43 protein-coding genes and 2 riboswitches (1 of these 45 running past the window's edge) are annotated in these 57,671 nt (G+C 68.6%); of the genes, 24 read left to right on the forward strand and 19 right to left on the reverse strand.

Annotation, left to right across the window (positions count from 1 at the left end):
* On the reverse strand, positions 1-380 hold a 380-nt coding region (locus AC07YH_RS15020; RefSeq protein ID WP_494747778.1), incomplete at its 3' end, for a CbtA family protein.
* Between the two features lie 20 nt (positions 381-400).
* Positions 401-628 carry a CbtB domain-containing protein gene (locus AC07YH_RS15025; RefSeq protein WP_494747779.1) on the reverse strand — a complete coding sequence of 76 codons (228 nt, stop codon included), beginning with the start codon at positions 626-628 and terminating at the stop codon, positions 401-403.
* A gap of 3 nt (positions 629-631) precedes the next feature.
* Positions 632-768: riboswitch (adenosylcobalamin (AdoCbl) riboswitch) on the reverse strand.
* Here AC07YH_RS15025 and AC07YH_RS15030 point away from each other — a divergent pair.
* The 10 genes from AC07YH_RS15030 to AC07YH_RS15075 all read left to right on the forward strand — a co-directional run bounded on the left by AC07YH_RS15030 (position 759) and on the right by AC07YH_RS15075 (position 16,030).
* Positions 759-1,370 carry a histidine phosphatase family protein gene (locus AC07YH_RS15030; RefSeq protein WP_494747780.1) on the forward strand — a complete coding sequence of 204 codons (612 nt, stop codon included), beginning with the start codon at positions 759-761 and terminating at the stop codon, positions 1,368-1,370. It overlaps the preceding riboswitch by 10 nt.
* A gap of 19 nt (positions 1,371-1,389) precedes the next feature.
* Positions 1,390-1,575: riboswitch (cobalamin riboswitch) on the forward strand.
* A gap of 116 nt (positions 1,576-1,691) precedes the next feature.
* Positions 1,692-2,726: a cobalamin biosynthesis protein CobW gene (gene cobW, locus AC07YH_RS15035; RefSeq protein ID WP_494747781.1), complete on the forward strand. Its 1,035-nt coding sequence runs from the start codon at positions 1,692-1,694 to the stop codon at positions 2,724-2,726.
* Positions 2,726-6,421, forward strand: coding sequence for a cobaltochelatase subunit CobN (cobN, locus tag AC07YH_RS15040; protein WP_494747782.1), 3,696 nt, complete (start codon positions 2,726-2,728; stop codon positions 6,419-6,421). Before cobW ends, cobN begins: the two co-directional genes overlap by 1 nt.
* Complete coding sequence (gene cobO, locus AC07YH_RS15045) at positions 6,418-7,029, forward strand: cob(I)yrinic acid a,c-diamide adenosyltransferase (RefSeq protein WP_494747783.1); 612 nt, start codon at positions 6,418-6,420, stop codon at positions 7,027-7,029. Before cobN ends, cobO begins: the two co-directional genes overlap by 4 nt.
* A complete protein-coding gene (locus AC07YH_RS15050; protein WP_494747784.1) occupies positions 7,026-7,901 on the forward strand; it encodes an ABC transporter substrate-binding protein in 876 nt (291 codons plus the stop codon). The genes cobO and AC07YH_RS15050 overlap by 4 nt, the downstream gene beginning before the upstream one ends.
* Before the next feature lie 329 nt (positions 7,902-8,230).
* Positions 8,231-11,032 carry a TonB-dependent receptor gene (locus tag AC07YH_RS15055; RefSeq protein WP_494747785.1) on the forward strand — a complete coding sequence of 934 codons (2,802 nt, stop codon included), beginning with the start codon at positions 8,231-8,233 and terminating at the stop codon, positions 11,030-11,032.
* Between the two features lie 71 nt (positions 11,033-11,103).
* A complete protein-coding gene (locus AC07YH_RS15060) occupies positions 11,104-11,742 on the forward strand; it encodes a sulfotransferase family 2 domain-containing protein (protein WP_494747786.1) in 639 nt (212 codons plus the stop codon).
* Complete coding sequence (locus AC07YH_RS15065; protein WP_494747787.1) at positions 11,739-12,356, forward strand: aspartyl/asparaginyl beta-hydroxylase domain-containing protein; 618 nt, start codon at positions 11,739-11,741, stop codon at positions 12,354-12,356. Before AC07YH_RS15060 ends, AC07YH_RS15065 begins: the two co-directional genes overlap by 4 nt.
* Positions 12,353-14,251: a tetratricopeptide repeat-containing sulfotransferase family protein gene (locus AC07YH_RS15070; RefSeq protein ID WP_494747788.1), complete on the forward strand. Its 1,899-nt coding sequence runs from the start codon at positions 12,353-12,355 to the stop codon at positions 14,249-14,251. Before AC07YH_RS15065 ends, AC07YH_RS15070 begins: the two co-directional genes overlap by 4 nt.
* A 3-nt stretch (positions 14,252-14,254) precedes the next feature.
* Positions 14,255-16,030, forward strand: coding sequence for a sulfotransferase (locus AC07YH_RS15075; RefSeq protein ID WP_494747789.1), 1,776 nt, complete (start codon positions 14,255-14,257; stop codon positions 16,028-16,030).
* Here the strand turns inward: AC07YH_RS15075 and AC07YH_RS15080 are convergent.
* Positions 16,022-16,597 (reverse strand): HD domain-containing protein, encoded by a 576-nt coding sequence (locus AC07YH_RS15080; RefSeq protein ID WP_494747790.1) that lies wholly within the window; start codon positions 16,595-16,597, stop codon positions 16,022-16,024. The genes AC07YH_RS15075 and AC07YH_RS15080 overlap by 9 nt on opposite strands.
* 23 nt (positions 16,598-16,620) lie before the next feature.
* Complete coding sequence (locus AC07YH_RS15085) at positions 16,621-18,744, reverse strand: phosphocholine-specific phospholipase C (RefSeq protein ID WP_494747791.1); 2,124 nt, start codon at positions 18,742-18,744, stop codon at positions 16,621-16,623.
* Positions 18,745-18,928: 184 nt separating this feature from the next.
* Between AC07YH_RS15085 and AC07YH_RS15090 the strand changes: the two genes are divergently transcribed.
* The 4 genes from AC07YH_RS15090 to phnX all read left to right on the forward strand — a co-directional run bounded on the left by AC07YH_RS15090 (position 18,929) and on the right by phnX (position 22,964).
* Positions 18,929-19,648: a UTRA domain-containing protein gene (locus AC07YH_RS15090; RefSeq protein ID WP_494747792.1), complete on the forward strand. Its 720-nt coding sequence runs from the start codon at positions 18,929-18,931 to the stop codon at positions 19,646-19,648.
* 69 nt (positions 19,649-19,717) lie between these two features.
* A complete protein-coding gene (locus tag AC07YH_RS15095; protein ID WP_494747793.1) occupies positions 19,718-21,031 on the forward strand; it encodes a DUF5690 family protein in 1,314 nt (437 codons plus the stop codon).
* Positions 21,031-22,158, forward strand: a complete 1,128-nt coding sequence (locus AC07YH_RS15100; RefSeq protein WP_494747794.1) for a TIGR03364 family FAD-dependent oxidoreductase — start codon at positions 21,031-21,033, stop codon at positions 22,156-22,158. Before AC07YH_RS15095 ends, AC07YH_RS15100 begins: the two co-directional genes overlap by 1 nt.
* The gene (gene phnX / locus AC07YH_RS15105; RefSeq protein ID WP_494747795.1) at positions 22,155-22,964 is read left to right on the forward strand and encodes a phosphonoacetaldehyde hydrolase; all 810 of its coding nucleotides are present in this window, start codon (positions 22,155-22,157) and stop codon (positions 22,962-22,964) included. Before AC07YH_RS15100 ends, phnX begins: the two co-directional genes overlap by 4 nt.
* On the opposite strand, the gene AC07YH_RS15110 is transcribed toward phnX, so the two are convergent.
* The gene (locus AC07YH_RS15110) at positions 22,961-24,229 is read right to left on the reverse strand and encodes an MFS transporter (protein ID WP_494747796.1); all 1,269 of its coding nucleotides are present in this window, start codon (positions 24,227-24,229) and stop codon (positions 22,961-22,963) included. The two genes, phnX and AC07YH_RS15110, sit on opposite strands and share 4 nt — an antisense overlap.
* Before the next feature lie 2 nt (positions 24,230-24,231).
* Positions 24,232-25,164: a formylglycine-generating enzyme family protein gene (locus AC07YH_RS15115; RefSeq protein ID WP_494747797.1), complete on the reverse strand. Its 933-nt coding sequence runs from the start codon at positions 25,162-25,164 to the stop codon at positions 24,232-24,234.
* 135 nt (positions 25,165-25,299) lie between these two features.
* Between AC07YH_RS15115 and AC07YH_RS15120 the strand changes: the two genes are divergently transcribed.
* From AC07YH_RS15120 to AC07YH_RS15130, 3 genes are all read left to right on the forward strand, one after another.
* Complete coding sequence (locus tag AC07YH_RS15120; protein WP_494747798.1) at positions 25,300-26,328, forward strand: LacI family DNA-binding transcriptional regulator; 1,029 nt, start codon at positions 25,300-25,302, stop codon at positions 26,326-26,328.
* A gap of 322 nt (positions 26,329-26,650) precedes the next feature.
* Positions 26,651-29,347, forward strand: a complete 2,697-nt coding sequence (locus AC07YH_RS15125) for a TonB-dependent receptor (RefSeq protein WP_494747799.1) — start codon at positions 26,651-26,653, stop codon at positions 29,345-29,347.
* 93 nt (positions 29,348-29,440) lie between these two features.
* Complete coding sequence (locus AC07YH_RS15130) at positions 29,441-30,805, forward strand: sulfatase-like hydrolase/transferase (RefSeq protein WP_494747800.1); 1,365 nt, start codon at positions 29,441-29,443, stop codon at positions 30,803-30,805.
* Positions 30,806-30,812: 7 nt separating this feature from the next.
* Here AC07YH_RS15130 and AC07YH_RS15135 read toward each other — a convergent pair whose 3' ends face one another.
* From AC07YH_RS15135 to AC07YH_RS15165, 7 genes are all read right to left on the reverse strand, one after another.
* On the reverse strand, positions 30,813-31,223 hold the full coding sequence (locus tag AC07YH_RS15135; protein ID WP_494616552.1) for a Ros/MucR family transcriptional regulator: 411 nt from the start codon (positions 31,221-31,223) through the stop codon (positions 30,813-30,815).
* A gap of 92 nt (positions 31,224-31,315) precedes the next feature.
* The gene (locus tag AC07YH_RS15140; RefSeq protein ID WP_494747801.1) at positions 31,316-32,866 is read right to left on the reverse strand and encodes a SulP family inorganic anion transporter; all 1,551 of its coding nucleotides are present in this window, start codon (positions 32,864-32,866) and stop codon (positions 31,316-31,318) included.
* On the reverse strand, positions 32,863-33,558 hold the full coding sequence (locus tag AC07YH_RS15145) for a carbonic anhydrase (protein WP_125157796.1): 696 nt from the start codon (positions 33,556-33,558) through the stop codon (positions 32,863-32,865). The genes AC07YH_RS15140 and AC07YH_RS15145 overlap by 4 nt, the downstream gene beginning before the upstream one ends.
* A gap of 165 nt (positions 33,559-33,723) precedes the next feature.
* A complete protein-coding gene (locus tag AC07YH_RS15150) occupies positions 33,724-35,046 on the reverse strand; it encodes an ATP-binding protein (protein WP_494747802.1) in 1,323 nt (440 codons plus the stop codon).
* Positions 35,043-35,813, reverse strand: a complete 771-nt coding sequence (locus AC07YH_RS15155; protein WP_494616557.1) for a response regulator — start codon at positions 35,811-35,813, stop codon at positions 35,043-35,045. Before AC07YH_RS15155 ends, AC07YH_RS15150 begins: the two co-directional genes overlap by 4 nt.
* Positions 35,814-36,010: 197 nt before the next feature.
* Positions 36,011-36,244 carry a hypothetical protein gene (locus tag AC07YH_RS15160; protein ID WP_494747803.1) on the reverse strand — a complete coding sequence of 78 codons (234 nt, stop codon included), beginning with the start codon at positions 36,242-36,244 and terminating at the stop codon, positions 36,011-36,013.
* 37 nt (positions 36,245-36,281) lie between these two features.
* Entirely contained in the window at positions 36,282-36,929 is a 648-nt protein-coding gene (locus AC07YH_RS15165) for a hypothetical protein (RefSeq protein WP_494747804.1), read from the reverse strand.
* A 202-nt stretch (positions 36,930-37,131) separates the two neighbouring features.
* On the opposite strand from AC07YH_RS15165, the gene AC07YH_RS15170 reads away from it, so the two are divergent.
* Positions 37,132-38,502 (forward strand): glycoside hydrolase family 28 protein, encoded by a 1,371-nt coding sequence (locus AC07YH_RS15170; RefSeq protein ID WP_494747805.1) that lies wholly within the window; start codon positions 37,132-37,134, stop codon positions 38,500-38,502.
* Positions 38,503-38,506: 4 nt separating this feature from the next.
* Here AC07YH_RS15170 and AC07YH_RS15175 read toward each other — a convergent pair whose 3' ends face one another.
* Positions 38,507-39,448, reverse strand: a complete 942-nt coding sequence (locus tag AC07YH_RS15175) for a LysR family transcriptional regulator (protein WP_494747806.1) — start codon at positions 39,446-39,448, stop codon at positions 38,507-38,509.
* 94 nt (positions 39,449-39,542) lie between these two features.
* Between AC07YH_RS15175 and AC07YH_RS15180 the strand changes: the two genes are divergently transcribed.
* The 6 genes from AC07YH_RS15180 to AC07YH_RS15205 all read left to right on the forward strand — a co-directional run bounded on the left by AC07YH_RS15180 (position 39,543) and on the right by AC07YH_RS15205 (position 50,346).
* Positions 39,543-40,730: a mandelate racemase/muconate lactonizing enzyme family protein gene (locus AC07YH_RS15180; protein WP_494747807.1), complete on the forward strand. Its 1,188-nt coding sequence runs from the start codon at positions 39,543-39,545 to the stop codon at positions 40,728-40,730.
* Positions 40,731-40,792: 62 nt separating this feature from the next.
* Positions 40,793-42,061, forward strand: a complete 1,269-nt coding sequence (gene dctA, locus AC07YH_RS15185) for a C4-dicarboxylate transporter DctA (RefSeq protein ID WP_494747883.1) — start codon at positions 40,793-40,795, stop codon at positions 42,059-42,061.
* Positions 42,062-42,105: 44 nt separating this feature from the next.
* Positions 42,106-45,840 (forward strand): LamG-like jellyroll fold domain-containing protein, encoded by a 3,735-nt coding sequence (locus AC07YH_RS15190; protein ID WP_494747808.1) that lies wholly within the window; start codon positions 42,106-42,108, stop codon positions 45,838-45,840.
* Positions 45,841-45,878: 38 nt separating this feature from the next.
* Positions 45,879-46,085 carry a hypothetical protein gene (locus AC07YH_RS15195; protein WP_494747809.1) on the forward strand — a complete coding sequence of 69 codons (207 nt, stop codon included), beginning with the start codon at positions 45,879-45,881 and terminating at the stop codon, positions 46,083-46,085.
* Positions 46,086-46,237: 152 nt separating this feature from the next.
* On the forward strand, positions 46,238-49,069 hold the full coding sequence (locus AC07YH_RS15200) for a TonB-dependent receptor (protein ID WP_494747810.1): 2,832 nt from the start codon (positions 46,238-46,240) through the stop codon (positions 49,067-49,069).
* 116 nt (positions 49,070-49,185) lie between these two features.
* Entirely contained in the window at positions 49,186-50,346 is a 1,161-nt protein-coding gene (locus tag AC07YH_RS15205) for a YncE family protein (protein WP_494747811.1), read from the forward strand.
* Here AC07YH_RS15205 and AC07YH_RS15210 read toward each other — a convergent pair.
* From AC07YH_RS15210 to AC07YH_RS15230, 5 genes are all read right to left on the reverse strand, one after another.
* A complete protein-coding gene (locus AC07YH_RS15210) occupies positions 50,343-51,464 on the reverse strand; it encodes an alpha/beta hydrolase (RefSeq protein ID WP_494747812.1) in 1,122 nt (373 codons plus the stop codon). The genes AC07YH_RS15205 and AC07YH_RS15210 overlap by 4 nt on opposite strands.
* Before the next feature lie 54 nt (positions 51,465-51,518).
* Positions 51,519-52,688, reverse strand: coding sequence for an alpha-hydroxy-acid oxidizing protein (locus AC07YH_RS15215; RefSeq protein WP_494747813.1), 1,170 nt, complete (start codon positions 52,686-52,688; stop codon positions 51,519-51,521).
* 69 nt (positions 52,689-52,757) lie between these two features.
* Entirely contained in the window at positions 52,758-54,440 is a 1,683-nt protein-coding gene (locus AC07YH_RS15220) for a hypothetical protein (protein ID WP_494747814.1), read from the reverse strand.
* On the reverse strand, positions 54,437-56,551 hold the full coding sequence (locus tag AC07YH_RS15225; RefSeq protein ID WP_494747815.1) for a DUF4175 family protein: 2,115 nt from the start codon (positions 56,549-56,551) through the stop codon (positions 54,437-54,439). The genes AC07YH_RS15220 and AC07YH_RS15225 overlap by 4 nt, the downstream gene beginning before the upstream one ends.
* A protein-coding gene (locus AC07YH_RS15230; protein ID WP_494747816.1) for a BatA domain-containing protein crosses the window boundary here: on the reverse strand, positions 56,548-57,671 show its 3' portion. It continues 13 nt past the right edge of the window; only the last 1,124 of its 1,137 coding nucleotides appear in the window; its start codon lies beyond the right edge, outside the window; its stop codon occupies positions 56,548-56,550. The genes AC07YH_RS15225 and AC07YH_RS15230 overlap by 4 nt, the downstream gene beginning before the upstream one ends.

Below are 57,671 nucleotides of genomic sequence, written 5' to 3' on the forward strand. Positions count from 1 at the left end.
GGCGGGTACTTCAGGGCCGGGATCAGGGCGACGACGACGAAGGCCGCGCCGGCCAGCAGCAGAGTCAGGACGCGCGGGCTGAGCCGGGCCCAGCGTCCGTAGGCATAGGCGAACACCAGGGCGAACACGCCGCCGACGGCCGCGCCATAGAGGGTGACGGCGGTCAGCAGGCCCAGGCCCTTCTGGGTAGAGCGGCTGACCAGTTCGGGTTCGGGTGCGGCGGGCGCTGAGCCATGCGCCATGTGGGCCATCTCGTGCGAGGCCTCGTAGGCGATGGCGAGATCGACCTGGGGCTCGGCGAAGACGCGTGCGAACGCGAATGCGAACAGGGCGGCGATGACGCCGGCCAGCATGCCGCGCCAGAGAAGCTGTGGGGTCATGGGAGTTGCTCGAACCCCGCCTAGTGGCAGGGGAAGCCCATCAGGTGGCGGCCGTCATGCACGAACTCGTGGACGTACATGCCCTTGAACAGCGACAGCGCGCCCTGCTCGATGCTGACGAAGTAGAGGCAAACCAGCGCCAGCAGCACGCCGAACACGGCCCAGGGCGCGATATCCTTCAGCGGGATCGCGGTCTGGCCGCCGATCGGGATGAAGACGTCGTCGGAAATCGTAGAGGCCGTGGCCATCGTGAAGCTCTCCCTGGGATTTCGCGTCCCGGCGCTGACATCGAACCTGGAAGGGTCTGACTTTCGACGATTGCTCGTCGATCACAGTGGCGCGACCGCGCCGGAGTTCCACCGGCTTCCTTCCAAGGTCATGTTCGAGCTAGGAGGCGTCGCCACGCGTCGTCAAGCTGTATCGGAGGCCGCCTTGGCCACACGCCTCGTTTTTCTGTGCCATGCCGCGGCGGCTTCCATGCGCGAGGGGAGCTTTCCCGACCCGGACGAGGCCATCGACGCCGCCGGCCGTGAGCAGGCGAGGGCGCTCGCGCTCCGCCCTGCGCCGCAACGGGTGTTCGTCGCGCCGTCGCTGGCCGCGCGCCAGACGGCGGAGGCCTTGGGGCTTGAGACGGCCGTGGAGACCGCTCTAGCTGACATCGATCACGGCGCCTGGCGCGGTCGCGCCCTCGCCGAGGTCCATGCCGAGCAGCCCGAGGCGCTGATGGGCTGGATCGCCGATCCGGCCGCCGGCGCGCCAGGCGGTGAAACCTTCGCGGCGGTCGTCACGCGGGTCGGGGCCTGGATCGACGCCCAGGCGGCGAGCGACGACCGCATCCTGGCCATCACCCACCAGCCAGTGATGCGCGCCGCGCTGGCCCACGTCCTGAATATCCCGCCGGCCGCCGCCTTCCGGATCGATATCGCGCCGCTGGCCCAGCTGACCCTGTCGTTCAATCGGCAATGGCGGTTCCAAGGCCTGACCGCTTGACCCCGGGAGGGGCTCAGCCTACGCCCGTCGTCGTGAAGGCATGGAGGTGTAAGCCTCCGGGAATGCGGTGACCAATCCGCGGCTGCCCCCGCAACTGTGATCGTCCGTCGATCGCCCCGGCACACGCCACTGGAAGCTTGCTTCTGGGAAGGCGCCGAGGCGGGAGGGCGTAAGCCAGGAGACCGGCCTTCACGACTATTGATGCGACTGGGCGGGGTGCACCAGTGCGGCAAGGCATGGCCTTCCGGACGCCCGCGTCCGTGTGGCTCTGCGCGCCGTCACTTGCCCCGTCTGGCGATAGCCAGAGGCAGGGACGACAAGATGGCCAGAATTCCGACGACCGTGGTGACCGGCTTCCTGGGCGCGGGCAAGACCACCCTGATCCGCCACCTGCTGGAGAACGCCGGCGGCCGGCGCCTGGCCGTGGTGGTCAACGAGTTCGGAGACGTCGGCATCGACGGCGAGATCCTGCGCGGCTGCGGCGTCGAAGGCTGCTCGGACGACGACATCCTGGAGCTGGCCAACGGCTGCATCTGCTGCACCGTCGCCGATGACTTCCTGCCGACGCTGCAGAAGCTGATCGATCGCCCGAACCCGCCCGAGCACATCCTGATCGAGACCTCGGGGCTGGCCCTGCCCAAGCCGCTGGTCAAGGCGTTCACCTGGCCGGAGGTGCGCACCCGCGCCACGGTCGATGGCGTGGTGGCGATGATCGACGCCGAAGCCGTGGCCGCCGGGCGTTTCGCCCATGACGAGGCCGCGCTGAGCCAAGCGCGCCTGGCCGATCCGACCCTCGACCACGATACCCCGCTGGAAGAGCTGTTCGAGGAGCAGCTGGGCTGCGCCGACCTCGTCATTCTCAACAAGACCGACCTGATCGACGCCGAGACCCTGGCCCGCGTGGAGGCCTCGTTGGCCGAGCATCTGCGTCCGGGCGTCAAGGTGATCCACGCTCGCCAGGGCGCGCTGGACCCGGCCGTGCTGCTGGGCCTGGGCGTCGCGGCCGAGGACGATCTCGACAGCCGTAAGTCGCACCACGAAGGCGAGGACGATCACGACCACGACGACTTCGACAGCTTCGTCGTGCGCGGCGGCGCGGTGGTCGATGTCGAGGCGATGACCGCTGGGCTGCTGCGCGTGCTCACCGCCCACGACATCCTGCGTCTGAAGGGCGTGGTGGCCGTGGCGGGCAAGCCGGCGCGCCTGATCGTCCAGGCCGTCGGCCCGCGCATCCAGACCTATTTCGACCGGCCCTGGCGCGAGGGCGAGGCCCGCGCCTCGTCGCTCGTGGTGATCGGCGAGAAAGGCATCGACCAAGCCGCGATCGCGCCGATCGTCGAGGCCGCGCTGGCCTGATGCATCTGCTGGCGGTCCAGCCGGGGCAGGTCCTCGACGGCGAGGAGGCGGTCGACCTGGGGCAGAGCCCCGGCGACATCGTCGTCCTGTCGGCCGCCGACAGCGACCTGGCGTGCCTGTCCCAGGCCCTGGCTGGACTGCCGGACGACTTCCCGACGGTGCGGCTGGCCAACCTGCTGCGGCTCAAGCATCCGCTGTCGGTCGATCTGTATGTCGAGAGCGTGATCGACAAGGCCCGGATCGTCGTCGCGCGTCTGGTCGGCGGCCGCGCCTATTGGCCCTACGGACTGGACGAGATCGCCGCCTCGTGTCGCCGGCGCGGCGCTCTGTTCGTGGCCTTGCTGGACGAACAGGCCGACGGGGAGGGGCGGGCGATTTCCGTCGCGCCCACAGAGGTTTGCGATCGAGTCTTTGCCTATCTGCGCCAGGGCGGCATCGCCAACGCCCGCAACCTGCTGCTCTACGCCGCCGACCTGATCGGCCGGCCGCAAGGCGAATGGAACGAGCCCGCGCCGCTGCTGGACGCGGGATTCTACTGGCCCGGTCGGCGGCTGACCGACCTGGTGGGCCTCGCCGAAAACTGGTCTCCGGAACGGCCGAAGGCGGCGCTGGTCTTCTACCGCGCGCTGGTGGCCGCCGGGACGACCCAGGCGATCGATGTCCACATCGCGGCGCTGACCCAGCGCGGCTTCGACGTCGCGCCGATCTTCGTCCAGAGCCTGAAGAACCCCTTCGCCGCCGAGCTGATCGCCGAGACCTTCGCGCGGATCGCGCCCAACGTGGTGCTGAACGCCACGGCCTTCGCCGTGTCCAATCCTGGCGATGATCGCCGGCCGAGCCCCTTGGAGACCGGCGGCGCGCCGGTGCTGCAACTGGTGTTCGCTGGCTTGGACCGCGCCGCCTGGGAAGCCAGCGCGCGCGGGCTTGGCGTGCGAGATTTGGCGATGAACGTCGCCCTGCCGGAGCTGGACGGACGCTTGCTGGCCGGCGCGACGGCCTTCAAGGCGGCGCTGCGCCACGATCCTCGGACCCAGTGCGACGTCGTCAGCCACGCGCCGGCGGAGGACAACGTCGCCCACGCCGCTGCCCTGGCTCGGGGCTGGGCCGATCTGCGCCGAGCGCCGACCTCCGAGCGCCGCGTGGCATTGGTCATGGCCAACTATCCCAACCGGGACTCGCGATTGGGCAACGGCGTGGGGCTCGATACGCCGGCCAGCGTGACGGCGATCCTGTTGGCGCTTGGGGCGGCCGGCTATCGTATCGATGACCCGCCAGAAACCTCGGCGGACCTGATGGACCGGCTGAGGGGCGGGGTCACCAACGCCGGTGTCACCGGCCGCGCGGCTGGGCCGGCCTTGGCGCTGGCGGACTACGAGGCTTTCTTCGCATCTCTGCCGGGAGCGACCCGAGCCGCCGTGACCGAGCGCTGGGGTTCTCCAGCCAAGGACCCCGCCTTCGCGGGCGGCGCCTTCCGCCTGCCGCTGTACGTGTTCGGCAACGTCGTGGTCGGCGTCCAGCCGGCGCGGGGCTACAACATCGATCCGAAGGCGACCTATCACGACCCAGACCTGGTCCCGCCGCACAACTACTTGGCTTTCTATGCCTGGCTTAGGACGGCGTTCCGCGCCCACGCGGTGGTCCATGTCGGCAAGCACGGCAATCTGGAATGGCTGCCGGGCAAGGCGCTGGCCCTGTCGGACGCCTGCTTCCCGCAGGCCATCGCCGGGGCGGTCCCACAGCTCTATCCCTTCATCGTCAACGATCCCGGCGAGGGGACGCAGGCCAAGCGCCGCATAGGCGCGGTGATCATCGACCACCTGACGCCGCCCCTGACCCGCGCCGAGAGCTATGGCCCGCTGAAGGCGCTCGAGGCCCTGGTCGATGAGTACTACGACGCCGCCGGTCTCGATCCGCGGCGGTTGAAGCCGCTGCGCGAGGAGATCCTGGCCCTGGCCGCCAGCCAGGGGCTGGATGTCGACTGCGGCATGGACTTGGCCGACGAGGACCAGGCGCTGTCGGCGCTGGACAACTATCTCTGCGACCTCAAGGAGATGCAGATCCGCGACGGCCTGCACGTCTTCGGCGCCTCGCCGGAAGGCCGGCTGCGCGACGATCTGGTCGTGGCCTTGGCCCGGACGCCGCGCGGGCTGGGAAAAGGCGGCGAGGCCTCGCTGCTGCGAGCTTTGGCCGACGACCTGGGGCTCGACTTCGATCCGCTGGCCGCGACGCTGGGCGAAGCCTGGACCGGTGTGAAGCCTCTGGCTCTGGCGTCGATGTCGCACGATCCCTGGCGCACCGCCGGTGACACGGTCGAGCGGCTTGAGCTGCTGGCCTCGCGCCTGATCGTCGGCGCCACCGCTGATCCGGCCTGGACCCGTACAGCCGCCGTGCTGGATGAAGTCCGCGAACGCCTGCTACCCCGCGTCGAAGCTTGTGGCGACGCCGAAATGGCCGCGCTGCTGACCGGCCTCGACGGTCGCTTCGTCGCGCCGGGACCGTCGGGCGCGCCGACGCGGGGGCGGCCCGACGTCCTGCCAACGGGCCGCAACTTCTATTCCGTCGACACCCGCGCTGTGCCGACGCCGACGGCCTGGCGCCTGGGCTGGGCATCGGCGCAGTTGCTGGTCGAGGATCACCTGCAGCAGGTCGGCGACTACCCCAAGGCCGTGGCGCTGTCGGCCTGGGGCACGGCCAACATGCGCACCGGTGGAGACGACATCGCTCAGGCCCTGGCGCTGATGGGCTGCCGGCCGACCTGGGAGGCGGCGACCGGCCGGGTGACGGGCTTCGAGGTCCTGCCGCTGGCGACCCTGGGCCGGTCGCGCGTGGACGTGACCCTGCGCATCTCCGGCTTCTTCCGCGACGCCTTCGGCCCGCAGATCGACCTGCTGGATAGCGCAGCCCGCGCCGTCATGGCCCTGGACGAGCCTCCAGAGGACAACCCCGCCGCCGCGCGCTTCCTGGCCGAAGGCGGCGACGAGGCGGCCGGCGCGCGGGTGTTCGGCTCCAAGCCCGGCGCCTATGGCGCGGGCCTGCAGGCGATGATCGACGAGAAACTCTGGACCGATCGCGCCGATCTCGCCGAAGCCTTCCTGGTCTGGGGTGGCTATGCCTACGGCGCGGGAGGGGAGGGCGAGGCGGCCCGGCCGCTGCTGGAGCGCCGCCTGACCGCCGTCGATGCGGTGATCCACAACCAGGACAACCGCGAGCACGACCTGCTGGACAGCGACGACTACTACCAGTTCGAGGGCGGGCTGACCGCGACGGTGACGGAGCTGAAAGGCGTCGCGCCGCGCGTCTATCACAACGACCATTCGCGCCCCGAACGGCCGGTGATCCGCACGCTGGAGGACGAGATCGGCCGTGTGGTCCGCGCCCGTCTTGTGAACCCCAAGTGGATCGCCGGCGTCATGCGCCACGGCTACAAGGGCGCGTTAGAGATCGCCGCCAGCCTCGACTACCTGTTCGCCTTCGCCGCCACGACGGGGGCGGTGAAGGATCACCACTTCGACCTGGCCTATGACGCGCTGCTGGCCGACGAGGCCGTGGCCGACTTCATGCGCGACGCCAATCCCGACGCCCTGCGCGAGGCCGCCGAGCGTCTGCTGGAGGCCATCGAGCGCGGCCTCTGGCGTCCCCGATCCAACAGCGCCGCCGTGCGCCTCGCCCAACTCGCCCAGGAGATCGCCCAGTGACGGACGACACCGACCTCAACGCCAAGCACACCGCCAAGATGGCCAAGATCCAGACCGCGCGGGCCAAGATGATGGCCGAGCGGCAGATCGAGAAAGGCCTGCTGATCGTCAACACTGGCACGGGCAAGGGCAAGACCACGGCGGCGCTGGGCATGGTCTGCCGCGCCATCGGTCACGGCCAGAGGGTGGCGGTGATCCAGTTCGTGAAGGGGGCGCTGAAGACCGGCGAGAAGGTCGTGTTCGACGCCTTCCCCGACCAGGTCGAGTTCAAGCCGATGGGCGAGGGCTTCACCTGGGACACCCAGGACCGCGCCCGCGACATCGCCGTGGCGCGCGAGGCCTGGGAGACGGTCAAGGCCCGCATCGCCGATCCGGACATCGACATGGTGGTGGCCGACGAGCTGAACATCGTCCTGCGCTACGAATACCTGCCGGTCGAGGAGGTGGTCGAGGTCATCGTCAACCGGCCCGAGGGCAAGCACGTCATCGTCACCGGCCGCAACGCGCCGCAGGCCCTGATCGACGCCGCCGACCTCGTCACCGAGATGACGATGGTCAAGCATCCGTTCCGGTCGGGCGTGAAGGCCCAGGCGGGGATCGAATTTTGATTCTCACCCGTCGGGCGGCCACGGCCGGCCTGCTGTCCCTGACCGCCGGTGCGGCGCCCGAACGGCCTACCCAACGGCCTGAGCGCATCGTCTCGATCGGCTCGTGTCTGGACATCGTGCTGATGGAGGTCGCCGACCGCCGGCAGATCGCCGCGCTTAGCCACTTCTCGCGCGATCCGGACGTGTCGATCATGGCCGCCCGCGCGCGGACCTATCCCTTCACCAACGAGGGCGCCGAAGAGGTGGTGGCGCTGAAGCCGGACCTCGTCCTGGCCAGCAAGCGCTCGGGCCTCTACACGCGCTCGGCGCTGAAGGCGCGCGGTCTGCGCGTCGTCGAGTTCGACGTGCCCAACACCGTCGAGGCCAGCCTCGAACAGGTCCGCAAGATCGCTGAGCTGGTCGGCAATCCGGCGCGCGGCGAGGCGCTGGTGGCGCGAATCGAGGAAGCCCTCACCGAGGCGCAACCCAAGCCGGGCGAGCCGCGCCTGGGGGCGCTGGTCTATCAGCCCGGTGGTCTGGTCGCGGGGCGCGGCACGCTGGTCGGCGACATGCTGGAGCGCTGCGGCTTCGACAATCTCGCCAGTCGCTACGGCTTGAAGAAGTGGGGCAATGTCTCGCTGGAGAGCCTGCTGGCCGATCCGCCGACCGTGCTGCTGGCGGGCTCACGCTGGGAAGGCGCGCCGAGCTGGGCGGACCGGGTGGTCAATCATCCGGCCCTCAAGAGCCTGGAGCCGAACACCTTCCGGGGCGTCTTCCACCAGCGGCTGCTCTATTGCGGTGGACCCGTGCTGATCCAGACCGCCGCGACTTTGGCCAAGGCCCGCAAGAACGCCGTGGCCTGGAACAGCCGCCGTCCGCACGCCGCCGGCTAAGCTTTATTGGTATAGTCCAGATATTGAACTTTGGCGCACGGGTTGCGGTGTCGTGGTCGCGGCGCGGTCTGTCGGCTTCCCAACGAAAGAAGCATGACCTCTGGGCGTGGACGTCGTCATGAGCACCGCCGATACGCGACGAAGGTGTCCGGACAGCGCCGTTCCGTCAGTCCTCTGACTTCAACTTGAGTGTGTGGCCGATGCCTTCGCTGACGCTCCGCGTGGGCTCGGCGGAATTTCTGCATGATCTGCGTCAACTGTCACGGTGATGTCGCCGCAAGCTGCTTAAAGCGCTCTGGTCCATACCAGTTGGGGCAGGGGAACCACTCATGTCGACGCGATATCCCGTTCGAGCCGCGCGCTCGAACCTCAAGAGCCTTTTGCTGGCCAGCGTTGCGGCGCTGGCCGTCGGCGCCCATTCATCGGCCGCTTTCGCGCAGCAGGCCGCCGGTGAAGCGGCCGCGCCCGACGCGGTCGACGAGGTCGTCGTCACCGGCTTCCGCAAGTCGCTGAGCGACGCCCGCGCCATCAAGCGCGACTCGGTGATCCAGAAGGACGCCATCGTCGCCGAGGACATGGCCAAGTTCCCGGAACTGAACCTGGCCGAGTCGCTGCAGCGTCTGCCGGGCGTGCAGATCAACCGTGAAGCCGGCGAAGGTCGTCGCATCTCGCTGCGGGGCCTGGGTCCCGACTTCGCCCGCGTGCAGCTGAACGGCATGGAAGTGCTGGGCAATGTCGACTCGGCGCAGGACAGCCGTGGCCAGCGCTCGCGCGACCGCGCCTTCGACTTCAACATCTTCGCCTCGGAACTGTTCTCGAAGGTCGAGGTCGAGAAGACCTATCAGGCGGCCCAGAACGAAGGCGGCATGGCCGGCACGGTCGGCCTGTTCACCGGCAAGCCCTTCGACTACGCGACTGGCGGCAAGGGCGCGATCTCGATCAAGGCCGGCACCAACCAGTACACCAAGGACACCCAGCCGCGCGTCGCCGGCCTGTTCAGCTATAACTGGGACAACAAGTTCGGCGCGCTGGTCTCGGTCGCCTACGCCAAGCGCCGCACCACCGAGCAGGGCCACAACACCTACAACTACGACCAGCCCGACGCCGCCAAGCTGAAGTCGATGGTCGCCGCGGGCCTGGACATCTCCAAGCTGTCGGCCGCCCAGCAGACCAAGTTCCTGTCCGGCGACCTGATCTTCGCCGACGGCAACCGCCTGTCGTCGTGGGACGCCAAGATGGAACGCCTGGGCGTGACGACCGCGCTGCAGTGGAAGCCGGTCGACAACCTGCTGTTCACGCTGGACGCCCTGTACGGCCAGTTCACCACCCATCGCGACGAACTGCACCTGGCCACGCGTCCGCTGAATTCCGACGGCTCGATCGCGTTCGACGCCCCGGCCGGCGGCGTCTGGCCGGCCGCGTTCCAGAAGGGCTCGGTGATCAACAACCTGGCCTGGGACAAGAACAACTACGTCACGATGACCGACGTCACCGGCACGACGTTCGGCAGCGAGCATCGCCGCTCGCTGAACAAGAACCGCTTCAACCAGATCGCCCTGACCGGCAAGTGGGACGCGACGGACCGCTTTTCGCTGGACGGCCACGTCGGCTACGAGAAATCGACCTACAAGACGCCCTATGACGACAAGCTGTACATGCGCGCCAAGGGCAACCTGATCGCCAACTACGGCTCGGACGGCCAGTCGGCGGACTTCCAGTATCCGGGCTGGAACCCCACCGACGCGTCCACCTATGCGATGGACTCGTTCTACTATCGTGGCTTCAACAACCAGTCGGAGCTGAAGGAGGGCGTGCTGAACGCCCACTATGAGCTGAACGACATCTTCACCCTGCGCGCGGGCGTGGCCTATCACCGCTTCGTCCAGGGCGGCCGCGACGTGTTCTACGACGACAACGTCAACGGTACGCGCTCGAAGATGCGCGGCACGGCGGTCGGCGACGTCACCTCGGTGTTCAAGAACAGCTTCGGTTCGTGGCTGATCGGCGACTACGACAAGGCCTTCGCCAAGTACAAGGAATACCACCGCTTCGAGCCGAACAAGGACGGCACGGGCGGCGCGCTGCAAGACATCGAGAACGTCTACACGACCACCGAAGAGACCGTGTCCGAATACGCGCAGGTGGACTGGGACAGCCAGCTGGGCGGAATGCGCTTCCGTGGCAATGTCGGCCTGCGCGGCTACCAGACCGACACCCACAGCACCGGCTGGATCCAGGGCGACAGCTACGCCTATCTGGGCACCACCGACGTGAAGGGCAGCTATGACGGCGTGCTGCCGGCCATGAACGCGGTGCTGGAACTGACGCCCGAAGTGCTGGTGCGCTTCGCCGCCTCGAAGAACCTGAACCGTCCGGGCCTGGGCTCGATGGCGGCCGAGGGCAGCGCGTTCAAGGACGACAGCTCGGGCGAGATCACCGCCTCGCGCGGCAACCCGAACCTGAAGCCGTACAAGGACACCACGCTGGACGTGTCGGTCGAGTACTACTTCGGCAAGGTCGGCCTGCTGTCGGCCAGCGTGTTCCACAAGAGCATCGACAACTTCATCGGCTCGCTGACCCTGGAGAACGTCCCGTTCAGCCAGACGGGCGTGCCGTTCACGACCATCCCGGGCGCGACGGCCAACACCATCGTCTCGGAATTCTCGATGCCCATCAATGTCGAGGGCAAGAAGAAGCTGACGGGCGTCGAGCTGGCCGCCCAGACCCAGTTCTCGTTCCTGCCGGCGCCGTTCGACAACCTCGGCGCGGTGGCCAACTACACCTATGTCGATGCCGATGACGCCCTGACCGGCATCTCGAAGACGAGCTACAACTTCACGCTCTACTACGAGACCGACAACTGGGGCCTGCGCGGTTCGCTCAGCCACCGGGCCCGCTGGTATTCGGGACGCAGCGACGACCCGATGAGCGCCAGCACGCGGGGCTTCGAAGGTTCCACCTATGTGGACGCCGCAGCCTTCTACAACATCACCGACAAGCTCCAGCTGTCGGTGGACGCGGTCAACCTGACCAACCAGAAGGACACCCAGTTCTGGGGGCAGAACCGCTACCTCTACAACCAGACCCAGAGCGGCCGGACCTACATGATGGGTCTCAGCTACAAGTTCTGACATGAGCGCACGCTAGGCTGGGCGCCCGTCTCCTTCACGGAGGCGGGCGCCTTTCCCGTGCATCCAGGCCGATGATCGTTTCCCACCGCCACCGTTTCATCTTCGCCGCGGTGCCCAAGACCGGCACCCACGCCGTGCGGCAGGCCCTGCGCGAGCACCTGGACGACGCCGACGTCGAGCAGGTGGGCCTGTTCGTCAACAAGCGCTTCCCCTGGGAGGACCTGGCGGCGATCCGGCATGGCCACCTGGCGCTGCGGCAGGTGCGTCCGCATCTCGGCGACGAGGTCTTCGACGGCTATTTCAAGTTCGCCTTCGTGCGCAATCCGTTCGACCGCTTCGTCTCGTACTGCGCCTTCATGCTGCGCGGCGGCGACGACTTCCGGCTGCGGCCGCGTGAGGCGATGCGCCATTTCCTGTTCGCGGCGCCGCCCGAGCAGCACATCCTGTTCCAGCCGCAGGCCTCGCTGTTGGTCGATGACGACGGCGAGACCCTGCTGGCTGACGCGGTCGGCCGTGTCGAGGACATGCAGGGCTCGTACGACGCGATCTGCGCGCGGATCGGCATCGCTTCGCGGCCGCTGGATCGGGTCAATGGCAGCACGCATGGCGACTATCGGCAGTACTACGACCAGGCCCTGATCGACGGCGTCGCGGCGCGCTACGCTCAGGACCTGGAGCTGTTCGGCTATGACTTCGAGGGGACGCGATGAGCGAGCCCGCCGCCAACCCGCGTAAGACCACGACCATCCGCCCGCTGGGCGCGGTCGACATCGCCGCCTTGCGCACCGCCGCGCTGGCCATTCCCGAGGACGTCTGGGCCGCCGAGAACGCCGACAAGCCCAATCGCTTCGAGGCGCTGGGCGCGACGCGGCACATCGTCTTCCGCTTCATCGACAGCCCGCGCGACTGGCGCGGCTCACACGATCGTCCTGCATGGGCCCAGTGGCAGGTGCTGCTGGAACCTGTGCTGGGGCAGGCGGTCCGCGATTACGGCTATGCGCGCGGCGTGTTTCCCCGCGTGATGCTAGCCCGGATGCCGCCGGGCGGGGTGATCCATCCGCATATCGACGCCAATCCAGCGGCCAAGTGGCCGCACAAGATTCACGTGCCGATCAAGACCAATCCCGGCGTGGTCAGCTTCTTCGGTGGCGAGGAGCACAACTTCCCGGTCGGCGAGGCGGTGGAGGTCAACAATCTCGGTCCGCACTGGGTGCGCAACGACGGCACGAGCGACCGCATCCATCTGATCTTCGAATATTACGACGCCGACCAGTCGGACCCGGACTGGCTGGAACCGTTCCTGCTAGCGAGCGCCGCACGGTGAGCGATCGCGACGCCCTGTTGCGGCAGGCTCAAGGCCTGCGCGTCGGCCAACGTGTCCTGGACGCCATGGCTGTCCTTGCGCGGATGGAAGCCCTGCACCCCCGGTTCAGTCGGCTGCATCAGGAGCGTGGCCTTTGCCACATCGTGTTGGGCGATGGACCCGCCGCTCTCGGCGCCCTGGAGACGGCGGTGGCGCTCAATCCAACCTTGCCGGCCAGCTGGGATATGTTGGAGCAGCTCTATCGAATGTCAGGCGCCACCGCCAAGGCGACGATGGCGGCGCAACAGGTGGCGATCCTGAAGCAACTGCCGACGGCGGTGGTGGCGGCGCACAGCCTGATGGCGGATGGCGATCTGGAGTTGGCGGAAGACGTCGTTCTCGGCCATCTGCGCGAGGATCATCTGAATGTCGGCGTCCTGCGTCTGTTCGCGCGGATTCGCCAGGAGCGCGGCGATCTGGGCGAAGCCGAGGCCGTGCTGGAAGCGGTCCTCGAACGCGCCCCGGACTACCACGCCGCGCGGTTCGACTACGCCATGGTGCTGCTCCAGCGGCAGAAACCCTTGCTGGCCCGTGGGGAGGCTGAGCGCCTGCTGGCGGCGGAGCCCGACAACCGAGACTACCTCAAACACTACGGCGCGGCCTGTGTGGCGCTAGGCGACCACGAGCCGGTGATCGACCTCTACGAACGACTGCTGGCGCGCGCGGGCTCGAACGCCGAGATCGCAGACTTGCGTTTGTGGCGAGCCAACGCCTTGAAGGTCACCGGCCGCCAGCCGGAAGCCATCGCCGACTATCGCGCCTCCCTGGCGGCGCGGCCGGACAACGGCGTGGCCTGGTTCAGTCTCGCCAACCTCAAGACCTACCGCTTCACCGATGACGAGGTCGCGCGGATGCAGGCCGTGGAAGAGCGCAACGACCTCCAGGACATGGACCGCGTCTATCTGGCCTTCGCGCTGGGCAAGGCGCTGGAGGATCGGAGCGACTATGAGGCGTCCTGGCGGTCGTACGAGCGCGGCAACACGGTGCGGCACACGCTGAGCCGCTGGCGTCCTGAGGTCGCCGAAGCCTGCGCCGCGCGGCTGAAGTCGGTCTTCACCGCCAAGGTCTTCGCCCAGCGGGCAGATTGGGGCGCGGACGACGCCGCGCCGATCTTCGTCCTGGGCCTGCCACGCTCCGGCTCGACCCTGATCGAGCAGATCCTGGCCTCCCATTCGCAGGTCGAAGGCACGCAGGAACTGACCGAGATCGGCCGCTACGTCGGCGACCTCTGCGGTCGCGATCCGGACTGCGGCCTGCCGCTTGAGCCCGAGGCGCTGCTGGACCTGACGGCCGAGCAGGCGAGGGCGCTGGGCGAGCGGTTCCTGGCCGAGACCCGCACCTATCGCCGCCTGGGCCAGCCGTTCTTCATCGACAAGATGCCGAACAACTTCTGGCACATCGGCCTGGTCCACCTCATCCTGCCGCGCGCCACGATCATCGACGTGCGGCGCGAGCCGATGGCCTGCGGTTTCTCCAACCTCAAGCAGCTGTTCGGCACGACCAACCAGGAATTCACCTACGGCGTCGACGACATCGCCCGCTACTACCGGACCTATCTCGACCTCATGCGGCACTGGGACGCCGTGCTGCCGGGCCGGGTGCTGAGGGTCTCCTACGAGGAGCTGGTCGAGGACCTCGACGGCGGCGTGCGGCGGATGCTGGCCCATACCGGACTGCCGTTCGAGCCGGCCTGCCTGGCCTTCCACGAGACTCGGCGCAGCGTGCGCACGCCCAGCTCCGAACAGGTGCGCCAGCCGCTCGGTCGTGAGGGGCTAACCCAGTGGGAACATTACGCGCCCTGGCTGGAGCCGCTGCGTGACGCGCTGGGCGACGCCGTGACCGGCTACAAGGACTGACCGATGCGGCTGTCGCGACCCTTCTTCCAGTTGCCGGTGCTGTTCGATGTCGCCCGCCTTCAGGCCGAGGTCGCCGCCTTGCCGTCAGAGGCCTGGGTCGCGCATCCGGACCAGGTCCCCGGCAACAGCGCCGCGCGGCTGATCAGCGCCGACGGTAGTGAAAGCGATTCCGTACACGGACAGATGCTGCCGACCCGCTGGCTGGCCGGCATGCCCTACCTGCAACAGGTGCTGGCCGGTTTCGGGATGGTCTGGAGCCGCTCGCGGCTGATGCGCCTGGCGCCCGGCGCGACCGTGCCCGAGCACGCCGACATCAACTACCACTGGCACAAGCGGGTGCGGCTGCACATCCCGGTCTTCACCCAACCGGAGGTGACCTTCCACTGCGACGGCCAGGCCGTACACATGGCGGCCGGCGAGGCCTGGATCTTCGACAATTGGCGCCGCCATCACGTCGTGAACGGCTCGGACCAGACGCGCATCCACCTGGTCGCCGACACCACCGGCACGGCCTCGTTCTGGCAGTTCGCCTGCGGTCCGACGCCGCCCCGCGAGCAGTGGCGGACGGTAGGGGGGGAGCCTCAGGCCAAGCCGCAACTGTTGACCGAGAATGATCAGTGCTCGCCAGTGATGCCGGCCGCCGAGGTGGAGTGGCTGGTCGATGATCTGCGCGCCGAACTCGTGGCCGCGACCAATACCGCAGACGTCCGGCGGTTCTCGGTGCTGCTTGATAGCTTCATCCTCGACTGGCGTCAGCTCTGCGCGTTGCATGGCGTCGGTGGACAGGGGCGATCGGAGTTCCTGCGTCTGACCGCCGCCGTGCGCGAGGCCGCCACGTCGCTGGCCGATGGTCTCGTCATGCGCACCAATGGCGCTGGCGCTTTGCTGGTGCTTGAAAAGCGGGTCCTCCAGCATCTGGTCGCCGAGGAGCCTGCGCTGCGCGCCCGCACCCGTCCTCTGGAGAAGCCGGTCTTCATCATCGCCGCGCCGCGCTCGGGCAGCACGTTGCTGTTCGAGACCCTGGCCTGCTCGCCGGGCTTCAACAGCTTCGGCGGCGAGGCCCACTGGCTGATTGAGGACCATGCCGCATTGCGCCCCGGCGCGCCTGGCGTGGACTCCAACCGGCTAACCGCCGCCGACGCTACGGCGGGGATCCGCGCCGCCATCCTCCAGGTTACGCTGGACAGGCTGCAAGGCCCGGACGGCAGTGAGCCCGCCGACGGCGCGCCGCTGCTGGAGAAGACACCGAAGAACGCCCTGCGTATCCCGTTCCTGAAGAAGCTCTTCCCAGACGCCCGGTTCATCTTCCTGTGGCGCGACCCGCGCGAGAACCTCGGCAGCATCATCGACGCCTGGCAGGCGGGCGGCTGGGTCACCTACAAGGCGCTGCCCGGCTGGGACGGCCCGTGGTCGCTGCTGCTGCCGTCGGGGTGGCAAGCCCTGCGCGGCGCGCCGCTGGAGACGATCGCCGCCTGGCAATGGCGCAGCGCCAATCAGACCGCGCTGGAGGACCTCCAGCAACTGCCGCCGGAAGACTGGACCAGCGTCGCCTATCACGACTTCCTGGCCGATCCCGAAGGCGTGACGCGCCGGCTGTGCGGCTTCGCCGGCGTGCCGTTCGACGCGGCGCTGCAAGCGCGGGTGGCCGGTCAGCTGCCGCTGTCGCGGCACACCCACACCGCGCCGGCCCCGGACAAGTGGCGTCGGCACGAAGACGCTATCCTGCGCGCGCTGCCGGGCGTGGAAGCCTGCTGGCGGCGCTTGCAGGCGCTAGACTGAGGCGTCGCGCTCGATCAGCTCGATGAGCAGGTCGCGATAGGTCTCGAAGCCGGCCACCTCGGCGTCGGGCGCCTTGCCGGCCTCGTCATAGCCGCGCAGCCGCAGGGCCGCCTGCGCCGCCGGATCGGCCAGGAAGTTTTCGATCTCGGCCGGGTTCATCGGACCGCCTTGCAAGGCCAGGCTCTGCAGCGAGGCAGGACTGAGGCGCTCGTGATAGTCCGGATCGACCGCCACCCGATAGCGCTTGGCCGCCACATGCAGGCGGATCGGCTCGGTGACGCCGGGGCCGAAGGCGCGCGCCAGGTAGCCGGCGCTGATGTGCTCGTGGCGGGTATCGATACCGAGATCGGCGGCATTCTCGCCGACCTTCTGCATCATGTGGCCGACGTCGTGCAGCAAGGCGGCGGCGATCAGTTCCGGCGGCGCGCCGTCCGCTTTGGCGTGGTGAGCGGTCTGCACCGCGTGCTCCATCTGGCTGACGCCCTCGCCATAGCGCAGGTCGCCCAGGCGGGTGAACAGATCGGTCAGCTCGGCCACGAAAGCATCGGCCGCAGGGCGAGAGGTCATCGAGTATCCGTGAACTAGAAGGCTTAGAGGCGCATCCGGCCGATGCCGGGGTCGGTGCGGCTGGCGCGGCCGGTTTCCAGGTGCCCGGCCAGGCGCTGGGTGAACGCAGGATCGTCGGCCAGGGTCAGGGTCAGGTCGTACCAGTGGTCGCTGCCCCGCAGGTCCCAGACCGAACGGGCGACGCCCGTGGGCTTCAGCATGACGTTCCGGCCGGCTTCTCCCTCGGCCAGCGGATAGTCCTCGGCCATGCGCAGGGTCGCCAGGCCCGAACCCGCCAGGCTGACGATCAGGCGCGAGCGGGCGTCGGCGGCGACCGTGACGATCGGCTGGGGCTTGGACGTATCGCCGGCGAAGCGACGGTAGAAGCCGTTCGGGCCGTGGACGGTCAGGTCGTAGGGACCCGGCGCGCGGCCGGCCTTATTCCAGTGACCGGCGGCGTACTTCTGGCCGGCCGCCAGGCTGAAGCGCCAGGGCGCGTCGCGGTCGGTGTTGTCGAACACCTGGAACACCGCGCCCGCGCGGCCGGCGTTGACGAGGTCGATCCACAGCCCGCCGTCCGTGACGCGGGCGTCTGCCGACAGGACGTAGGGCAGGGGACGCGCGCCGCGCTGCGGACCGTCCTGGGCCGAGGGGCCTTGCGTCGCCGGGATCTTCAGGCTGGGCGCGGCCTTGGAGCGGGCCACCCGCTGCATGTAGTCGGCGGTGGCCGGCAGGGTCAGGGCCGTCCAGTCCTGGTTCGGCGTGGCGAAATCGAAGGCCGAGGTCAGGTCGCCGCAGACAGCGCGGCGCCAGTCGCTGATGTTCTCTTCCCGGACGCCGAAGCGCTTTTCCAGGAATTTCAGCGTCGAGGTGTGGTCGAACACCTCCGAGCAGACGAAGCCGCCCCGGCTCCACGGCGAGACGACGATGGCCGGCACGCGGATGCCGAGGCCCAGCGCGTGTGTGCCCTTGTTGGCGCCCTCGGCGTCGGGACCGTAAGTCTTGGCCTCGCCAGCGACCGAGACCGAGCTCCAGCCCTGTTCCGCCGTCAGCGGCGGCATCGGCGGCTGCATGTGATCGTAGAAGCCGCCAGCCTCGTCGTAATTGACGATGAAGACGGTCTTGGCGAACACCTCGGGGTGGTCGACCAGCGCCTTGATCAGCTCGGCGCAGACGTGCTCGCCCTTCGAGGGCTCGGCCGAGGGGTGTTCGGACAGGTCGGCGGCGGTGACGATCCACGACACCTGCGGCAGGCGGTCGGCGGCGACGTCGGCGCGGAAGGCTTCGACCAGTTGCACCCCGTCAGAGCGCTTGCGGTCGGGATCGGCCTTGCCTTCGCTCACCCACGAACGGCCGCGCGTGTAGAGCTCGGAGTCCTTGGCGCACGGGCGGAAATTCTTGAACACAGACAGGATGTTGTCGCCGAAATTGTCGTACTCCTGGTAGACTTTCCAGCTGATCCCGGCCGCCTGCAGGCGCTCGGCATAGGTCGTCCAGTCGTGCGGCCCGTTGGCCATGACCTTGTCTTCGGCCATGTCGGCGCTGGGGGTCTCGTCCTCGCCATAGTTGCTCATCTCCGGATCGCCGCCGACCTTGCCGCCGCCGTTGCAGCCCGTCCACAGGTGCAGGCGGTTCGGATAGGTCTGGGTCAGGGTCGAGCAGTGATAGGCGTCGCAGACCGTGAAGGCGCTGGCCAGGGCGTGATAGAACGGCAGGTCCGAGGCCTTGTAGTAGACCATCCGCTTGTGCAGCTCGCCGGTGTGGCCCCACTGGTCGTAGCGGCCGCCGTTGACGATGGTGATCGCCGCCTGGTGGCCCTGGTCGGCGCCATCGACGGTGTAGGCATTGGTGACGGAGGCGTCGCCGTGGAACGGTGCGACGAAGCCGTCGGGGTGTTCCTTGCTGGGCTGGCGCCAGACCGAGGCCCCGCCGGGCAGGCGCTGCGGGCGCGGATCGCCCAGGCCGCGCACGCCGTTCAGCGCCCCGAAATAGTGATCGAACGAGCGGTTCTCCTGCATGAAGATCACCACGTGCTCGACGTCCATGATCGTGCCCGTGCGATGACGCGCCGGGATGGCCATGGCCTTGGCGACGGTGGCCGGCAGCAGGCCGACGGCGGTGCTGGCGGTCGCGGCGGCGCGCAGGAAGGAGCGGCGGTCGGTCGTCATCGTCTCGTCTCTTGAAGTTCAAATTTGGTATAGACCAGATTGCTGAAGGTGTCGGCGAAACTTTCGTGACATCCGGACCGGCGGTGAATTGGTCAGGCCAGGCGTGATCCAGTTCCTTGACCCTGGGGGAGCGGCCTCCCATCCTCGCGCCCAGGCGGGATTCGACCGCTGTCCAGGTCGCCCGATGCAGCAGCCCGAAAGCCTTCAGTATATCGGCGTGCGTGACGACATCGCCGCGCGCATCGCCGGCGGCGAGTTCAAGCCGGGCGAGCGCCTGCCGTCCGAGCGCCAGCTGCAGGTCGGGGGCGGCGTCGCGCGCGGCACGGTCCGCGAGGCGCTGTTCCAGCTCGAGGCCGAGGGCGTCATCTACCGCAAGGAGCGCAGCGGCTGGTACGTCTCGCCGCCGCCGGTGGTCTATGACCCGACCCGCTGGGAAGGCTTCATGTCCTATGTCGAGGCGCAGGGGCGGCGGCCGGAAACCGAGACCCTGAGCAAGACCGAGATCGTCGCCGACGGCATGTTGGCCCAGATCTTCTCGCGCCCGATCGGCGCGCCGATGTACTGGATCCTGCGTCGCCGCTCGATCGACGGCCGGGCGGTGCTGCTGGAGAGCATCATCGTCGACGCCGCCCTGGCGCCGGGTCTGATCGAGCACGACCTCAACGGCTCGCTGACCAGCGTCCTGAAGTCGAGCTACGGCATCGGCGTGGCGCGCAACAAGGTCGACATGCGGCCCTGCGCTCTCACCCGCGACGAGGCCGAGGCCCTTGGCGTCAAGTCGGGTCTGCCGGGCCTCAGCCTGGTGCGGGTCTGCTATGACGCCCAGGGTCACGTGGTCGAATTCGACCGCGAATACTGGCGCCACGACGCCCTGACGGTCAGCGTCGATATCCGCGTGCGCTAGGCCTCGCCGCCGTCACCGACCTGACATCTACGTGGTATAGACCAGAATGCTCCATTAGGGGGCGTTCCCATGACAACTGGTCCTCAGCGCTGGCTGGAGCGGGCCAATCCGCTGGTCTTCACCCTGTTCGCAGGCCTGGCCGGCTTCTGCGCCTATTTCTCGATGTACGCCTTCCGCAAGCCGTTCGCGGCGGCGACCTTCGGGGCGGTCGAGGGCTGGCATTTCGCGCTCGACTACAAGATCGCCCTCGTCCTGGCCCAGGTCGCCGGCTACGCGCTGTCCAAGATGATCGGGGTCAAGGTGATCTCCGAGATCGCGCCCCGCCATCGCGGCGTGGCTATCCTGGGCCTGATCGGGATTTCCTGGGTGGCGCTGCTGGCCTTCGCGATCGTCCCCGCGCCCTGGAACGTCGCGGCCCTGTTCCTGAACGGCCTGCCGTTGGGCATGATCTGGGGGCTGGTGTTCGGCTTCATGGAGGGCCGCCGCACTTCGGAGGTGCTGGGCGCCATCCTCTGCGCCAGCTTCATCCTGTCGTCGGGCGTGGTCAAATCGGTCGGCAAATGGCTGATGGTCGATCTGCACGTCTCGCCGTTCTGGATGCCGGCCGCCACGGGGGCAATCTTCCTGCCGTTGCTGGCCGTGTCGGTCTGGGCGCTGACGCAGATGCCGCCGCCCAGCGCCGCCGACGAGGCCGCCCGCGTGCGCCGCCAGCCGATGGACCTGGCCCAGCGCCGGGCCTTCCTGGCGATCTACGCGCCGGGTATCGTGATGCTGGTGCTGGCCTACATCCTGCTGACGGCCCTGCGCGACTTCCGCGACAACTTCGCCGCCGAGATCTGGACGGCCATGGGCTTCGGCGAGGCCTCGGGCGTCTTCACCGCCAGCGAGCTGCCGGTGGCGGTCGTCTCCCTGGCCGTGATGGGCGCTGTGATGCTGGTGCGTGACAACCTGCGGGCGCTGCTGGTCATGCACGGGGTGATCCTGGCCGGCTTCCTGATCCTGGGCGGCTCGACCCTGGCGTTCCAGGCTCATATGCTGACGCCCCTGACCTGGATGATCCTGACCGGCGCGGGGCTCTACATGGCCTATACCCCGTTCAACGCCATGCTGTTCGACCGCATGATCGCCTTCAGCGGCCGGGTCGGCACGGCCGGCTTCCTGATCTATGTGGCCGACGCCTCGGGCTATCTGGGCAGCGTGGCGCTGCTGGTGTGGCGCAACTTCGCCATGGTCGATCTGGACTGGCTGGGCTTCTTCATCGACAGCGTCTACGCCACCAGCGCCGTTGGGGCGGTCTGCACGATCTTCGCTGGTGTCTACTTCCTGCGTCGCCGGGAGGCCTCCGCGCGTACAGCATTCGTGCCCCAGGTCGTCGAACCCTGATGTCGGAGCGCTCCTTCGATCTGGCCGTCGTCGGCGCCGGTATCGTGGGCCTGGCTCACGCCCTGGCCGCGGCGAGGCTGGGCAAGCGCGTGGTGGTCATCGACCGCGACGCCCAGGCCAACGGCGCCTCGGTGCGCAACTTCGGCTTCGTGACCGTCACCGGCCAGGCGCGCGGCGAAGTCTGGCGGCGGGCGCGGCGCTCGGCCCAGGTCTGGGGTGAAATCGCGGGTCCGGCCGGGATCGAGATCGTGCAGCGCGGCCTGACCATGGTCGCCCGTCGTCCCGAGGCCAAGGCGGTGCTGGAGGCCTTCCTCCAGACCGAGATGGCCGACGGCTGCGCTTGGCGCGACGCCGCCGACCTCGACGACCGCCTGCCTCAGCGGGGCGATGTGCTGGGCGCGTTGACCAGTTCGGTGGACCTGCGGGTGGAATCCCGCACCGCCATTCCCCGGCTGGCCGCCTGGCTGGAGGCCACCCAAGGGGTGACCTTCCTGCGTGGCGTCGCCGTGCGAAGCGTCGAGACCGGGCGGCTGGAGACCTCGGTCGGCGCGATCCAGGCCGAGGCCATCGTGGTCTGTCCGGGCGACGATCTCGTCACCCTGTTCCCGGACGCCTTCGCGCAGGCCGAGGTCACGCGCTGCAAGCTGCAGATGCTGCGCTTGGCCGCGCCGGGCTGGCGGCTGCCGGCGCCCGTGATGTCAGACCTCGGTCTCGTACGCTATCTGGGCTACGCCGCCTTGCCGGAAGCGGCCGCCGTGCGCGCGCGGCTGGAGGTCGAGCAAGCCGGCCAACTGGAGCACGGCGTGCACCTGATCGTGGCCCAGAGCGCCGATGGCTCGCTGGTGGTCGGCGACAGCCATCACTACGCCGCCACGCCGGACCCGTTCTCCCGCGAGGATGTCGACGCCCTGATCCTGGACGAGTTCGCCCAAGTGTTCGGCCAGGCCCCGCCGCCGGTGCTGGAGCGCTGGACGGGCACCTACGCCTCGGCCGCCGGTCACAGCCTGATCGAAGCGCCGATGCCGCGCGTGCGCCTGGTGACGGTGACCAGCGGCACCGGCGCCTCCACCGCCTTCGGCCTGGCCGAGGACGTGATCGCCGGACTTTACCCAGGAGCCGCCGCATGACCCGCAGTCCCATTCAGGCCGTCGTCTTCGATTGGGCCGGCACCATGATCGACTTCGGCTGCCGCGCGCCGGTCATGGCCCTGCGCGAGGTGTTCGCCGAGGCCGGGATCGAGATCACCGAGGCCGAGGCCCGGGCCGACATGGGCAAGGCCAAGCGCGAACACGTGCGAGCCCTACTGGCCATGCCGCGTGTCGCTGGCCTTTGGGCCGAGCGTTACGGCGCGGCCGCGACCGAGGCCGATGTCGATCGCCTGCACGACGCCGTCGAGCCGAAGATGCGCGCCGCCGCCCGTGACTGCGCACAGCTGATTCCCGGCGCGGCCGAACTCGTCGCCGACCTGCGGGCGCGGGACGTGAAGATCGGTTCCACCACCGGTTACACCCGCCCGATGATGGCCGACATCCTGCCGTTGGCGGCGGAGCAGGGCTATGCGCCCGACGCCGTGGTCTGCGCTGGCGAGACGGCGGCCGGACGGCCGTCGCCGCTGATGATGTGGAAGGCGCTGGTCGAGCTGGGCGTCTGGCCGGCGCGGGCCTGCGTCAAGGTCGATGACGCCGTCGTCGGCATCGGCGAGGGGCTGGAGGTCGGGGCCTGGACGGTGGGTCTGTCGGCCTCGGGCAACGGCGTGGGGCTTTCTCGGGACGAACTGGCCGGACTGCAGGACACCGAGCGCGCCGTGCGCATCGAGGCCTCCGCCAAGGCGCTCCGCGACGCTGGAGCCCACTACGTTGTCGAGAGCGTTGCTGACCTAGGTCCGGTCCTGACTGAGATCGAGGCGCGGATCGCGCGCGGCGAGCGGCCTTAGGGCGTCCGCCGCCACGCAGCGGCCGCGGCCAGGACGTGGAACAGCGCTGGACCTAGGGTGAAAGCCAGCCGCAGCGCCTCGTGACCCTGCGCCCCGTTCGCCTTGGGATCGAAGCCGGCCAGGGCCAGCAGGGGCAGGGTGGCGCCCATGGCAAAGGCCGTGGCGACCTTGGCCGAGACGCTGAAGGCGGCGAAGAAGGCGCCCAGGCGATCCACGCCGGTCGCCTGCTGGTGATCGCGGGCCAGGTCGCCGATCAGGGCGCGCAGCAGGACATTGCCGCTGGATTGGGCCAAGCCCTGCAGGATGGTCAGGGTCACCAGTAACGGCAGGTCGCCGGGACGCACCAGCAGCAGGCTCAGGTTGACCGTGGCTTGAGCCAGCTCGGCGACCACGACCGCGTGGCGCTGGCCCATGTGGTGGGCGGCCCGCTGCCAGATCGCGGGCGCGAGCAGGGCGAAGCACAGCTGGATCAGGAACAACAGGCCCGTCCACTCCGGCAGGCCCATGAACCGCGCGACGAAGAAGTAGAACAGCGAGCCCCGGATCGTCTGGGCCAGGCTCATCAGGAACAGCGCCAGCAGCACGGGCCTCAAGGCGTTGTCGCGCAGGCTGGCCAACAGGGCTTGGCCGGGCAGGCCGTCGCGGCGTCCGCCGGCGCGTTCGGGTTCGGAGAAGGTCAGCAGCAACGGCGCGGCGGCCACCAGGACGCCACCGATCACCAGCGCGCCGATCAGGCTCAATCTTGCTCGCGCGGAATCGCCGGTCTGCTGGTCCAGAGCCACGGACGGGATGAGGACCGCCAGCAGGCCGACCACGATCATCACCTGGATGGCGCTCTGAATCCGCGTGCGCTGATGCGGATCGCGGCCGAGGACCGCGCTCCAGGCTCCGTGAGGTGTGTTGATCATCGCCCAGCCGGTGTGAAGTCCGCACAGCGCCAGGGCCAGGACGACGATATCGGGGCCCCTCGGTAAGAAGACGAACAGGCACGAGACGGCGAAGACCACCACGCCGGCGGCGATCCAAGGCTTGCAGCGTCCCCAGCGGTCGAACAGCGCGCCGATCGCCACCTCGGCCACGGCGTCCCACAAGCGACTGAGCAGCAGCAGGCCGCCCAGCGTGGTGAGGCTCAGCCCTAGCGCCTGGGCGTAAAGTGCGGGGACATAGAGGGTCAGGGTCATGCCGGCCGCCGACAGCGGGGCGGGCAGGGCGCTGAACAGGGCCAGGCGACGCGTCGACAGAGCCTGCCTCGCCGGCTCGTCCATCGTCAAAGGCGCACGATGCAGCGGAAGCCCAGGTGCGAGGTGGTGGTGTCGATCGGCTGGGCGAAGCGGGCGGCGGGGCGGTAGCGCTGACAGTAGCTGGGCGCGCAGAGGTGCGAGCCGCCCTTGATGACCCGGCGCGGCGTCCATGGCGTGGGGGAGGCGGCGTCGAGGCTGTCTTCGAGCGCGACCTTGGCCGGCGTTCCGCAACAGCCCGCGGCCGGCGGCGTGGCGGCGTACCAGTCGGCCGTCCACTCCCAGACATTGCCGATCATGTCGTGGAGGCCGTAGCCGTTGGCGGGATAGGACCCGACCGGCGCCGTGCGCTCCAGGCCCGGTGGCGCGAGGTTACGATGCGGGAAGTCGCCGGCCCAGATCTTGGCCATCGGGCGGCCGTCGGGTTCGAGCTCCTCGCCCCAGGCGTAGGTCGCGCCCTCCAGGCCGCCGCGCGCGGCGTATTCCCATTCGGCCTCGGTCGGCAGGGCCTTGCCGGCCCAGGCGGCGTAGGCCTGCGCGTCCTCGACGCCGACGTGCACGACCGGATGGTCCTCCAGGCTGGCAAGGTCGCTGTCGGGGCCGAGCGGTCGGCGCCAGTCCGCGCCGTGCAGGAACGCCCACCAGACCGGCGGGCCGCTGGTGTCGACGGCTAGGGTCGGCGGGACGAAGACGATCGAGCCAGCCACGGCGTCGTCTGGATGCATCCCCGGATAGTCGCGCGGATCGGGCGCGATTTCGGCCTGGGTGACGTGGCCCGTGGCCGCGACGAAGGCGGCGAACTGGCGGTTGGTGACCGGCGTCTCGTCCATCCAGAAGTCGCCGACTGTGACGCGGCGGACAGGGCCTTCATCGGCGTAGAAGCCTTCGGAGCCCATGGCGAACGCTCCGCCCCGCACGAGGCGCATGCCCGGACGGCTGTCGATCGGCGAGGCGGTCTGCATGCGGGGATATTCGAAATGCTGACATCGATGTCAATATCCGGACGACAAGGCCTCCAGACATTGCGGGCGCGGCGAGGATCGCTAGGGTCGGCTTCGGAATCGGGCTCGTGGGGCCCAAGGGTTGAGAGTAGGCGCGTGAGCGAACGGACCAAGGGGCCCAGCATCAAGGACGTGGCGGAGTATGCCGGCGTCTCGCCCAAGACGGTGTCGCGCGTGCACAACGGCGAGCGCTGGGTTCGCGAGGAGGTCCGCGAGAAGGTCCTGGCCGCGATCAAGGCCCTGAACTACCGCCCCAACGCCGCCGCCCGCAGCCTGTCGGGCTCGCGCTCGTACCTGCTTGGGCTCGTCCTGGACAATCCGGGTTCGCACTATGCCGGCGACGTCCAGCTGGGAGCCCTGCAGCGCTCGCGGCTGCGCGGTTGCCACCTGGTGGTCGAGCCGATCGACATCAAGTCGGCCAGCTGGAAGACCGAGTTGGTCGCCAGCGTGACGGCCCTGCGCCTGGACGGTGTGCTGCTGACCCCGCCGCTCAGCGACAATGGCGAGGTGCTGAAGGTGCTGGAGGAGCTGGACGTTCCTTATGTGCGCATCTCGCCGGACCACGATCCGGACCGCTCGCCATTCGTCCATATCGACGAGCGGGCGGCCGCCCACGAGATGACGACCTACCTGCTGGACCGAGGGCACACCGACATCGGCTTCATCCGGGGGCAGGCGACCCACAGCTCGGCGCGCCTGCGTTTCGAGGGCTTCCAGGCCGCCCTGACCGAGCGGGGGCTGACGCCGCGCGCCGAGTGGATCGTCGATGGCGGTTTCCAGTTCCCCTCCGGCCAGGACGCCGCCCGGACCCTCCTGGACCGGGACAAGCGCCCGACCGCCATCTTCGCGGCCAACGACGCCATGGCCTTCGGGGCCATCGTGGCGGCGGCCAAGCTGGGGATCGCTGTGCCGGGCGACCTGTCGGTAGTGGGCTTCGATGACGCCCCGGCGGCCCAGATCTATTCGCCGGGCCTGACCACGATTCGACAGCCTGTCGCCGAGATGGGAGCCGTGGCCGTCGATCTGCTGCTGTCGCCGCCGGACGGGGAGGGAGCTGTGAACGACCACTGCCTGGCCCATGGCCTGGTCGAGCGCGACAGCGTCGCGCCGCGCGCAAACCCTTAAGCTACAAGCGTTTCCAGGCCGCTCAGTCATGAACTGTCTCAGTGGCTGACATCGTTGTCAGCTTTTTCGATTGACCTGACATCGATGTCATGTTTTCTGACCTGCAACAGACCAAAGACGTGCGGGGAGAAGACGCGGCGGAGGCCATGACGGCATAGACGGCGACCGGCTGACCGGTCGGCGCTCGCGCTCCAATCCCATTCAGAAATCAGTTCGTTCGGGCGATCGCCAATAGGTGAGTTCGTCGCGCGACTGCCTGTGCCCAAGCGTAACGCCGCCAAAGAGGCGGTGACCAGAACAAGACGATCGGGGAGAACTACTCATGACTATTCAGAACGCCAGCACGACCCGGCGCTCGAACATCCGCAAGCTGCTGCTGGCCTCGGCCACGGTCCTGCTGACCGCTGGCCCTGCCCTGGCCCAGGAGGCCGCGCCCACCGCCGCTCAGGACACCTCCGTCGAGGAGATCGTGGTCCGCGGTATCCGCAAGTCGCTGGCCAACGCCGTCGCCGTCAAGCGCGACGCCGCCCAGATCGTCGATGCGATCTCGGCCGAGGACATCGGCAAGCTGCCCGACCAGAACATCGCCGAGTCCCTGCAGCGCATCACCGGCGTGCAGATCAGCCGTTCGAACGGCGAAGGCTCGGGCGTGGCCATTCGCGGCCTGACCCAGATCCGCTTCGAGCTGGACGGCTCGACCCTGACCGGCAACGGCACCGGCCGCGCCGTGTCGTTCGAGAGCATCCCGTCGGAACTGTTCGGCCAGCTGCAGGTCTTCAAGTCGCCCAGCGCCGAGATGATCGAAGGCGGTCTTGGCGGGACGATCAACCTGGTCACCCGCAAGCCGCTGGACCTGGATGGCTTCACCCTAACCGGCAGCGTCCAGGGCGGCTATGCCGACTTCCGGGATGAGAAGTATCCGCGCCTGTCGGGCCTGGTCTCCAACAAGTGGGACACCAGGATCGGTCGCGTCGGCGCGCTGCTGAACGTCTCGTACGAGGAGCGCAAGCTGCGCTCGGACGAGTTCGACGTCCTGGCCTGGGACCGCGTCGGTCTGGGCGACATCAACGGTGACGGTCTCTCGCAGACCGCGACCAGCGGCCCGCTGACCCCGGACGAAGTCTGGCGTCCGCGCCAGCTGCGCAGCGTCAGCCAGGCTCAGGATCGCAAGCGTCTGGGCGCTGTCGGCACGCTGCAATGGGCCCCGAGCTCGACCCTGCAGTTCACCTGGACCAACAGCTACAACCGCTTCAAATTCCGCAACGACTACCGCCTGCTGCGCCTGGACGTCGACAAGGCCCGCGCCAACACGACGGCCTTCAAGCGCGACGCGAACGGCACGCTGATCTCGGCCACGGTCAATAACGGCAACGTGCTGACCAACAACTTCGTCGAGCCGACCAACCAGACCAACTACACCTCGCAGCTGGACATGAAGTGGGACCTGTCGGACCGCCTGCAGGTGACCGGCAAGGCCAACATCGCCCGGGGCCGCAACCGCGTGCCGCTGGTGGTTTATCCGACCCTGGTGGGCAACGCCCCGACGACGATCGCTTACGACTTCGGCAGCGGCGCCGACCTGCCGAGCGTCAGCCTGCCCAGCTTCAATCTCAACGACCTCAACAACTACAAGGTCAACACGGTGGTGCCGCAGTCGCGTCACACCTCCAACAACGAGGACGCCGTCCGCTTCGACGCCAAGTACGACTTCGACGCCGGCATCCTGGAGTCGGTGAAGGTCGGCGCCCGCTACGGCAAGCGCACCCTGGCCCAGCAGAACGACGACTCGCTGTCGAACAAGTTCACCAACACCCCGGTCTCGACCATGCAGGGTCAGATGAACGGGGCCTTCACCGGCACGCTGACCACCGGCAACGACTTCCTGTCGGGCCTGGACGGCAATCTGCCGCGCAGCTGGGCCGGTTATGCCTCGAGCTTCGTCAACGGTCCCGGCCTTGACCAGCTGATGAGCGCCTGGGGCCTGTCGGTCCCGATCGCCAAGAACATCACCACCTATTACGACGTCGAGGAGAAGACCTGGGCCGGCTACGCTCAGGCCAACCTCTCGGGCGACATCGCCAGCAAGCCATGGTCGGGCAATATCGGCGTGCGGGTGGTCCAGACGGACTCCCACTCGTTCGCCTTCCTGCCGGACAAGACCGGCGCGCTGACCTGGCAGGACAATCCGAACAAGTACACGGACGTCCTGCCCAGCGCGAACTTCAAGGTGAACCTGACGGATGACCTGGTGCTGCGCCTGGCCGCCGCCAAAGTCATCGCCCGCGCCGCCGCCGACCAGCTGAAGGCCGCCACCAGCATCAACTACGGCTTCCAGACCGCCAGCTCGGGCAACCCGACCCTGGATCCGTTCCGGGCCACCCAGTACGACGCCTCGCTGGAATGGTACTTCCGCCCGTCGGACCTGCTGTCGATCGCGGTGTTCAAGAAGGACGTGTCGGCCTTCATCGCCAACGAGATCGTCAACATCACCATCGTGAACAAGGAATTCCCGGGTCACGACGACTTCCGCCTGAGCCGCCCGCGCAACGGCAACAGCGGCGAGGTGCAGGGTTTCGAGCTGGGCCTGCAGCACGCCTTCGCCGAGCTGCCGTCGCCGTTCGATGGCCTGGGCGTCCAGGCCAACTACACCTTCATCGACAGCACCACCCCGAACACCGATCCGTTCACGGGCGAGACCCTGCCGCTCGAGGGCCTGTCGAAGAACAGCTACAACCTGGTGGCCTTCTACGAGAAGTACGGCTTCTCGGCCCGCATGGCCTACAACTGGCGCTCGAAGTTCCTGACCGGCACCGTCGCCGGCTCGCCGATCTTCTCCAAGGCCGTGGGCCAGCTGGACGCCTCGGCCAGCTACGACATCAACGAGCGCCTGACGATGACCTTCGAGGCCATCAACCTGAACGGCGTCGATGGCTACACCTACCAGACCGTGAAGGAGCGCCTGCTCTCGCACGTCAAGAACGACCGGCTGTTCAGCGCGGGCCTGCGCTTCCGTTACTGACGGAATCCGCGCTGACACGCGCCGCGACGTCGCATCCGCTCCCCCGAGCGCGACGTCGCGGCGCTCTTTTTGATCGTATCCGGGAGACCCGCCGTGGCCCTGAACAGACGCAACCTTCTCAACGCCGGCGCAGTCGCGGCGGCCGTCTCGGCCCTGCCCAAGGTCGCGGGCGCGAAGCCGCCTCGGAAGCCGAACTTCGTCGTCATCCTGTGCGACGACCTGGGCTTTGGCGACGTCCAGCCGTTCGGCGGCAAGATCCCGACGCCGTCTCTCAATCGGATGGCGGAGGAGGGGCTGACGGGCCAGAGCTATTACGCGGCGGCCAACATGTGCACGCCGTCGCGGGCGGGGCTGCTGACCGGACGCTATCCGATCCGCACGGGCCTGGCCTGGGAAGTGATCCTGATCGGCGACGAGCGCGGCCTGCCGCTGGAAGAGAAGACCATCGGCCACGCGCTGAAGGCCGACTACGCCACGGCCCTGATCGGCAAATGGCACCTGGGCCACACCGCGCCCTGGTGGCCGCCGACCAAGCACGGTTTCGACCAGTTCTACGGCATCCCCTACAGCCACGACATGGCGCCGCTGCAGGTGTTCGACATCCAGGGGGCGGACGGCGAAAAGCCGGGCAAGGACGTCGACCTGCACGACCTGCAGCAGCTGTTCGCCGCCCGCGCCGAGCGTTTCATCGAGGACAACAAGGACCGGCCATTCTTCCTGGAGTTGGCGCTCAGCGCGCCGCATCTGCCGGCCGTGCCGTCGAAAAACTATGACGGGGTGACGATCCAAGGACCCTACGGCGACTTCGTGCGCGAGATCGACGACATCGTCGGTCGCGTGTTGTCCAAGCTACGGGCGTTGAACCTGGCGGAGGACACGCTGGTGCTGTTCACCTCGGACAACGGTCCTTGGTTCGAGGGCTCAAGCGGCATCCTGCGGGATCGGAAGGGCGGGGCGGCCTATGACGGCGGCTATCACGTGCCGTTCCTGGCCTGGCGTCCGGGCCATGTGCCGGCGGGCAAGAAGACCAGCGCCATCCTGTCGGCGATCGACTTCTTGCCGACCTTCTGCGCCATGGCGGGCTATGCGCCGCCGGTGGGCGTGGAGCTGGACGGCAAGGACGTCAGCGACGTTCTGCTGAAGGGTGGCGCCTCGCCGCACGACGCCATCCTGTTGTTCAACAACGAGGACATCGTCGGTATCCGCACCCAGCGCTGGAAGTACGTGGCCAAGGCCCACTGGCGCGGCGGGATCCAGGACTTCTCCAAGCGTGGCTACGACGAGCTCTACGACATCGAGGCTGATCCGTCGGAAAGCTACAGCGTCGCCGAGCGCCACCCCGAAGTTGTCGCCGAGATGAAGCAGCGGTTGGCGCAGGCGCAGACGAAGTTCGACGGCTTCCGCAAAGGCGTGCCGCCGTTCTTCCAGAAGCCCGGCGCCAAGGGCGGGCACGACTGAGGCGAGGCTACTCCGCCGCCACCGCCACGCCGCCGAAGCGCTGGGCGCGGGCGGCGTTGGAGCGCAGGTCCGAGAAGCTCTGGGCGACCAGCGGATAGTCGGCGGGCAGGCCCCACTTGGCGCGGTACTGCTCTTCGCTCAGGCCCAGCTGGCTCAGGTGTCGGCGCAGCGAGCGATAGCGGCGGCCGTTCTCGAAGCTGACGATGGCGTCATGCGTGATGCTGGCGGCGATCTGGTCGGGCGTGGGCGGTTCGACCGGCAAGGTCGCCGCGGCCGGGCCGGAGAACACCGCCTCCAGCGCCGCATAGGTGCGGGCGCTGAGCGCCGGCAGGTCGTCCGGCGAGACGGCGTTGCGGCTGAGATAGGCGCACAGCACCTGGGCGGCGATCTCGGCGGCGCGTTCCTGGGCCTTGTTCATGGCGGTCTCCTCTCTCTGGTTCGTTTCTATGGAAGGAGACCCAGGGGCGGATCGCGCCCCTGGGCCAGTTGACGGACGCGAGGGTGGGTCTCTCAGTGCGCGCCCGCGGCTCTCAAGCGATCTCCGAAGGCGCAGGACGGCGGCAGCTCGACCTTGACGCCGGCCCGGGCCTTGCCTTTCAGCCAGTCGCTGAGGGCTTCGGCGACCGTGTGGTCCAGGCTGGTGAGGCCGCGCGTATCCAGCGTCACCCGGCCGTTGTTCGGCGCGCCGTCCAGGACCTTGGCGATCTTGGGCAGCTGGATGAACGTGGCCGCGCCTTCCAGTCGGATCTCGCTCTCGTCGGGACCCAGCTCGCGCTGGAACACCTTGAGGCGCATCTTGGTCAGGTTGGGGATCAGCTCCAGCAGCGTCAGGCCCATGCCGACCAGCACGCCGGTCAGCAGGTCCGTGGCCACGACCATCACGAAGGTCGCGCCCCAGATCAGGGCCGGCAGCAGGCCATAGCGGGCGAACAGGTGGCGGACATGCTGCAGGCTGACCAGCTTCCAGCCCGTGACGACCAGCACGCCGGCGAGGGCGGCGCTGGGCACCATGCGCAGCAGCCAGGGCAGCAGGGCGACGAAGCCAAGGATCCAGACGCCGTGCAGGATCGCCGACATCCGGGTCATGGCGCCGGCCTGGACGTTGGCCGAGCTGCGCACGATCACGCCGGTCATCGGCAGGGCGCCGACCAGGCCGCACAGCAGGTTGCCGACGCCCTGGGCGCCCAGCTCCTTGTTGTACTTGGTGCGCTCGCCGTCGTGCATGCGGTCCACGGCGGCGGCGGACAGCAGGGTCTCGGCCGAAGCGATGAAGGCCACCGCGATGGCGGTCACCAGCAGCGTCGGATCGGCCATGCGGGCGAAGTCGGCGACACCGGGGATGGCGATGGCCGCGGCGATCGATTCCGGCACGATGATCTTCTTGACGTCCAGACCCAGGACCGTGGCCAGCACGGTGCCGGCGACGACGCCCAGCAGGGCGCCGGGGACCAGCTTCAGCGCCTTGGGACGGAACTTCTCCCACAGCAGGATCGAGCCGATCGTCACCACGCCGACGGCCAGGGCGGCCTCGACCTGGGTCAGGGTCGCGAACTGCACGCCGGCGATGGCGCCGGGGATGGCGGCCAGGTTCTGCAGGCCGTGAGCCTTGGGCGAGTCGCCGAACAGGACGTGGAACTGGCCCGCGACGATCAGCACGCCGATGCCGGCCAGCATGCCGTGCACGACGGCCGGCGAGATGGCGCGGAACCAGTTGCCCAGCTTGGCGGCGCCGGCGATCAACTGGATCAGGCCGGCGACGACCAGGATCGGGCCCAGCATGGACAGGCCGTGCTTGGCGACGATCTCGAAGACGATGACGGCCAGGCCGGCGGCGGGACCGCTGACCTGCAGCGGCGAGCCGGCCAGGGCGCCGACGACGATGCCGCCGATGATGCCGGTGACCAGGCCGCGCTCGGCCGGGACGCCAGAGGCGACGGCGATGCCCATGCAGAGGGGCATCGCCACCAGGAAGACGACGATCGAGGCGATGAAGTCACGCGACAGGATCGTCGAGAGGCCAGGCTTCGCGCCAGCCGGGGAGGAGGCTGCGGAAGCGGTCATTCGGCGGCGATGCCCAGGTGGTCGGCGGCGACCATGCGGCGCGAAGGACGCTGGGCGACGGGCAGGGGAGCGCCTTCGTAGACTTGCTCGAACTGGCCGGTATCGCCGTTATAGGCCTGGATCTGGCCGGTCTCGATCTCGAAGAACCAGCCGTGCAGGGTCAGCTTGCCCTGGGCGATGGCCGAGGCCACCGACGGGTGGGTACGCAGGTGGTTCAGCTGGACGACGACGTTCTCCAGCGACAGGGCGCGGGTCGTGCCGTGCTCGTCCAGGCCGTGATAGGCGTTGCAGACGACGCTGTGGGCGGCATGAGCGTGACGCAGCCAGGCGGCGACGTTGGGCATCTTTTCCAGGGCGGCCGGGTTCGAGAACGCTTTCATCGCGCCGCAGTCGGAGTGACCGCAGACGACGATGTCGCGCACGCCCAGCGCCATGACGGCGTATTCGACCGCCGACGAGACGCCGCCATTGGCTTGGCTGAACGGCGGGACGATGTTGCCGGCGTTGCGGCAGACGAACAGATCGCCCGGCGCGGCCTGGGTGATCAGCTCAGGAACGACGCGGCTGTCGGCGCACGAGATCATCAGGGCCGACGGGCTTTGGCCATGGCTGGCCAAGCGCTCGTAGAGCGCGCTCTGGGCGGGGAACACTTGGCCGCGGAAAAGGGCGGCGCGTTCGAGAAACTGTTCCAAGGGAACCTCCATGAACTGATCGCCGCGACGCCCGAAAGGGGGGCGGGCGTCGCGGCGAGCGTCACGGCGAGAAGCGCCGGATGCATTGATGAAGGTCGTGTCGGGTCTTTGCTGCGATGCAGCGGCTTTGTGACAAAGGATGTCTTGGGGGTGTCTCGGCCCGGCTTAGAGCGCGGGCAGGCGGAGCTCGACGCGCAGGCCGCCTTGTTGGCGGTTCTTCAGCACCAGGACGCCGCCCTCGCGCTGCAGGATCTGCTGAACGATGGTCAGGCCCAGGCCCAGGCCCGCCGTATTGCGAGTGCGAGCGCTGTCCAGGCGATGGAAGGGCTGCAGCACATGGGCCATCTCGGAGGCGGGGATGCCGGGGCCGTTGTCCTCGACGGCCAGGACCGCCGTGTCGCCTTCGCGCGTCAGGCTGAGCGTCGCGTCGCCGCCGTAGTGCAGAGCGTTCTCGACAATGTTGCTGATCGCCCGTTTCAACGACACAGGCCGGGCCAGGACGGGCAGGTGCTCAAGGCCCGTATAGGTCGCCGGTCGTTCGGCGTCGGCGGCGTTATCGACCAGGGTCATGGCGATGGCGGCCAAATCCGTTCGCCGCTGCGGCTCGGGATCCTCCTGGCCGCCCAGATAGGCCAGCAGCGAGTCGAGCATGGCCGTCATCTCGTCGACATCGGCCTCCAGCGCCTCGCGCGCGTCGGTGTCCTTCACGAAGCCGGCGCGCAGGCGCAGGCGGGCTAAGGGCGTGCGCAGGTCGTGGCCGACGGCGGCCAGGGCCTCGGTGCGGGTGTTCAGCAGGCCGGCGATACGGTCCTGCATGGCGTTGAAGGCCTTGGCGACCAGCTTGAGGTCGCCGGCGCCGCTCTCGGCGATGCTGACATGCGCGCCTTGCCCGACCTTGTCGGCGGCCTCGGCCAGGGCGCGCAGGGGGCGGCTGAGATTGCGCAGCACCAGGGTGGCGGCGATGATCACGCCCAGGCCCAAGGTGAAGGCCGAGCCGACGCCGCTCAGCAGCACGGCCCAGGGCGCGACATGGATGCGGGTGTTCAACGTCATCCAGCTGCCGTCGCGCAGCTGCAGGGCGACCTTCAGATGGGTGTCGCGCGGCACGGCGCGGTCGATGCCGACGCGCAGGCGCAGCTCGCGGCCCCGCAGGCCAGGTTCGGCGTCGAGGAACTCCTCGCGGAAATCGTTCTCGGATTTGCGGCCGCCATCGACCAGGGGCGGCAGGACCGACCAGCTCAGCTGGGTGGCCCGGTTGGAGATCACGATCGCCCGTGCCGCGCGCTCGCCTTGGGGCGCGTCTTCCAGGAGCGCTTCGGCGGTGACCAATTGTTCGGCCACGCGCTTGGTCTGGTTCTCGAGATCGGGATAGAGGCGGCTGTGCTCGAACAGGATCGAGCTGCCGATGAACTCCAGGGCCACGGCCAGCATCAGGACCAGGGTGACCTGGCCCACCAGACGCTGAGGCCACAGCCGCAAGGGCTTCATCGGCGTTCGACGGCCGCGGTGAAGATGTAGCCGACGCCGCGCACGGTGCGCAGCAGCGGCTCGGCCTGGCCGACCACGGCCAGCTTGCGGCGCAGGCGGCTGACCAGCACGTCGATGCTGCGGTCGGAGGCGTCCGAGAAGCGGGCGCGCGACATTTCCAGCAGGCGCTCACGGCCGATCACCCGCTGGGGCGAACTGACGAAGGCCAGCAGCAGGTCGAACTCCGCGCCCGACAGATCGACGAAGGCGCCGTCCGGCGACAGCAGCTCCCGGCGGCCCGGATCCAGGCTCCAGCCGGAGAAGGTCATCCGCTGGTGGCCGCGCGGCTGGCTCGACTGCGAACCGGCCTGCGTGCGGCGCAGGATGGCGCGGATGCGAGCGATCAGCTCCTTCTTGCTGAAGGGCTTGCCGATATAGTCGTCCGCGCCCAGTTCCAGCCCGATCAGGCGGTCGGTCTCGTCCTGCCGTGCGCTGAGCATGACGATCGGCACGTCGCTCTCGCGGCGCACCATGCGGCACAGATCAAAGCCGTTGCTGCCTGGGAGCATGACGTCCAGCAGGATCAGGTCGACGGCGTTGGTTTCCAGCACCCGTGCCATCTCGGCGCCATGGCCGGCGCTGAGGGGCTGGAAGCCCTCCTCGCGCAGCAGGCGCATCAACAGGGTGCGCAGGGACGGATCGTCCTCGACGACAAGAACCGTGGGGGCGATCGGCGCGGTCGCCAAGTCGCGCGGCAGCGCGATCGTTCCGGGGCCAGAAGAATCCATATGCTCAGGCTACTTAGGCGACATAGCGCCGGTCACAAGACTGGAGCCGACGATTTCTCGCCGGCTCCAACCCGAAATGCGGGGATACTCTCGTATCCCGCGAAATGGGGCCCTCGCGCGCATTGTGCAGGTAGGGGAGCACGCGAGGGCGGGTCGTCGGAGATGATGAAGCTCCGGCGACCGTCCGGGACGCCGCGCTAGCTGGCGCGGCAGGTGTCGGCGTTGGCTTCTTTGGACTCGGCGCCGGCCTTGTCGGCGGATTGCCGGGGAGCGCAGTCCGCGGTCGCCTGGATCTCGGCGGCGGCGCGCTTCTGGAGGTTCTTCTTCATGACCTCCTCGGTGAAGGTCAGGCCGGTGCCGGCGGGACCGGCCATGGCCGGGGTCGCCAACAGGCAGGCGGCGACGAGGCCGAGGGATGCGAGGGTTTTCATAGGGAAACAGGCTCCGGGGAATGGGGAAGGCGGGGGGTTAGCCGCCCGCCGTGGTGTCGGCCTGCGCCTGGCTGGCGGGCAGGGTGTGGCGGTAGGTGTCGACGGCCTTCAGCAGGCCTTCGATCTCGGCGTGGGTGATGGCGGTGCGGTGCTCGTAGCCCTTGCCCGAGGTGAACTTGAAACCCCAGGCGCCCGGCGTGGCGGCGGCCCGGCGCAGCTCGCTCTCGGCGATGCCGAACGAGACCTCCTCGCGACACACTTCCGGCGCCTCGAACAGGAAGCAGTGGCTGGCGTTGTCGCGGATCTTGGTCAGCGGGGCTTCGACCGGCCATTGGCCCGTCTGGTAAGAGACCTCGGTGAAGCCGCGGATCGAGCCCGGATAGATCAGGGTCTGGCGGACTTCGAAGCGCGTGGCGCCCGTGCGCTTGTCGATGACCGCCCGCAGATGGTTGTCGTTGCGCGGCGACTTGAACATGCCCTTGCCGGTCTGGAAGCCGCGCTCGGTGCTGACCACGGTCTCGATGTCCAGCGGGTCGTCGATGACCTGGGTCTGGGCGTGGAAGTGGTCGGCCGACAGGGCGGTTTGCTTGGCGGGCAGGCGGACGGTTTCGGCGCTCGCGACGCCGGCGACGGCGAATCCAGCGATGGCGGCCAGGGCCAACAGGCGTGTGTGTGTCTTGCTCATCCTTGTTCTCCCGAACAGGGGCCGCTCCGTCGGGAGCGGCCTTTCAACACGTTCGAGAGTGGCGAGGCCGCCTTGCGGCTCTGCATCGCGATTGTGACAAAGCATGACAGGCAATGCCTGGTCGGCATGACGAGCTTCGATTTCGGCATGGGCGAACGGGGGGCGCGTCTCCTAGTCTCCGGCAAAATTCTGGGAGGCGAGTATGCGAAACGGACTGATCACGGCGACCGCGTTGGCGGGCGGTCTGTTGCTGGCGGGTAACGCCGCCTACGCCCAGTCGACCAATACGTTTCCCGCCAAGGTGTGCGACGTCCGTGAGTACGGCGCCGGCGGCACGCGGATCTGGTTCGATACCGAGGCCTTCCAGAAAGCCATCGACGCCTGCGCCCAGGCTGGCGGCGGCACCGTGCGGGTGACGCGCGGCGAATATCTGATCGGCCCGATCTGGCTGAAGTCCAACATCCGCCTGGAGATCCAGAAGGGCGCCGAGGTGCTGGCCGGCACGGACGCGGCGCTGTTCCCGCAGGGCGAGCGCGTGGGCGTGATCAATGTCGATGGGGCCGAGAACGTCGCCATCGTCGGCGAGGGTCTGGTCGATGGCCAGGGCCAGGTCTGGTGGGAGCGGATCCGCGCCGTGTGGCGCTCGATCCCCGACTTCGCCACCAATGGCCAGGCTCGCCAGCAGCAGAAGGACGACCGTCCGCGCCTGGTGTGGATCAACAAGAGCAAGAACGTCCTGTTCGAGGGCCTGCGCTTCGAGAACTCGCCGTCGTTCCACCTGGTGATCAACAACAGCGACTACATCACGATCAACAAGGTCCGCATCACCGCGCCGGCCCACGCGCCGAACACCGATGCGATCGACCCGATGAACAGCCGCCACATCGCCATCACCAACAACGTCATCAGCGTCGGCGACGACATCGTGGCCATCAAGTCGAACGGTCCCGACGCCCGCTATCCGGACGCGGTGTCGTCGGACATCCTGATCGCCAACAACACCATCCTGGAAGGCCGGGGCATCTGCATCGGCAGCGGCGCCAGCGGCGGCGTCCAGCGCGTACGGGTCGAGAACAACACCTTCGAGGGCTCGATGTACGGCCTGCGGATCAAGTCGATGCGCGGCAAGGGCGGAACGATCAAGGACGTGGTGTTCAAGAACAACACCATGAAGGACGTCGAGACCCCGCTGGTCTTCACCAGCTACTACGAGTACCGGCCGCTCGACATCGCCTCGGCCGAGAAGCAGCTGCAGCCGGGCGGCTTCATCCTGGGCAACCAGATCTGGCCGGGCCCGACCGATCCGGCCCAGCCGTTCGTCCGTGACAAGACGCCGGACATGTCGGGCATCGTCGTCGACGGGGTCACCGCCACGGGCGCCGACCTGGCCGGCATCGTCGTGGGCCTGCCCGAGAAGCCGATCGGCATCACGCTGAAGAACATCAAGATCACGGCCAAGAAGGGCCTGCTGGTCCGTAACGCCGAAGTCGCGACGCAGGGCGTGACCATCGCTTCGGCGGACAAGACGCCGTTCCGCAAGGAAGCGGGGGGAGCGATCAAGGCCGCGAAATAGGCTTCTAGCCGTTCGCGGCCAGCGCGTCGTCCTCGGGCGGCGCGCCGTCCGCCCCCTTGAACACCCCCAGCTCCGACCAGAAGCCCTCGGCCGCCAGGCTCTGACGGGCGGCGGGGCGGAAGACGCGGATATCGACGGCGACGTCCCATTCGACGCCGCCGGCGCGGACGAGCCGGCCTTCGGAAACCTCGAGTTCGGCCAAGGTCGCCGGCAGCCACGCCACGCCGCGTCCGTCGCGAGCCATCGGCATCAGGCTGGCGGCCAGGCGAGCCGAGAACACCTCACGCAGTCCCGACGCGCGGTCGATGAACCGTTGTGATTCCAGAATCCGGCCCAGACCCGACTCGGCGCTGTAGCCCAGGTACGGGATGTCGGCGTCGTCTTCCGATAGCGTCCAGCGCGGCTTGCCCGTCTCATCGGGGGCGCAGAACGGGACGAGCGCGTCGCGGCCCACCACCACCGAACGGAACTGCGCGCCGAAGCGCCCCGGCGCGGCGGCATGGTGATGGCACAGCAGAAACTGGGCCTGGCCGTGCAGCATCAGCTCCTCGCAGGCCTGCATGCTGTCGGAGATCAGGCGCACGGGCCCCAGCGGCGCGCGCGATTCCAGCAAACGCATCCACTGCGGGAAGAAGGTGTAGGACAGCGCGTGGGTGGCGGCGAAACGCAGGGTCGCGGCCTCCTTGCCGCCAGCCTCGCGCGCTTCGCGGCGCAGCTGGATGATCCGGCGGATCAGCTCGTCGGCCCCGGTGCGGAACTGCTGGCCGGCGGCGGTCAGGGCCACGCCGTTGGCGGTGCGGTCGAACAGGGGCGCGCCGATCCAGTCCTCCAGCGCCCGGATGCGGCGGCTGAAGGCGGGCTGGGTGACGTTGCGGTTCTCCGCCGCGCGCGAAAAGTTGCCCGTCTCGGCCAGCGCCACGAAGTCTTCGAGCCAGATCAATTCCATGGATGATGCCTGTTACGCATAGCGACCGTCGAGAATGGCATTGGCCCGTCGAAAGGGTGTCGGCCTAGGGTTTGTCCGACAAGTGGAGAACCCCGTGCGCATTCTAGACATCCGCGAGAAGACGGTCTCAATCGCCTCGCCGATCGCCAACGCCTATATCGATTTTTCGAAGATGACCTGTTCGGTCGTCGCCGTCATCACCGATGTGATCCGCGACGGCAAGCCGGTCATTGGCTACGGCTTCAATTCCAACGGCCGCTATGGGCAAGGCGCCTTGATGCGCGAGCGCTTCTTGCCGCGCCTGGCCGAGGCCAAGCCCGACAGCCTGATCGACGAGAAGAACGACAACCTCGACCCGTTCGCCATCTGGAACACCCTGATGACCAACGAGAAGCCGGGCGGTCACGGCGAACGCTCGGTGGCGGTCGGGACGATCGACATGGCCGTCTGGGACGCCGTCGCCAAGATCGCCGAGAAGCCGCTGTACCAGCTGCTGGCCGAGCGCTATCGCGGCGGCCAGGCCGACGACAAGGTCTGGGTCTACGCCGCCGGCGGCTATTATTATCCGGGCAAGGACGACGCCCAACTGCAGGCCGAGATGCGCAGCTATCGCGACCGTGGCTACAAGGTCGTGAAGATGAAGATCGGCGGCGCCTCGCTGGACGTCGATCTGCGCCGCATCGAGTCGGTGCTGGAGATCGTCGGCGACGGCCAGAACCTGGCGGTGGACGCCAACGGCCGCTTCGACCTGGAGACGGGCCTGGCCTATGCCGAGGCCCTGAAGCCCTACAATCTGTTCTGGTACGAAGAGGTCGGCGACCCGCTGGACTACGCCCTGCAGGCCGAGCTTTCCAAGCACTACGAGCTGCCGATGGCGACCGGCGAGAACCTGTTCTCGCACCAGGACGCCCGCAACCTGCTGCGTCACGGCGGCATGCGTCCGGACCGCGACTACCTGCAGTTCGACTGCGCCCTGTCCTACGGCTTGGTCGAGTACCTGCGCACCCTGAGTGTTCTGGACGAAAACGGCTGGTCGTCGCGTCGGATCGTGCCGCACGGCGGCCACCAGATGTCGCTGAACATCGCCGCCGGCCTGCACCTGGGCGGCAACGAGTCCTACCCCGACGTCTTCAAGCCGTTCGGCGGCTTCGCCGACGGCATTCGGGTCGAGAACAGCTATGTCGGCCTGCCGGACGTCCCGGGCGTCGGCTTCGAGGCCAAGTCGGAGCTTTACGCCCTGATGCGCACCTTGACCGAGGATGTGGCGCACCGCGCGGCTTGATAAAGAAAACACGGGACGACCCGGCGAAGACAGCCGGGCGTCCCCGGGGGGACTTGAAGACCTTGAACGCCAAGCGCCTGCTTTCGCAGATCTACATCCAGGTCCTGATCGGTATCCTGATCGGGGCCCTGGTCGGCTATTTCTTCCCCCAGGTCGGGACGGCGCTGAAGCCGCTGGCCGACGGCTTCATCAAGCTGATCAAGATGCTGCTGGCCCCGATCATCTTCGGGACCGTGGTGGTGGGCATGGCTCGCATGGGCGACCTGAAGGAGGTCGGCCGGATCGGCGCCAAGGCCCTGATCTATTTCGAGGTGCTGTCGACCATCGCCCTGGTGATCGGTCTGGTCGTCGTCAACCTGGTCAAGCCAGGCGTCGGCATGAACATCGACGCCGGCGCCCTGGACGGCAAGCAACTGGCCACCTTCACCGAGGCGGCCAAGGAGCAGGGGATCATCCATTTCCTGCTGGACATCATCCCCACCACCTTCGTCGACGCCTTCGCCAAGGGCGCGATGCTGCAAGTCATCTTGCTGTCGGTGCTGACCGGCGTGGCCGCCAGCCAGATGGGCGAGCGGGCCAAGCCGCTGGTCGACTTCATCGACCTGTTCCTGGAAGCCCTGTTCAAGATCGTGGCCATCGTCATGCGCCTGGCGCCGCTGGGCGCGGGGGCGGGGATCGCCTTCACCATCGGCAAGTACGGTCTCGACACCCTGTGGTCGCTGGGCCGCCTGCTGCTGGCGCTCTACATCACCTCGGCGGCCTTCGTCGTGATCGTGCTGGGGCTGGTCATGCGCTCGACGGGCCTGTCGTTCTGGAAATTCATGGGCTTCATCCGCGAGGAGATCTTCGTGGTCCTGGGCACCTGCTCGACCGAGGCGGTGCTGCCCAAGCTGATGCAGAAGCTGGAGGCGATGGGCTGCGCCAAGCCGGTCGTCGGCCTGGTCCTGCCCGCCGGCTATACCTTCAACGCGGACGGCACCTGCATCTACCTGACCCTGGCCACGGTGTTCGTGGCGCAGGCGACCAACACCCACCTGTCGATCTTCGACCAGGTGGTGATCCTGGGCGTGCTGCTGTTGACCTCGAAGGGCTCGGCGGGTGTGGCGGGCGCGGGCTTCATCACCCTGGCCGCGACGCTGTCGACCCTGCACGCCATCCCGGTCAGCGGCCTCGTCCTGCTGCTGGGCGTCGACCGGTTCCTCAACGAGGCGCGGGCGGTGACCAATTTGATCGGCAACAGCGTCGCCACCGTGGCGATCGCCAAGTGGGACGGGGCCCTGGACATGGACCAGGCCCGCGCGACCCTTGCCAAAGGCGCGACAAGCGCATGACCCTTTCTCAGTTCGAGCTTACCCCGAAGAGGAGCGCCAAGTTGGTGCGTCGATCGAACAAGGCCCTGCGGGCCGCTCTCCTGGCCACCGCCGCTCTGGCCCTGCCGACCATCGGCAGGGCCGACGGCCTTCTGTTCCACCTCACGGGCGACAAGGGCCTGAAGGCGGACGTGGCGGCCGGGGAGGCGACGCCGAACTTCGCCGACAAGGTCAAGCTCAAGACCGACCCCGTGCACGGCGCCTATATCGAGGCCTCCAGCGAGCAGGTCCTGAGCTGGATGGCCCCGGGCAACATCTACGCCCAGCGCGGCACGCTCAGCTTCTATTGGCGCGGCCGTGACCCGATCGGAACCACGCCGTTCCCGCTGTTCCGCGTCGGCTATGCCGACCACACCAGCTGGGACATGGCCTGGTTGCGCATCGACTGGAACGGCAAGGGCTTCGACGCCTTCGTCACCGACAACAACCTCTCGCGCGTGCGGGTCTCGACCACCCAGGCCGCGCCCAAGCCCGACCAGTGGGTGCTGGTCACCTTCACCTGGGACGAGGCCAAGGGCATTACGCTCTATATCGACGGCAAGCCGGTCGCCGCCAAGGCCCAGACCGCCGCGCTGGACGCCGGCCTCGACCAGTTCGGCCCGCACAGCCGCGTGGTCTCGCCCCACCAGGTGCAGAGCGCCTACCAGTTCATCCGCGGCGGCGATGTCGACGACATCCGCATCTACGACCACGCCCTCAGCGACGGCGACGTCGCGGACTTGGCCGCCGGCAAGGAGCCGAGCAGCGCCGCGCCCGCGCCGGACATGAAGGCCTGGGCCTATCGCTACGGCTGGAACCGGCCGGCTGATCCGCCGCCGTACCTGGCCGACGCGGCGACCCGCATCCGCAAGGTCCAGTTCACCGAGCAGTTCGATCTGAAGGAGCGCATGAGCCTGGGCTCGGACGGCATCGCCGAGACCACCTGGCCGGGCGTCTACAACCGCTCCAAGCTGCCGGGCCGCCACGACTATTTCGAGCTGCCCGACTGGAACGTCTACACCGAGGGCGGCAAGGGCATCACCTTCACCCTGCCCAACGAGCAATGGAACCGTCTGGAGTTTCAGGGCGCGGCCTATGGCACGCTGACCGGACCGGACAAGCTGCTGATCAAGCGCCCGCAGGGCGAGCTGCGCACGCTGAACCAGTTCACCGCCCGCACGGGCGGCCAGCTGAAGTTCGAGAACGTGGTCCAGGAGACCCCGATCCAAGAACTGGGCGCCTACTACGTGGCCGGCGGCGCGGAGCCCGACGAGACGACCTTGAGCTACAAGGTCAAGCTGGACGCCGATGTCGGAGTCTATCCGTCGCTGGACGAGCTTACCGCCTTCGTGAAGGACCGCTTCGCCGCCGGCGAGCGGACCATGGTCGCGGCCCTGCCGGCCAAGGCCCCGACTTCGCCTCGCAAGGCTGAAGCCGGCGCGAGCCTGCCGATCGCCCACATCCTGATCCCGGCCGACTTCCGCCAGACCCGCGCCGCCGGTCCGGTCGGCAAGTTCCAGTACGGCTGGCAGGGTATGGACGCCGGCCTGGACGGCGTGGCGATCGACATTCCTGCTTTGAAGGTCGCGCCGCTGGCGAACGGCCTCTTCCCGCTGAACATCAAGGTCAAGGACCCGCTGTGGCCGGGCCGCGATCTGCTGGACGTCAATGTCTCGGTCAAGCCGGGCGAGGCGCGGACCGTGTTCCTCGACACCCGTGACCGGATGATCATGCCGGGCAAGAGCCTGCTGATCACCATCGCCGGGGCCGGCGCGGACTTCGACGCCCGCCAGCTGGACGGCATGAACGTCCGCCTGAAGTTCAAGCCCGCCGAGGACGCCAAGGCCGAGCACGTCGCCGATCGTCTGGGCGAGGCGCGCGACAACCTGGCCTTCCTGGTGGAAGAGCACGACGTCTCCAAGCGCTTGGCCCGCTATGCGCGCCTGGACCTGGAGCTGTCGGACCTGCTGCGGATCGATCCGAAGAACCAGCACGGTCGCGAGATGTGGGCCGAGCTGAACCCTGAACAGCCCGGCGTGCCGGTCACCGTCCCGGCGACCCCGGCCGGCGTCCCGGCCTGGGCCTTCCTGCAGACGGAAGACCTCAAGCGGGTCCGCAAATTTATCGAGTGGTGGATCGACAACCGCCAGGTCGCTTACGGCGACTTCGGCGGCGGCATCTCGGACGATGACGACCTGACCCAGCAGTGGCCGCCTCTGGCCCTGATGGGCGACATCCCCGACAAGGTCACCGCCTCGCTGAACGCCCTCGTGGACGCGGCCTACAAGAACGACATGCTTCCGAATGGTCTTGGCAAGATCAAGACCGACGAGCTGCACTCGTACGAAGAGGCGATCAACGCCAAGTCCGAGGCCATGTACACCGGCTACGGCGACCCCAAGGTCGTCGAGCGGCTGATGGAGACGGCGCGGGCCTATCCGACCGTCATGCAGAAGGCCGAGGACGGCCACGTCCACGTGATCAGTCGGTTCTTCTCGGCCACCGACGTGTCGCGAGACGGCCCGTGGGGCTGGTCGCATCCGTACTCGTACCTGATCCTGCATCCGGGCGTCGTGCTGTCCGACTTCAACGGCGACCCGACCATCAAGAAGCTGGTCGTCGATCTGGCCGATGGCCACATGGCCCACGGCAAGCAGCGGCCCGACGGCTCGTGGGTCTATCCGGAGGACATCCATTCTGCGACCGGTGAGAGCCGCGGCGAACTGGTGGCCGGCGCGCGGGGCAATGTCTCGACCGCCCAGCTGTTCTGGGCCGCCTGGCGCTGGACCGGCGACGACAAGTACCTGCGGCCGCTGAAGGGCGAGATGGTCAAGGGCAAGCTGGCCGATCTCGACGAGCTCAACGCCGACGTCATCGACAAGCTGGGCATGCGCGATACGTGGGGCGCCAAGCTGAAGGCCGACGCAGACGCCGGCGCGGACGACGCCTACACGCTTTACCAGGCCTGGAAGACCAGCGGCGACACCAAGTACCTGGAGAAGGTCTTCCACGACGAGGTCGTCACGGCCGAGCAGCGCATGTGGATGATGACCGACGCCCACTGGTGGTCGGACCGCGTGGAGCTCTTCAGCGACACCCTGCAGCGCACCCGCCTGGGCGGCATGGCCCTGCGTCGCAACCAGCTGGTCCCCGGCCACCTGGTCAGCTGGCGCTTCGACACGCCGACCGCGGCCGAGGATGTCGGCATCCTGGTCACCGGCACCGGCGAGAAGAGCTTCAAGGTCACGGCCTTCAACCTGACCGACAAGCCGATGCATGCGGTGATGACCGGCTGGGACGTTTCGGCCGGCCAGTGGAGCGTGGTCCGCGCGGTGGACGGCGCCGCCGATCCGGCCGCCGAGGTCGCCTTCGAGCGCACCGCCGGTCTCGACGTGACCTTTGCCCCCGGCAAGACCACGACCTGGGAATTCACCTTGAAGACCCCAGGCGAGGCGCCCGCCACGCGCTTCGATCTCGGTATCGGCGTCGATGACGTGAAGGCCAAGAAGAGCGGCATCGACGTCACGGTCCACAGCCTGGGCGCCAAGCCCGCGCCGGCCAGCGTCGTGATCCTGGAGGACGGGCAGGGCAAGGAACTGGCTCGCGCCACGGTCCCGGGCCTGGCCGCGCCGCTGGACCTGAAGCCCAAGACAGCCAAGGTCGCGCTGAAGGGTGAGTGGAAGGCCGGCTACCGCGTCCGCATCAAGGCTGACGGGGCCGAGATCACCCAACTCAACAACACCGTTGTCGCCAAACCGTAAGCATCAAGGAGGGCGCCCTTCGGGGCGCCCGCGTTCCCATGGCCGAAACCGTCACCATCTCCCGCGAAACCTTCCAGGCTCTGCGCACCCGGCTGCCCGCCGTGACGCGCGAGCGGATCTTCGACTGCTACGCGATCAGCGAGACCACCTGGAACAAGCTGCGCGACGCCAAGCCGATCAAGCGCACGACCCTCGACCGCATCCTGGCGCGCTATGCGCTTCTGGAGCGCCGGGAAGCCGCATAGGGGTTGATGCCGAACCAGCATAACCGCGTTCCAACACGGCATTGGCCGGCGCGGTCGACCCGACCCTAACCTTCCTGACAAGACGCCAAGCTCGCGCTCACTGCGCCAGCCCAAGGACGTCGGCAACAAGAAGGCCCGACAGGGGAGGGACTATGCGTACCAAGGAACGCCAGCTTTGGCTGGCCAGCGTCTCGGCTGCGGCCGTGGGTTTGGCTTTCGCGGGGGCCGCGTCGGCCCAGCAAGCCGCGCCCGCCGCGCCGGCGGAAGACAACTCGGTGACCGAAGTGGTCGTCACCGGCTTCCGCTCCAGCCTGGACAAGGCTCTGAACGTCAAGCGGTCGGAAGCCGCCGCCGTCGACTCGATCCTGGCCGAGGACATCGGCAAGTTCCCCGACCTCAACCTCTCGGAATCCATCCAGCGCATCCCGGGCGTGGCCCTGGCGCGTGACGGCGGCGAAGGCCGTCAGATCTCGGTGCGTGGCCTGGGTCCCCAGTTCACCCGCGTCCGCATCAACGGCATGGAAGCCCTGACGACCGCCGGCGGCGCCGACGCCTCGGGCGGCACCAACCGCGGCCGCTCGTTCGACTTCAACGTCTTCGCCTCCGACCTCTTCAACGCCATCACGGTGCGCAAGACCGCCACGGCCGATACCGAAGAAGGCTCGCTGGGCGCGACCGTCGATCTGCGCACGGCCCGTCCGTTCGACTACAAGGGCTTCACGATGGTGGGCTCGGCGCAGCTGGGCTACAACGACCTGGCCAAGTCGAAGAACCCGCGCGGCGCGTTCATGATCAGCAACACCTGGGGCGACGGCAAGTTCGGCGCCCTGCTGTCGGTGGCCTATTCGCAGCGCAAGCTGGTGGACGAAGGCTCCTCGACGGTGCGCTGGGCGACCGGTAACGCCTTCTCGCCGGGCTTCAACGCCCTGCCGAACGGCGCGGGCCTGCCGACCACGCTCAACCCGGCCGAGGCCGCCAACAACGCCGCCTTCCACCCGCGCTTCCCGCGCTTCGATATCTACAAGGACGACCAGAAGCGCCTGGGCGGCACCCTGTCGCTGCAATATGCGCCGACGGACAAGACCGAGATCAGCCTCGACGTCCTCTATGCCGACTTCAAGGGCACCCGCGAGGAACAGTATCTGGAGGCCCCGTCCTTCAGCGTCGGCGGCGCTTGTACGGCCGCCAACGTCAGCAACTCGTGCGGCATCGCCCAGACCCAGGTGGTCTCGGCGACGATCGACAGCGCGACCAACACCATGACCAAGGGCGTGTTCAACAATGTCGATCTGCGCGTCGAGGACCGCTTCGACAAGCTCGACACCAAGTTCACGCAATATGGTCTGTCGGGTAAGCACCACTTCACCGACGACATCGTGGTCGAAGGTCTGTTGGGTCACTCCAAGTCGGACCACCAGAACCCGATCCAGACCACGGTCCAGTTCGATCAGTTCAACATCCAGGGCTATTCTTACGACTACACGCAAGGCCGCAACCCGGTCATCGGCTACGGCAACGCCAAGCTGACCGACCCGAACGCCTGGGTGCTGACCCAGATCCGCATCCGTCCGCAGTCGGCCGTCAACACCTACGACGTCGCGTCGCTGGACGGCTCTTGGGACAATCTGGGCATCTTCAAGCTGTCGGCCGGCGTCTCGTTCAAGAAGTACGACTTCGAGACCACCGAATTCCGCCGCTCGAACGGCACCAGCACCAATATCGAGCCGACCGTGCCGGCCGCTCTCGTGGCGATCGACAAGTCGTCTTACGGACAGGTGGTCAACTTCGCCGGCTTCAACAGCCTGATCCCCGACACCCTGAAGGCCGCCAACGCGCTCAGCCTCTACGATCAGACCGCTTACGGCGGCACGTTCAAGATGGGCAAGGAACCGGCGCTGGGGAACAACCGCGGCGTCCAGGAGAAGGACAGCGGCGGCTACGTCCAGGCCGACTGGAACACCCAGATCGGCGAGTGGCCGTTCCGCGGTAACGTCGGCGTTCGCTATGTCGAGACCGAGCAGGCCTCGAACGGCTACACCTATGTCTCAGGCTCGCCGCTGGCGATCTCGGCCGAGCGCAAGTACCACGACACCCTGCCGTCGATGAACATGGTGCTGGAGCCGCGCGACAACTTCCTGATCCGCTTCGGCGCGGCCAAGGTGATGTCGCGTCCGGACCTGGGTTCGCTCACGCCGGGCGCCACGGTCAGCGTCTCGGGCGCCGGTCGCTCGGTCAGCGCGGGCAACCCCAACCTCGATCCGTTCCGCGCCAAGGCCTACGACCTGTCGTTCGAGTGGTACTTCCAGAAGTCGGCCCTGCTGTCGCTGGCCCTCTTCAAGAAGGACATCAACAGCCTGGTCCAGACGCTGCAGACCAACACGACGTTCACCGGCAACCCGTTCGGCCTGCCGGACAGCGTGGCCATCGCCGCCTGCGGCACGACCAACGGCTGCAGCCCCTCGGCGCAATGGCAGTTCAGCACTCCGGTCAACACGCCCGGGGGCACGCTGAAGGGCTTCGAGATCAACTACCAGCAGCCCTTCAGCTTCCTGCCGGGCGCGCTCAAGCACACCGGCGTCCTGCTGAACTACACGGGCGTGAAGTCCGAGATCCAGTACCTGAACGGGGCCGGCGCGGTCATCGCCACCGGCGACCTGACGGGTCTGTCGCGCAGCTCCTACAACGCCACCCTCTATTACGAGGACAGCAAGTGGAGCGCTCGCGTCTCGGCGGCCTATCGCGACAACTATCTGACCCGCATCCCGGGTTCGGAAGCGGGCACCAACGCCGACGGCACCAAGGCGACGCTGAACGTCGACGCCTCGCTGCAGTACACGCTGAACGACCACTTCAAGCTGTCGCTGGAAGGCGTGAACCTGACCGACGAGTACCAGGACCAGTTCAACGACAGCGTCGCCGACCGGTCCTCGTTCTACCACCACACCGGACGCGAGTTCATCCTGGGCCTGCGGTATACCTTCTAGCCTGGGCATGAAGCGGTTCTGACCTGTCCTCCCTTGTCAGGATCGCGGCCAGGCGCGCGGACGCCAATACTCCTCCCGGCGTCCGCGCGCCTGGCGATCTTTCGAACGGTGCGGCGATGCGTATTCGAGTTCTGAGCGGCGTGGTCGCCATGGGCCTTCTGGCCCTGCCTTGCGGAGGGCGGGCCCAGATCGCCGTGTCGGCCAATGACGGCAAGCAGGTGCTGGCGGACGGCGAACAGGTCGTCCCAACCAAGCCCCTGCCGGACACCGTCACGCTGATCGATCTCGGCGCGTCGCCGCCAAGACTTCTCGGCTCGGTCGAGGCCCCGACCAGCATCATTGGCCCTCCCGCCAGTGTCGCCGTCGCGCCCGACGAGTCGATCGCCCTGGTCACCGCGGCCCGTAAGCTCTCCCCAGCTGGGCCCGGTGGCCAGGGGACCGATGACAAGGTCAGCGTCATCGCCCTGAAGGACGGCCCGCCGCGCGTCGTCGCCACCTTGCAGGCCGGGCAGGGCGCTTCGGGCGTCTCGATCAGCCCTGACGGCAAGCTGGCCCTGGTCGCCAACCGCGCCGAGGGCACGGTCTCGATCTTCAGCATTTCTGGTCAGGTTGTCCGACCCGCTGGGTCGGTGGTCATCGGTGACGCCAAGTCCGCGCCGGCCGAGCCTATCTTCTTCGATGGCGGCAAACGCGCCCTGGTCAGCCGTGACGGCGACCACAAGATCTCGGTGCTGAAGATCGATGGGACGGCCGTGACGGTCGAGCCCAAAACCCTTGCTCCTGGCCTGCGCCCCTATCAGATCGACACCGTCGGCCCGCGCCGCTTCGCCGTGGTCGGCAATATCGGCGGCGGTGGCAAGGACATGGATACGGTCAGCTTGATCGACCTCGTCTCCGAGGCCTTCCCACGCGTCATCGACGTCGTCTCCGTGGGCCTGACGCCCGAGGGGCTGAAGATGTCGCCGGACGGTCGTTTCGTAGCGGTCAATGTCAACGACGGCTCCAACGCCAGCGCCAAGTCACCGCGCTATTCCAAGCAAGGCCTGGTCCAGGTCTGGCGGATCGACGAGCCCGGCAAGCTGGTCAAGGTCACCGAGGCCCGCACCGGCGCCTGGGGGCAGGGGATCGCCTGGTCCAGGGACGGCAAGACCCTGCTGGTCCAGTGCGCGGTCGAACAACGCCTCGACGTGTTCGGCTTCGACGGCAAGCGCCTGAAGGCCAAGGGCGCGATCGCCCTGCCGGCCGGACCGGCGGCGATCCGCACCGCCGAGCCTTAGTCGAGCTTTTTCGCCTTGAGCCAGTCCTGGATCAGCTTGGCGATCTGCGTCGAGTGCTTCTCGATCATCACCATGTGACCGTCGCCGTGCAGGCCCACGTCCTCCAGCCGCGTGAAGTCGGTGGCGACGCTGGCCTGGCGCAGATAGCGCACCGTGCAGTGGTCGTAGCCCGCATGGTACGAGGCCTCGGACACCAGCACGAAGATCGGGAACCGCGACAGGTTCACCAGCTTGCGCGCCGGTTCGGGCTGCAGCCAGCAGCGGACCAGGTCGGGCTTCTCCGGCGTCGCCTCCTGGACCCGGCCTAGGTCGGCGGGCGAGGTCAGCGCCGGGGCATAGGCCAGCGGCGTCGTGGTCAGGCCGTAGGGCCGCGAAAGCTTGTCCGGATCGGAGTCGCCCCACGGCGGCGGGGCGCCGAAGAACGGCGGGCCGCTGGGTTCGACCGCGACGATGGCCTTGACCAGCGCCGGCCGCGCCTCGCCGATCGCCCAGCCGAACGCGCCGGACTGCGAGTGGGTGACGATGATGGCCGGTCCAATCTTGTCCAGCAGCGCCGCGCCGGCGTCGGCGACCAGCTTGGCGGAGACATCGCCGCCGGCGCTCTCGACCTGCGTGGCGTAGAACTGGTCGAAGATCGGATCGCCCGGCTTGCCGGTTCCCGGGAAGCCTGAGTGGAGCTTGGCTTGCGGCCAGCCTTGCGGTTGTCCTGGCGCGGGTTCGAAGTTCTGGGTGGCCGTGAAGCGCTTCTGCAGGAACTCCGGCGTTTGCCGCTTCACCGAGCCGTACGAGACCTCATAACCCGAAGCGCCACGTCCCGGCTGATCCATCAGATAGACCGTCCAGCCGGCGTCGGCGAATACCTGGGCCCAGCCGGGACGGCCGTCCGGCGTGGAGAGGAAGTTGGTCACCGTCTGGCCGGCGCCGGGAATGAACACCAGCGGCGTCTTATGCAGCGGCTTGTCCGGTTTCATGAACAGCACGTGCGCCTGGCCGGCCATCGCCTGGCCTTCGTGGACGTAGTGTCCGCCGACGAAGAAGGTCCCGACCTCGGTGGCCTGGGTCGGGGCGGCAGCGCAGCAGAGCGCCAGGGCCAGGAGCGAAACGGCGAGCTTTTTCATGCCGTATCTCACCGCGTTACTCCCGAGCCTGGCCAATGCCGAAAAGGCCTGAGGCTATGCCTGAAGCCGCACAGCGCCAGCCTCGCGCAGGGCCTTGATCGTCGGGAAGCCATCGACGGCCATCAGCAGGTCCGCCTCGGCCAGGATCGAGCGCAGCACGTGGACCGCGCCCTCGGTCCCGCCCAGGGCCAAGCCGTAGGAATAGGGCCGCCCGACGCCGACCGCCGTCGCGCCGATCGCCAGGGCCTTGGCGACGTCACTGCCCGAGCGGATGCCGGAGTCGAACATCACCGGCGTGTCGCCCGCCGCCTCGACCACGGCGGGCAGCATGTCGATGGTCGCGATGCCGCCATTGGCCTGCCGGCCGCCGTGGTTGGAGCAATAGATCCCATCGACGCCCTCGTCCTTGGCGCGGCGAACATCGTCGGGGTGGCAGATGCCCTTTAGCACGATCGGCAGCTTGGTCAGAGATCGCAGCCACGGCAGGTCGGTCCAGGTCAGCACCTTCCCGAAGGTCCCGGCCCAGGTCATGATCGCCGTCTGGAGGTCCGACGCCGGATCCTTGCCGCCGATCATGGCGCGGAAGCGCGGGTCGGAGAAATAGTTGGCCAGCACCGCGCCGCGCAGCTGCGGGAAGTTGCTGTCGTTGAGGTCGCGGGGCCGCCAGCCCGTGACCCAGGTGTCCAGGGTGACGACGATGGCCTTGTAGCCGGCCGCCTCGGCGCGGCTGACAAGACTGGCGGCCAGCTCGGGATCCTTGGGCGTGTAGAGCTGGAACATCCCCGGCGTGTCGCCCATGGCGGCGGCCACGTCCTCCAGCGGATCGTTGGTCAGGGTCGAGACCACCATCGGCACGCCTGTCGCCGCGGCGGCGCGGGCGGCGGCCAGATCGCCGTGGCCGTCCTGGGTGCAAAGGCCCGTCACCCCGATCGGGGCCATGAACAAGGGGCTCGCCAGCTTCATGCCGAAGAGATCGATCGAGAGGTCGCGCGTCGAGCAATCGACCATCATCCGCGGGATCAGGCCCCAGTGCTTGAAGGCCGAGGCGTTGCTGTCCTGGGTGTGTTCGTCGCCGCAGCCGCCCTGGACGTATTTCAGGGTCGAGGGCGGCATGGCCGCCTGGGCCCGCGCCTGCAGGGTGGCGAAGTCGACGGGGTATTTCGGGACCACGCCTTGCAGGCCCCGGAAATAGATCTCGTTCTGATAGTCGCCGTAGTGCGGCATGGTTCGCTCCTGGGGGCGCTCGACGGTCTTGGGCGTCGATGCGCGAGCGCCGATTTGACGCGATGGCCGCTAGTCCTTCAAGGGCGATCGGCGTTCCAGCCACCAGAGCAGGCCCAGCACGGCCAGGAGGGCGGCGGCCCAGGGCCAGGACGACCCCGGCGTGGTGTGGCTGGCGCGCGCGCCACGCGTGACACTGGTCGCCACCGCGTCGAGCGTCGCCTGTCGGTTGGCGGCCTGAGCCAGCGACGGCGCGGCGTCGGTGGGATGGACATAGAAGGCCGCGCCGCCCGCGACCTGATGCCAGCCGACCTGGCGTGGCCAGTAGGCCGCGCAGGCGGCGGGGCCGGTGGCAGGGTCCACGAGCGGACGGCTCTCTACGCCGTCGGGATCGATGACGCGGATCGGCCCCGCGAGGCCGCACAGCGCTGCGCGCTGGCCGGCGCGGGCGATGCCGTCTAGGCGCGCGCCGAGGCCTTCGCTGGGACGGGCCAGGGCCGAGAACAGTTCGCTCCACATCTCGCCGTAGCGGTCGGCGTGGCCGGCCAAGGCCAGGCCATAGCTGTCGGCGACGATCCAGAGGCCGACACGGCCTTGGCCGCGAGGACGCCAGGCGGCCAGCGGCGCGCCGGTCTTGTCCCGGATCATCGGCACGCCCTCACGGCCGGCCTGAGCCAGGTCGTAGCGGGTCAGTTCGAGGTCGCCGCTCGTACGGAAGGTCTGGACCTCGCCATTGCCGGTGGTCGGCATGCCAAGGCTCGTCCAGTCGCGGCGCGTGGCGGCCGAAAGCGGGCCGGTGGGGCGAAGGAGCAGGCCGAGGCCGTCCTGCGCCGCCGCAGCCACGGTGGCGCGGGCGCCGGGCGACAGGGTTTCCCAGCGGCGGTCGTCGACGACCACGAGATCGATCTCGGCCAGGCTGGCGCGGGTGATCGGCGTCGGCGGATCGCCCAGAATCACGCCGCCGCCGACGTCGATGTCGAGGCTCAGGTCGATGCCGGCGTCCTGGGCCCAGCGGCGCAGGTACTTGGTCTCCGCGCTGGGCGCGCCGGCCAGGACCAGCACGCGCGGCTGGCGCTGGGCGCGGGTCTCGACCGGGATTTCGATATGCTCCGAAACGTCCTTCAGACGCAGGTCGAACAGCGCCAGGCCGGGCGCGCGGGCGGCGGCCGAGAGCTGGAAGCGGCCGTTGGCGGGCACGGTCGCCTGATCGACCACGGTACCGGCCGGATCGAGCAGCTCGACGGTTCCGGCGCTCCCGACCTGCCCGGCGATGGTGAGGCGCGCGCCGGGGGCGACGGGTTTGGGCAGGCTCAACTCGATCAGGCCGCGCGGGGCGCGCGAGGGGGCGAACTCGGCGGGGCGATCGAGCGCGATCCGGTCACGCGGCGTCAGGCCATCGCCCTCGATCCGGATGCGGCCGAGCTCGGGATAAAGGCGCAGAGCCGAGCCGAGGTCGGGTACGCGCACCGCGCCCGGCAGCGGGCCGGCCTCGGGCAGGGCGACCGGCACGTCGCCGGACGCGTGCAGCGACGGCCTGGCCCCGTGCGTGGCGATCACCAGGCGACCGGGGGCCGTGCCGACCGGCGGCGGGAAGAGCGTCAGATAGAGCAGCGCGCCACCGACGACATTCAGGGCGATCAGCGCCGGTAGCCGCCAGGCTGGGCCCTTACGCCGGCCCAGCGCCAGTCGCACGATCCCGCCGCCGACGGCCAGCGCGATCAGCAGCGCGGTCCAGAGTTCGAAGCCGCCGATCATCGCAGGGCGTCCAGATAGCGTCGGCCACGTGAATCGGCCGGGTCACGGCGGCCCACGGCGGCTGGCGGGCGCTCCAGGGCGGTCCACAGCAGGGCGCGCAGCTTGCGGCGGCAGTCCTGGCACTGGGGCTCGTTGCGAACCGTGTCGATGGCTGCCGACAGGGCCAGCGGATCGGTCAGGCGCTTGGCGTTGGCGTTCACCCAACGCGTCAGGGCGTCGAGCTGGATCGGCGCGTTCGGACGCTCGCCCAGCGCGCGCCAGACCTCGACCGCCGGGGTGTCGGCGGCATCGCGGGTGGTCGGTGCGAGGCGGCCGGGCGCGATGCCCTCGCGCTTGCCGGTCAGGCGGCGCGACAGGTCGACCGGCGGCAGTTTCGGCGGCGTGCGGGCCAGGAAGATGCGGCCGGCCTGCTGCGCGGTCTTCAGGAGGTTCAGCGCCTTGTAGGCGTGAGGCAGGGCGTCCTTGGGCTTGCCCTGCCGCAGGGCGCGCTCGCTGTCCCACATGGCGTCCAGCGCCTGGGCCAGGGTCGAGCGCGTGCCAGGGTCGAACAGGGTGGCGGCGTCGCCGGTGTCGTGGGCGTGGCCGAACTCCGCGACGACCGACTTCATGTCGTTGAGATCGACCGCGCCGTGGCCATGGTCGTCATCGTCGTGGTGCTCGGGCGCGGGCTTGGCGGGGGCGGGCGTTCCGTCATCGATCGGCAAGGCGGGGCCGTCGCTGGTCGGCAGGTCAAGGTGGGGTTCGCCCTCGGCCTTCTCGCCCATGAACTGGCCATAGCGCAGGCGCAGCTGAGCCTGGTCGGCGCCCAGGCCGTTGGAGCGGTCCAGGAAGGCGTCCGGCGAGATCTTGCCGCGCTGGGCGATCAGGGCTTCGGCGTCGATGATGATCTGCCGCTGGCTGCGGAAATAGACGGGCATCACCTGCTTGGCCATGCCGTCCAGGCCGTCGGCCAGACCCATGGCGGCGGGCCAGCGCAGGATGATGTTGGGGCCCTCAACTGTCTGGCGTGCGGGGCTGCGATTGTCGCTGACGATCAGCTGAACGATCATGTCTCCGCCTTGGGCCAAGCCTTCGCGAGCGAGGTCCAGCGGGGCGGTGAAGCGCTTGAGGCGCACGGGACCTTGGCCACTCAGGGGCTGGGTCCGTACGGTGGTGGTGATGTTCTCGCCTTCGCCCTTGGTGACGGTGATCCTCAGCTGGGCGACGGTCTCGACGCCGTAGTCGTCGCGGACCTCGAACACCGGCGTCCAGCGGGTTTGGCCGGGCGTGATCAGGGTCAGGGCGCTGTCGGGCGTCACGACGCGGACGACCGGCGGGGCGTCGGGGATCATCTCCAGGCGATGCAGGCGCTGACGGGCCAGCCCCGCGCCCTCGATGCGATAGAGCGCCGAGCGTTCGAACACCCGCTCGCCCAGCCAGCGGCCGCCGTCACGGCGCAGCGACAGCGGGGCCTCGCCGGGGAAGCTCAGGCCGGCGGTGTCGGGTTGCGGCCGGAAGCTGACGATCCACTCGACGCGGGAGCCCTCCGGAGCGCGGACGTCGAGGCCGCTCTGCTCGAACGGGCGCTGGCCGGTATAGGCCGGCGGGGTGATCCGCAGCTTGGCGCCGGTGAGCCTGGGCGCGCCGGGCGGCGATGCCGTTTCGGCCTTCTCGGGGCCGAGCACCGTGCCATACGCGGTCGGCCAGAACAGGGCGGCGAGGATCACGACCGCGCTGGCGCCGGCGGTCCAGGGTATCCAGCGACGCGACCAGTCGGGGCGCAGATCGATGGCGGCGGCCTCGGCGAGACGGGCTTCCAAGCGGGCGCGTTGCAGGGCGGCCAGGCCGTCCGCGGCGGGATGGAACAGAAGATCGCTGCTGTCCTCAAGGCCCGGCGCGTGAGCGTCGAGCGCGGCGGTCAGCCAGGCTTGATCGAAGCGCCGGGTTCGCCGAAGCGCGATCCAGCTCAGCACGCTCGCGCCGATAACGAGCACGCCGATCGCGCCCGGGACCTGGAACCAGCGCAAGCCCAGAGCGGCGAGCGCCAGGATGACCGGAAGCCCCACGGCCAGCGTGTCGAGCACTGTGCGCTGGCGAGCCGCGCGCAAGTGGTGGGCGAGGGCGGCGATCATGGGCGGTCGCGCCGCGTCGCGAGCCAGCGCTCGGCGACGAAGATCAGGGCGATCAGCAGCGCCAGCCAAGGGCGCAGGCTGACGGGATGAGGATTGTAGGGGCCGGGCGTGGCGCGGACGCTGGGCGCATAGTCGGCCGCCGCGACCAGGCTCGGCGCGGGCGGCGGCGCGAGTAGCGTCCAGAGCTGCTGTGGGAAGTCGGGCTCGACGAGGACCGGCATGGCGCTGGGTTCGAGGGCGCGGGTCAGGCGCAGCACGCGACCTTTGCCGAAACGGCCCGCCGTGGCCAGCGGCGCGCCTTCGGTGTCGCGCCAGACGATGGGCTGGGCGCCTTCGACGGGCGAGGGGGCGTCCTGGGCCAGCAGGGCGACGCCGCCGGCTTCGATCCAGTCGAGCACCGGCGCGGGCATCGGGGCGCTGGAGAGCCAAACCAGATAGCGCGCGGCTTTGGGCACGGGGTTGTCGGCGGGCGCGGCGTCAAAAGCAGCGGGCTTGCCGGAGTCGGCGAAAGCGGTGGCTGCCGCGCGGAAGTACCGGGCAGCGGCTTCACGGGCGGGGGCGTAGCGCACGGTCAGTGGCGGCGGCGCCGGCGTTGGGGTCAGTGTGGGACGCTGCGACGGCGCGCCGATCCGCCAGTCGACTTTGCGCGACAGATAGAGCCGTTCGGCGTCGCCGCTCAGCGCGGGCGGCGCGACGATGGTGATCGCCGTCTTGCCGGGCGTCTCGGCATCGAGCTGGCGGATCAGGCTGGCGAAGTCGCCCGACTTGGGCGCTGGCCTGTCGAGGCTCGGGAAGCCAGGTGCGAGCCACACGCGGCGCTCGCCATGGTCCGGAACGCTCTTGGCGTCGACCGCTGGAGAGACCGCCACGGCCGGGCGACCGTCGCCCGTCGGTCGTAGCACCGGCTCAGCGAGCGCCAGCACGACCGCGACGACCAGAGCGATCCGTACCGCCAGCAGCACGCGCTCGTCCAGCCGCAGCCGTTGGACCGGCTTGGGATTAGGGTTCAGCCAGCGCAGGGCGGCGAAGTCGATGACTTGCGTCTCGGTGCGCCGGGCGATGTGGATCACCAGCGGGACCAGGACCGCCAGCAAGGCGCCGAGCGCGGCGGGGGCGAGCA

It is taken from the genome of Caulobacter sp. GW456-12-1-14-TSB4, from assembly GCF_059424195.1.

Coding starts and splice junctions, on each gene's coding strand:
- AC07YH_RS15195 (WP_494747809.1), top strand. CDS start 45,879: ATGGCCGAAACCGTCACCATCTCCCGCGAAACCTTCCAGGCTCTGCGC.
- AC07YH_RS15165 (WP_494747804.1), bottom strand. CDS start 36,929: ATGAGCAAGACACACACACGCCTGTTGGCCCTGGCCGCCATCGCTGGA.
- AC07YH_RS15225 (WP_494747815.1), bottom strand. CDS start 56,551: ATGATCGCCGCCCTCGCCCACCACTTGCGCGCGGCTCGCCAGCGCACA.
- AC07YH_RS15135 (WP_494616552.1), bottom strand. CDS start 31,223: ATGAACAAGGCCCAGGAACGCGCCGCCGAGATCGCCGCCCAGGTGCTG.
- AC07YH_RS15200 (WP_494747810.1), top strand. CDS start 46,238: ATGCGTACCAAGGAACGCCAGCTTTGGCTGGCCAGCGTCTCGGCTGCG.
- AC07YH_RS15125 (WP_494747799.1), top strand. CDS start 26,651: ATGACTATTCAGAACGCCAGCACGACCCGGCGCTCGAACATCCGCAAG.
- AC07YH_RS15110 (WP_494747796.1), bottom strand. CDS start 24,229: ATGGACGAGCCGGCGAGGCAGGCTCTGTCGACGCGTCGCCTGGCCCTG.
- cobW (WP_494747781.1), top strand. CDS start 1,692: ATGGCCAGAATTCCGACGACCGTGGTGACCGGCTTCCTGGGCGCGGGC.
- AC07YH_RS15095 (WP_494747793.1), top strand. CDS start 19,718: ATGACAACTGGTCCTCAGCGCTGGCTGGAGCGGGCCAATCCGCTGGTC.
- AC07YH_RS15160 (WP_494747803.1), bottom strand. CDS start 36,244: ATGAAAACCCTCGCATCCCTCGGCCTCGTCGCCGCCTGCCTGTTGGCG.
- AC07YH_RS15220 (WP_494747814.1), bottom strand. CDS start 54,440: ATGATCGGCGGCTTCGAACTCTGGACCGCGCTGCTGATCGCGCTGGCC.
- AC07YH_RS15170 (WP_494747805.1), top strand. CDS start 37,132: ATGCGAAACGGACTGATCACGGCGACCGCGTTGGCGGGCGGTCTGTTG.
- AC07YH_RS15080 (WP_494747790.1), bottom strand. CDS start 16,597: ATGACCTCTCGCCCTGCGGCCGATGCTTTCGTGGCCGAGCTGACCGAT.
- phnX (WP_494747795.1), top strand. CDS start 22,155: ATGACCCGCAGTCCCATTCAGGCCGTCGTCTTCGATTGGGCCGGCACC.
- AC07YH_RS15085 (WP_494747791.1), bottom strand. CDS start 18,744: ATGACGACCGACCGCCGCTCCTTCCTGCGCGCCGCCGCGACCGCCAGC.
- AC07YH_RS15175 (WP_494747806.1), bottom strand. CDS start 39,448: ATGGAATTGATCTGGCTCGAAGACTTCGTGGCGCTGGCCGAGACGGGC.
- AC07YH_RS15115 (WP_494747797.1), bottom strand. CDS start 25,164: ATGCAGACCGCCTCGCCGATCGACAGCCGTCCGGGCATGCGCCTCGTG.
- AC07YH_RS15030 (WP_494747780.1), top strand. CDS start 759: ATGTTCGAGCTAGGAGGCGTCGCCACGCGTCGTCAAGCTGTATCGGAG.
- AC07YH_RS15060 (WP_494747786.1), top strand. CDS start 11,104: ATGATCGTTTCCCACCGCCACCGTTTCATCTTCGCCGCGGTGCCCAAG.
- AC07YH_RS15215 (WP_494747813.1), bottom strand. CDS start 52,688: ATGCCGCACTACGGCGACTATCAGAACGAGATCTATTTCCGGGGCCTG.
- AC07YH_RS15140 (WP_494747801.1), bottom strand. CDS start 32,866: ATGACCGCTTCCGCAGCCTCCTCCCCGGCTGGCGCGAAGCCTGGCCTC.
- AC07YH_RS15100 (WP_494747794.1), top strand. CDS start 21,031: ATGTCGGAGCGCTCCTTCGATCTGGCCGTCGTCGGCGCCGGTATCGTG.
- AC07YH_RS15025 (WP_494747779.1), bottom strand. CDS start 628: ATGGCCACGGCCTCTACGATTTCCGACGACGTCTTCATCCCGATCGGC.
- AC07YH_RS15210 (WP_494747812.1), bottom strand. CDS start 51,464: ATGAAAAAGCTCGCCGTTTCGCTCCTGGCCCTGGCGCTCTGCTGCGCT.
- AC07YH_RS15205 (WP_494747811.1), top strand. CDS start 49,186: ATGCGTATTCGAGTTCTGAGCGGCGTGGTCGCCATGGGCCTTCTGGCC.
- cobN (WP_494747782.1), top strand. CDS start 2,726: ATGCATCTGCTGGCGGTCCAGCCGGGGCAGGTCCTCGACGGCGAGGAG.
- AC07YH_RS15090 (WP_494747792.1), top strand. CDS start 18,929: ATGCAGCAGCCCGAAAGCCTTCAGTATATCGGCGTGCGTGACGACATC.
- AC07YH_RS15065 (WP_494747787.1), top strand. CDS start 11,739: ATGAGCGAGCCCGCCGCCAACCCGCGTAAGACCACGACCATCCGCCCG.
- AC07YH_RS15075 (WP_494747789.1), top strand. CDS start 14,255: ATGCGGCTGTCGCGACCCTTCTTCCAGTTGCCGGTGCTGTTCGATGTC.
- AC07YH_RS15155 (WP_494616557.1), bottom strand. CDS start 35,813: ATGGATTCTTCTGGCCCCGGAACGATCGCGCTGCCGCGCGACTTGGCG.
- AC07YH_RS15150 (WP_494747802.1), bottom strand. CDS start 35,046: ATGAAGCCCTTGCGGCTGTGGCCTCAGCGTCTGGTGGGCCAGGTCACC.
- AC07YH_RS15055 (WP_494747785.1), top strand. CDS start 8,231: ATGTCGACGCGATATCCCGTTCGAGCCGCGCGCTCGAACCTCAAGAGC.